This window comes from Mesorhizobium sp. M1217 (genome assembly GCF_040318275.1).
Lineage (GTDB): Bacteria > Pseudomonadota > Alphaproteobacteria > Rhizobiales > Rhizobiaceae > Mesorhizobium.
In genome coordinates this window covers 1-57671 of the sequence record NZ_JAMYMA010000009.1, presented here as the reverse complement: position 1 = coordinate 57671, position 57671 = coordinate 1, and the positions used below count along the sequence as shown (strand labels likewise).

Annotated in this window: 44 protein-coding genes and 2 pseudogenes (1 of these 46 running past the window's edge); 24 read left to right on the top strand and 22 right to left on the bottom strand. The window is 61.8% G+C overall.

Going from position 1 to position 57671, the window contains the following annotated elements; all coding sequences use genetic code 11:
* Positions 1 to 302 carry the final stretch of an ABC transporter permease gene (locus NKH37_RS16815; RefSeq protein ID WP_353005066.1) on the top strand. The gene continues 880 nt to the left of window position 1, outside the view, so the window shows 302 of its 1182 coding nt (coding positions 881–1182); its start codon lies off the left edge, out of view; it ends in the stop codon at positions 300 to 302.
* Between the two features lie 202 nt (positions 303 to 504).
* Positions 505 to 984: a class I SAM-dependent methyltransferase gene (locus NKH37_RS16810; protein ID WP_353005067.1), complete on the top strand. Its 480-nt coding sequence runs from the start codon at positions 505 to 507 to the stop codon at positions 982 to 984.
* A 37-nt stretch (positions 985 to 1021) separates the two neighbouring features.
* Here the strand turns inward: NKH37_RS16810 and NKH37_RS16805 are convergent, their stop codons facing one another.
* Entirely contained in the window at positions 1022 to 2437 is a 1416-nt protein-coding gene (locus NKH37_RS16805; RefSeq protein WP_352493869.1) for an adenylate/guanylate cyclase domain-containing protein, read from the bottom strand.
* A 204-nt stretch (positions 2438 to 2641) separates the two neighbouring features.
* Between NKH37_RS16805 and NKH37_RS16800 the strand changes: the two genes are divergently transcribed.
* From NKH37_RS16800 to NKH37_RS16790, 3 genes are all read left to right on the top strand, one after another.
* The gene (locus NKH37_RS16800; RefSeq protein WP_352547379.1) at positions 2642 to 3466 is read left to right on the top strand and encodes a hypothetical protein; all 825 of its coding nucleotides are present in this window, start codon (positions 2642 to 2644) and stop codon (positions 3464 to 3466) included.
* Between the two features lie 74 nt (positions 3467 to 3540).
* Positions 3541 to 4065 (top strand): GNAT family N-acetyltransferase, encoded by a 525-nt coding sequence (locus NKH37_RS16795; RefSeq protein WP_352493867.1) that lies wholly within the window; start codon positions 3541 to 3543, stop codon positions 4063 to 4065.
* A 208-nt stretch (positions 4066 to 4273) separates the two neighbouring features.
* The gene (locus NKH37_RS16790) at positions 4274 to 5659 is read left to right on the top strand and encodes a hypothetical protein (protein ID WP_352493866.1); all 1386 of its coding nucleotides are present in this window, start codon (positions 4274 to 4276) and stop codon (positions 5657 to 5659) included.
* 549 nt (positions 5660 to 6208) lie between these two features.
* On the opposite strand, the gene NKH37_RS16785 is transcribed toward NKH37_RS16790, so the two are convergent.
* Positions 6209 to 8680, bottom strand: a complete 2472-nt coding sequence (locus tag NKH37_RS16785; protein WP_352482326.1) for an adenylate/guanylate cyclase domain-containing protein — start codon at positions 8678 to 8680, stop codon at positions 6209 to 6211.
* Between the two features lie 80 nt (positions 8681 to 8760).
* Complete coding sequence (locus NKH37_RS16780) at positions 8761 to 9855, bottom strand: branched-chain amino acid ABC transporter substrate-binding protein (RefSeq protein ID WP_352482327.1); 1095 nt, start codon at positions 9853 to 9855, stop codon at positions 8761 to 8763.
* Positions 9856 to 10133: 278 nt separating this feature from the next.
* On the opposite strand from NKH37_RS16780, the gene NKH37_RS16775 reads away from it, so the two are divergent.
* The gene (locus tag NKH37_RS16775; RefSeq protein WP_353005070.1) at positions 10134 to 13433 is read left to right on the top strand and encodes an ATP-binding protein; all 3300 of its coding nucleotides are present in this window, start codon (positions 10134 to 10136) and stop codon (positions 13431 to 13433) included.
* A gap of 19 nt (positions 13434 to 13452) precedes the next feature.
* On the top strand, positions 13453 to 14133 hold the full coding sequence (locus tag NKH37_RS16770) for a redoxin domain-containing protein (RefSeq protein ID WP_023716514.1): 681 nt from the start codon (positions 13453 to 13455) through the stop codon (positions 14131 to 14133).
* A gap of 305 nt (positions 14134 to 14438) precedes the next feature.
* Here the strand turns inward: NKH37_RS16770 and NKH37_RS16765 are convergent, their stop codons facing one another.
* Both NKH37_RS16765 and NKH37_RS16760 read right to left on the bottom strand, forming a co-directional pair.
* Positions 14439 to 17411 carry a trifunctional glycosyltransferase/class I SAM-dependent methyltransferase/polysaccharide deacetylase gene (locus NKH37_RS16765; protein ID WP_353041234.1) on the bottom strand — a complete coding sequence of 991 codons (2973 nt, stop codon included), beginning with the start codon at positions 17409 to 17411 and terminating at the stop codon, positions 14439 to 14441.
* Between the two features lie 81 nt (positions 17412 to 17492).
* Positions 17493 to 17624: a glycosyltransferase gene (locus NKH37_RS16760; protein WP_084642351.1), complete on the bottom strand. Its 132-nt coding sequence runs from the start codon at positions 17622 to 17624 to the stop codon at positions 17493 to 17495.
* Positions 17625 to 18033: 409 nt separating this feature from the next.
* Here NKH37_RS16760 and NKH37_RS16755 point away from each other — a divergent pair, with 409 nt between their 5' ends.
* The 5 genes from NKH37_RS16755 (at position 18034) to NKH37_RS16735 (ending at position 25606) form a co-directional block, all read left to right on the top strand.
* Positions 18034 to 18699: a DUF3450 domain-containing protein gene (locus NKH37_RS16755; protein WP_031193285.1), complete on the top strand. Its 666-nt coding sequence runs from the start codon at positions 18034 to 18036 to the stop codon at positions 18697 to 18699.
* Between the two features lie 7 nt (positions 18700 to 18706).
* On the top strand, positions 18707 to 21364 hold the full coding sequence (locus tag NKH37_RS16750) for an OmpA family protein (RefSeq protein ID WP_353005073.1): 2658 nt from the start codon (positions 18707 to 18709) through the stop codon (positions 21362 to 21364).
* A gap of 16 nt (positions 21365 to 21380) precedes the next feature.
* Positions 21381 to 21872, top strand: coding sequence for a Rab family GTPase (locus tag NKH37_RS16745; protein ID WP_353005075.1), 492 nt, complete (start codon positions 21381 to 21383; stop codon positions 21870 to 21872).
* Between the two features lie 3 nt (positions 21873 to 21875).
* Positions 21876 to 22958 carry an adenylate/guanylate cyclase domain-containing protein gene (locus NKH37_RS16740; RefSeq protein WP_352482335.1) on the top strand — a complete coding sequence of 361 codons (1083 nt, stop codon included), beginning with the start codon at positions 21876 to 21878 and terminating at the stop codon, positions 22956 to 22958.
* Positions 22959 to 23305: 347 nt separating this feature from the next.
* Positions 23306 to 25606 carry a mechanosensitive ion channel family protein gene (locus tag NKH37_RS16735; protein WP_353005076.1) on the top strand — a complete coding sequence of 767 codons (2301 nt, stop codon included), beginning with the start codon at positions 23306 to 23308 and terminating at the stop codon, positions 25604 to 25606.
* A gap of 202 nt (positions 25607 to 25808) precedes the next feature.
* Here NKH37_RS16735 and NKH37_RS16730 read toward each other — a convergent pair whose 3' ends face one another.
* Positions 25809 to 26705 (bottom strand): LysR family transcriptional regulator, encoded by an 897-nt coding sequence (locus NKH37_RS16730; RefSeq protein WP_023716506.1) that lies wholly within the window; start codon positions 26703 to 26705, stop codon positions 25809 to 25811.
* 268 nt (positions 26706 to 26973) lie between these two features.
* Between NKH37_RS16730 and NKH37_RS16725 the strand changes: the two genes are divergently transcribed.
* The 4 genes from NKH37_RS16725 to NKH37_RS16710 all read left to right on the top strand — a co-directional run bounded on the left by NKH37_RS16725 (position 26974) and on the right by NKH37_RS16710 (position 29950).
* Positions 26974 to 27708: an SDR family NAD(P)-dependent oxidoreductase gene (locus NKH37_RS16725; protein WP_292208972.1), complete on the top strand. Its 735-nt coding sequence runs from the start codon at positions 26974 to 26976 to the stop codon at positions 27706 to 27708.
* Positions 27709 to 27866: 158 nt separating this feature from the next.
* Positions 27867 to 28466, top strand: a complete 600-nt coding sequence (locus NKH37_RS16720) for an NADPH-dependent F420 reductase (RefSeq protein WP_502895877.1) — start codon at positions 27867 to 27869, stop codon at positions 28464 to 28466.
* A 3-nt stretch (positions 28467 to 28469) separates the two neighbouring features.
* Complete coding sequence (locus NKH37_RS16715; RefSeq protein WP_352547369.1) at positions 28470 to 28973, top strand: SRPBCC domain-containing protein; 504 nt, start codon at positions 28470 to 28472, stop codon at positions 28971 to 28973.
* Positions 28974 to 29137: 164 nt separating this feature from the next.
* Positions 29138 to 29950 carry an SDR family NAD(P)-dependent oxidoreductase gene (locus NKH37_RS16710; protein ID WP_023716502.1) on the top strand — a complete coding sequence of 271 codons (813 nt, stop codon included), beginning with the start codon at positions 29138 to 29140 and terminating at the stop codon, positions 29948 to 29950.
* Positions 29951 to 30056: 106 nt separating this feature from the next.
* Here the strand turns inward: NKH37_RS16710 and NKH37_RS16705 are convergent.
* The 3 genes and pseudogenes from NKH37_RS16705 to NKH37_RS16695 form a co-directional block, all read right to left on the bottom strand.
* Positions 30057 to 30182 (bottom strand): annotated as a pseudogene (locus NKH37_RS16705) (LysR family transcriptional regulator); the annotation flags it as partial.
* A gap of 1141 nt (positions 30183 to 31323) precedes the next feature.
* Positions 31324 to 31836, bottom strand: a complete 513-nt coding sequence (locus NKH37_RS16700) for an OmpA family protein (protein WP_023716499.1) — start codon at positions 31834 to 31836, stop codon at positions 31324 to 31326.
* Between the two features lie 10 nt (positions 31837 to 31846).
* Complete coding sequence (locus NKH37_RS16695; RefSeq protein ID WP_352482339.1) at positions 31847 to 32506, bottom strand: L,D-transpeptidase; 660 nt, start codon at positions 32504 to 32506, stop codon at positions 31847 to 31849.
* Between the two features lie 264 nt (positions 32507 to 32770).
* Between NKH37_RS16695 and NKH37_RS16690 the strand changes: the two genes are divergently transcribed.
* Positions 32771 to 33901 (top strand): aminopeptidase, encoded by a 1131-nt coding sequence (locus tag NKH37_RS16690; RefSeq protein ID WP_023716497.1) that lies wholly within the window; start codon positions 32771 to 32773, stop codon positions 33899 to 33901.
* A gap of 159 nt (positions 33902 to 34060) precedes the next feature.
* Here NKH37_RS16690 and NKH37_RS16685 read toward each other — a convergent pair whose 3' ends face one another.
* Positions 34061 to 34294, bottom strand: a complete 234-nt coding sequence (locus tag NKH37_RS16685; RefSeq protein ID WP_023716496.1) for a hypothetical protein — start codon at positions 34292 to 34294, stop codon at positions 34061 to 34063.
* 407 nt (positions 34295 to 34701) lie between these two features.
* Between NKH37_RS16685 and NKH37_RS16680 the strand changes: the two are divergent.
* Positions 34702 to 35274: pseudogene (locus NKH37_RS16680) on the top strand (NADPH-dependent F420 reductase).
* A gap of 262 nt (positions 35275 to 35536) precedes the next feature.
* Here NKH37_RS16680 and guaA read toward each other — a convergent pair.
* The 4 genes from guaA to NKH37_RS16660 all read right to left on the bottom strand — a co-directional run bounded on the left by guaA (position 35537) and on the right by NKH37_RS16660 (position 39757).
* Positions 35537 to 37099, bottom strand: coding sequence for a glutamine-hydrolyzing GMP synthase (gene guaA / locus NKH37_RS16675; RefSeq protein WP_023716495.1), 1563 nt, complete (start codon positions 37097 to 37099; stop codon positions 35537 to 35539).
* An 86-nt stretch (positions 37100 to 37185) separates the two neighbouring features.
* A complete protein-coding gene (locus NKH37_RS16670) occupies positions 37186 to 37836 on the bottom strand; it encodes a 5'-methylthioadenosine/S-adenosylhomocysteine nucleosidase (RefSeq protein ID WP_023716494.1) in 651 nt (216 codons plus the stop codon).
* Positions 37837 to 37863: 27 nt separating this feature from the next.
* Positions 37864 to 38322 (bottom strand): PaaI family thioesterase, encoded by a 459-nt coding sequence (locus tag NKH37_RS16665; protein ID WP_352482342.1) that lies wholly within the window; start codon positions 38320 to 38322, stop codon positions 37864 to 37866.
* 145 nt (positions 38323 to 38467) lie between these two features.
* Positions 38468 to 39757 carry an RsmB/NOP family class I SAM-dependent RNA methyltransferase gene (locus NKH37_RS16660; protein ID WP_353005080.1) on the bottom strand — a complete coding sequence of 430 codons (1290 nt, stop codon included), beginning with the start codon at positions 39755 to 39757 and terminating at the stop codon, positions 38468 to 38470.
* Positions 39758 to 40105: 348 nt separating this feature from the next.
* On the opposite strand from NKH37_RS16660, the gene NKH37_RS16655 reads away from it, so the two are divergent.
* The gene (locus tag NKH37_RS16655; protein WP_352641539.1) at positions 40106 to 40783 is read left to right on the top strand and encodes an MIP family channel protein; all 678 of its coding nucleotides are present in this window, start codon (positions 40106 to 40108) and stop codon (positions 40781 to 40783) included.
* Positions 40784 to 40859: 76 nt separating this feature from the next.
* On the opposite strand, the gene katG is transcribed toward NKH37_RS16655, so the two are convergent.
* Complete coding sequence (gene katG / locus NKH37_RS16650; protein ID WP_353005082.1) at positions 40860 to 43058, bottom strand: catalase/peroxidase HPI; 2199 nt, start codon at positions 43056 to 43058, stop codon at positions 40860 to 40862.
* Positions 43059 to 43206: 148 nt separating this feature from the next.
* Here katG and NKH37_RS16645 point away from each other — a divergent pair, with 148 nt between their 5' ends.
* The 3 genes from NKH37_RS16645 to NKH37_RS16635 all read left to right on the top strand — a co-directional run bounded on the left by NKH37_RS16645 (position 43207) and on the right by NKH37_RS16635 (position 46600).
* On the top strand, positions 43207 to 44115 hold the full coding sequence (locus tag NKH37_RS16645; RefSeq protein WP_353005084.1) for a hydrogen peroxide-inducible genes activator: 909 nt from the start codon (positions 43207 to 43209) through the stop codon (positions 44113 to 44115).
* A 489-nt stretch (positions 44116 to 44604) separates the two neighbouring features.
* Complete coding sequence (locus NKH37_RS16640) at positions 44605 to 45861, top strand: coiled-coil domain-containing protein (RefSeq protein ID WP_353041233.1); 1257 nt, start codon at positions 44605 to 44607, stop codon at positions 45859 to 45861.
* A 34-nt stretch (positions 45862 to 45895) separates the two neighbouring features.
* Complete coding sequence (locus tag NKH37_RS16635) at positions 45896 to 46600, top strand: hypothetical protein (protein ID WP_352493856.1); 705 nt, start codon at positions 45896 to 45898, stop codon at positions 46598 to 46600.
* A gap of 159 nt (positions 46601 to 46759) precedes the next feature.
* On the opposite strand, the gene NKH37_RS16630 is transcribed toward NKH37_RS16635, so the two are convergent.
* Both NKH37_RS16630 and NKH37_RS16625 read right to left on the bottom strand, forming a co-directional pair.
* The gene (locus NKH37_RS16630; RefSeq protein ID WP_352482348.1) at positions 46760 to 47362 is read right to left on the bottom strand and encodes a cupin domain-containing protein; all 603 of its coding nucleotides are present in this window, start codon (positions 47360 to 47362) and stop codon (positions 46760 to 46762) included.
* 321 nt (positions 47363 to 47683) lie between these two features.
* Positions 47684 to 48331, bottom strand: a complete 648-nt coding sequence (locus NKH37_RS16625) for a TetR/AcrR family transcriptional regulator (RefSeq protein ID WP_023716486.1) — start codon at positions 48329 to 48331, stop codon at positions 47684 to 47686.
* A 114-nt stretch (positions 48332 to 48445) separates the two neighbouring features.
* On the opposite strand from NKH37_RS16625, the gene NKH37_RS16620 reads away from it, so the two are divergent.
* Entirely contained in the window at positions 48446 to 49339 is an 894-nt protein-coding gene (locus NKH37_RS16620; protein WP_023716485.1) for an NAD(P)/FAD-dependent oxidoreductase, read from the top strand.
* A 21-nt stretch (positions 49340 to 49360) separates the two neighbouring features.
* The gene (locus NKH37_RS16615; protein WP_023716484.1) at positions 49361 to 49834 is read left to right on the top strand and encodes a methyltransferase family protein; all 474 of its coding nucleotides are present in this window, start codon (positions 49361 to 49363) and stop codon (positions 49832 to 49834) included.
* A 475-nt stretch (positions 49835 to 50309) separates the two neighbouring features.
* Here NKH37_RS16615 and NKH37_RS16610 read toward each other — a convergent pair whose 3' ends face one another.
* From NKH37_RS16610 to hisS, 5 genes are all read right to left on the bottom strand, one after another.
* Positions 50310 to 51413, bottom strand: a complete 1104-nt coding sequence (locus tag NKH37_RS16610) for a calcium:cation antiporter (RefSeq protein ID WP_023716483.1) — start codon at positions 51411 to 51413, stop codon at positions 50310 to 50312.
* An 84-nt stretch (positions 51414 to 51497) separates the two neighbouring features.
* A complete protein-coding gene (locus NKH37_RS16605; protein WP_023716482.1) occupies positions 51498 to 53264 on the bottom strand; it encodes an AMP-binding protein in 1767 nt (588 codons plus the stop codon).
* A gap of 498 nt (positions 53265 to 53762) precedes the next feature.
* Positions 53763 to 54464: an ATP phosphoribosyltransferase gene (gene hisG, locus NKH37_RS16600; RefSeq protein ID WP_353005089.1), complete on the bottom strand. Its 702-nt coding sequence runs from the start codon at positions 54462 to 54464 to the stop codon at positions 53763 to 53765.
* Positions 54461 to 55576 carry an ATP phosphoribosyltransferase regulatory subunit gene (locus tag NKH37_RS16595; RefSeq protein ID WP_352817634.1) on the bottom strand — a complete coding sequence of 372 codons (1116 nt, stop codon included), beginning with the start codon at positions 55574 to 55576 and terminating at the stop codon, positions 54461 to 54463. Before NKH37_RS16595 ends, hisG begins: the two co-directional genes overlap by 4 nt.
* A gap of 178 nt (positions 55577 to 55754) precedes the next feature.
* Entirely contained in the window at positions 55755 to 57317 is a 1563-nt protein-coding gene (gene hisS / locus NKH37_RS16590; protein ID WP_352592591.1) for a histidine--tRNA ligase, read from the bottom strand.
* Positions 57318 to 57671 lie beyond the last annotated feature (354 nt).

Below are 57671 nucleotides of genomic sequence, written 5' to 3'. Positions count from 1 at the left end.
GCGCCAGAAGCAGCCGCATCATCGGGCGGCATCTCATTCCCGGCTTCATGTCGCATCTGATCGCGACGGCGACGATCTCCATACCCGGCATGATCCTGGGCGAGACGGCGCTGAGCTTCCTCGGGCTCGGCCTGAGGGCGCCGATAACCAGCTGGGGCATCCTGCTCACCGAGGCGCGCAGCGTCAGCGTCATCGCGTTCTATCCATGGCTGCTTTTGCCGATGCTCCCCGTCATTCTCGTCATCTTGGCGTTCAACTTCCTCGGCGACGGCTTGCGGGACGCCGCAGACCCCTACAAGTGAGATCGCTATTCCGCCGCGCGCCGTGCCGCCGACTCGACCCGGTATGGTCCTTGTCAGCGGCCTGTTCGCTTGTTGCAATGTTCATCGTTCGCCTCGGCAAGACTCGATCTGGGTTTAACACGTCGGCGTCGGGTTTCAGCCGCGAAACGCTCTGGTCGGGGGCAGTTGATTTCGTGGACTGGTTCAGGACATACAATCGCACATGAGTCGCCTCGACAGTTTCATCCGGAGGATGACCGCACAGCGCGACATACTCGATCATGTCTGCGCCGAGGTGGCGAAAATGGAGGGGCCTGTGCTCGAGCTCGGCCTCGGCAATGGCCGGACGTTCCACCATCTGCGCGAGCGCCTGCCCGGACGCCGGATCGTAGCGTTCGACCGCGCACTTGCCGCACACGCCAACTCAATTCCCGAAGCGGAAAATCTCGTGCTCGGCGAAATACGCGAGACCGCGAGCAGGTTCATTGGCATCGACGCCGCTCTTGTTCATGCCGACATCGGCACTGGCTATGAAGATCGCGATGCAGTGACCCTTACCTGGCTTCCCGATCTGACCGCGCGCCTGCTTCGCGTCGGCGGCATCGCGGTCAGCGGCATGCCGTTAGATCATCCGCAGTTGCAACGCCTCCCGCCGCCGCCTTCGGTGCCCGCCGATCGTTATTTTATCTGTAGGCGCGTGTGAGGGGCCGAGACGATCCAAATCTTCAGGGGCCAAGCCTTCAGGGGATCGTATATACTGCTATCTCCCGCTCAATGCCGCGCAGCGAGACCTCGTGGGGCACGGGCGTCAGCGCCTTCCTGTGCAACAGATCGGCGGTGAGATTGTCGTCGACCACCGCCCGAGTGGCGAAGATCGCCTGTGCGTTGGCAAGGTTCTGGACCCGCGAAGCAATGTTGACCGTCTGGCCGAAATAGTCCTGTCGGTCGTTCATAGACACAGCAATGCAGGGGCCGGCGTGGACTCCGATCTTGAGCAGCAGATCCTCGCGCCCGCTCTTGTCGTTGAGCGTACGCATGGCATCGCGCATCCTGAGGGCGGCAGCAATCGCACGATCAGGCGTCACGAAGGTCGCCATCACCGCATCACCGATCGTCTTCACTACCGCGCCTGCCTCCGCTGCGACGATCTCGTGCAGAACCTGGAAATGCACGCGCACGAGATCGAAGGCTGAAAGGTCGCCCACCCGCTCGTAAAGCTCGGTCGATCCGCGCAGGTCGGTGAACAGGAACGTCAGGCTGGTGATCTTCAGGCGCTGGTTAATGTCGAGTGTATCCGTGCGATAGAGATCGCGGAATGTCTGGTTGGTGAGCAGGCGCTTGGCGGTCAGGAAGGGCCGGCGTTTTCCCAGGAAATCATGCAATGCCTGGCCGGCTATGAAGACCGTCGGCAGCACGCGGGTGTCGGTCCTGTTTTCCAGCGAAATGCGCAACGGGCCGGGTTGCATCTCCAGCGTCTGGTTCTGGACATGGTCGCGGTCGAAGGCCAAAGAGAGGCTCCGGCGCTCCTTTGTTGGTTCGCCCTTCCCGTCGATGAACTGCGCTGAATGGGTGACCGGCTCGAAGACGATGATGAATTCGGACGGAAGCTGTATGGGCAGAACCGCCTTTTCACCGGGCGCAAGCTCGATATCCTCCAGCGAGAACGCTTCCATCTTTTCCGCGAAATCCTCTTCCGGCAGATCGACGCCGGACGCCCAGTAGATCTGGCGGAAATATTCCGCCACCGGCAATTCGTGTGGATTGTGGGCGGCAATCCTGCGCACCCGGGGACTGACGGTGAATGTCACCTCGACCATCTCGTCGAGGGTGGGCGAATAGCCCTCGGAGCACAGCGCGCAGGTGTATTCGTCCTTCTGCAGGGTTTTCAGCGTGGCGTTGGTGTCGAGCACGCCGCCACAGCCGGGGCACAGAACATTCCAGGAAATGTCGAAGATGCCCACCCGCGCCGCATGGAGAAAGGCGCTTATGGCGCGCTCCTCGTCGAGGCCATGCTTGCTGGCGAAGGCTGGCGCATTGATGCGGCAAAGTTCGCGGTCCTCGCCCTCCGCGATGGTTCGCTTGATCGCGTCGATCGCCTGTGGATCGACATCGGCCGATTGTCGCAGAAGCGAGAACAGATCCTGAGCTTCGTTCATCGTGCAGGTTCCGGAAAATGCGCCCCGAGGCGGGTTGACCGGACCGGTCTTTGGTCCGAGTGCTCCATCTTACTTCGAAACAGATCGTACGGCCATTCGAATGGATAAGCCTGGTGACCGTCCAATTTCCATTCGGCGGATTTTCACCGGCCGCAAGCAGCACTATGATGGTCCATGGAGCATTCATCTTTGGGATTTTCTCCCATGCCGACATCCAACAACCCGCCATTTCCCGCGGCCCTGCGCCTTTTCTCTGCGGTGGTCATCATCGTCCTGATCGTAGGCGCCGGCCTGTTTTTCGTGCCTGTTCTGGTCAAACCGGGCTGGCCTTGGGCCGTCACGCCGTTCAATGCGCGCTTCCTCGGTGGCTTCTACACCGCCGAAATGGTCGTGATGGCGGCGCTGCTGGTCTGGAATCGCTGGTCGCCCGGCAGGCTCGTGCTCGTCATGGCCTTCATCTTCACCGTCATCGTGTCGGTGGCTTCGTTCATCAATCTCGGTTATTTCAACTTCGAGCGCAAAGCGCCCTGGCTGTGGTTTTTGGTCTATCTTGCTTCGGTCGCGGTATCCGGGCTGTTCCTGTGGCGGGCCAGGGCCCGTCCTTCTGCAAAAGGCGTGACCTTAAATCCCGCATGGCGCGGCTACATGCCGGCGGAATCCGCGATCCTTGGGCTCTATGGCGTCGGCCTGTTGCTGTTTCCCCTGACATTCAGTGGCATCTGGCCATGGCCGATCGATGCCTTCCACGCTCAGGTCTACAGCGCCGTCTTCCTCGCCGGTGCGGGCGGTATATATCTGGTCTGGAGAAGCGCGCCGCGCGAGGAACTGCTGGTGCTCGGCTTGGCGCAGTTTCTGGTTGGCCTGCTTGCCATCCTCGGCGTCGCCATCACCGACGCTGCGGTGCACCGGATCGACTGGACAGCGACCGGGACATTGTGCTGGCTCGTCCTTTTCGGCTGGATCGGCATCAGCGGCGTCTTCAAACTCTACGCCGCCTCCCGGTATTTTAGCTCGCAATCGGCATCATAGGTTGCAGAGACGGCTGGATTTTCAGGTGACGTCCGGTGCATCGTACCGGGCCGATTGCCTTCGCCGGGAACGCCATGACCAGCACGACCTCGCCACCCTCCGAGAAAATCCAGCCGCAGCTCCGGTCCGTCCGGCCAAGCGATGCGGAGGCGCTTTGCGCTATCTTCAACATGCCGGGCTTCCGCTGGGGCACGCTCAGGATGCCTTTCGAGATGGTGGAGCAGGTGGCGCGGCGTATCGCCAAGTCCGGCCAGGAAACCACCTGGATCGTTGCCGAGCTGGACGGCAAGGTCGTCGGCCATGGCAGCCTGGTCGTGCAGGGTTCGCCGCGCCGTTCGCATATCGGCGAGATCAATATCGGCCTTGACGATGCCTTTGTCGGCAAAGGTATCGGCTCCGCCATACTTGGCGCGCTGCTTGACGTAGCCGACAACTGGCGCGCCCTGAAGCGGGTCGAATTGACCGTCTATGCCGACAACGAACCCGCCCTCCGTCTCTACAAAAGCCACGGCTTTGAGGTCGAAGGCCGGCATGTGAAGGCCGGCTTTACCGCCGGGCAGTACCACGATCTCCTGAGCATGGCCCGCCTGCGGTTTTAAGATCCGCTGGTTTGGCCTTAACTGTTTAGCCAACCTAACAATTCGTGCCGAGTCGGCGAACAGGCGGTTGCTTATGGAGAACTCCGTAGGAGACGGTCATTTCGGCTCACACCATCTTGATCGAGTTGACGATCTATGTGTGGGCCGGCCGCATCCAGCAAGTCTGGTCTCCCTTGGCGTTTGCACCGCAAGCGGCTAGACGGGACCAATGACCGCCGTCCTTGACCCAACGCCTACGCCTCCGGTGGAAATTCTGGCTGTGCTGTCGCTGCTCTGCCCGGAGGTCGTGCGCGACATCGAGCAGAACTGGAATGCACCGGTTTCCGATTACGCCCGCCATCTGTGGCGGCCGGTGGCAAGGCCTGCATCGGCCCCGGCGATCGCTGCCCGATCGATCCTGCGCGAAGTCTTGCATCAGCGCCTTGGTGTGATGATGCAGCCTGACGAGATCGGCAAGACCCTCGACGAGTTCGAGTACAGACCGGTGATTCAGTCCGGCCTGCACTGCCTGCTTCTGATGGACCGGATCACCTTCGATGCCCTCCTGCTTGCCTGGCTCGGCGCGGTCGAAAACGGGCTGTCGGCCTTCTTCGGCTTCATGGGAACGACGATGACCATGGAGACAATTGGCCGGGAGGGGCCGGGATGGCTCGATGTCGGCGACGACAAGGTCAACCTGTTTGGCATCGGGCGCCACAAACTGTGCCGCAAAAGCGCCTGCGTGGCCGGTCCCGTTTCCCTCAACAAGCGCGCGCTTGAGGCGGTGGGCGATGAAACGGATGCCAGCCGCTGGCTGGGCACACTGCTTGCCAGCCAGGACAAGGTGTTTGGAACCGCCGCCGATGCGCTGACAGCCCTCAACGAGGATCTGGTCGCCAATTGGGATCGTGCCGGCATGGCCCTGCCGGTTTTCATCGATGATCGGCTCGCCGCGGCTGCCATGGCACGGCATCTAGAACATGACGGCAGCCTTCTTTCCAGGCTGCTCATTGAACCCGCAAGACGCCAGCGTCTCGAACATGCCTTGCAAGAGGCCGCATCGAGCCCGTTTGGCAGATTCCTGCCCAATGCCACGGACTATTTCTGGGGCATCCGCGAGGAGCGCGTGCGCAAGCTCGTCCTCGAGAACGGGCACCTGATCGAGCCTGACAGGCCGCATGGTCTTTTAATCCCGTTCGAGCGGCTGCATCTCAAGCAGGGGCTGCTGGACGGCGTGCTGCTGCCGAACTTGTTCCTGACGTTCCTCGTCCTTGCCATATTGCCGCGCGTGCGGGTCGTGGGCGGCCTGAGACAGATTGGCTATGTAGCGCTTTTCCACTCGATCCTTCTGGCCGTGCTAGACGAAAACGCGCCGGAAGAGCGCGATCTGGCCGCTGAGCTGCAGGTTCGGGAAAATGCCTGGGGCATGCGGGTCATCGATGAAAAGATCTCGGTCCGGGAGCAGCTTGCCGGCCTGCCGGAAGGGGCGCTCTTCCCGGACCTGCTCCGACAATACCGTTTGCGGACATTTGCCGAGACGACCGACGACCTGAAACTGGTTCGCGAAAACGCCCGATGGCGCAAGATCGGCCGGGCAGAGATCAAGCCGACCTGAGCCTCACTTCAAGCCTTATTTCAGGTTGATTTTCTGGTGAGCAACCGCAAGCGACGGCGACTATCGGTGAGCCTCTGGCGTCTGGTCCGGCCGCTTTCCTTGACGCTGATGCGTTTTGGGATTTCGACGACGGCTTCCGCCTCGACAGTCATATGGCTTGCCTGAGAGCCGTCTGCAGTTCAAGGCCTGACCTGACATGGCCTCACCTGTCATTGCACGACACCGGCCTTGCGGAACCCGTCCACAGCGAGTTCGAAATCGGCAATGACTGCTCTATCATGCTTTCGGACGTTCGACACTGTCACGCCGAGCGGCCGCTCTGGGTCAAACTTTGCCGTTTAAGGCGGCGCCCCGGAACGGGCAACTTGCGCCATATCCGGACCTTGCCAGTGATGCCGTGAATGTTAAGTCTCGGCTCCGATGCGGACGTTCCGCCCGAGTTCAAAGACTGACCGCGACCGTTCTGTGGCCTTCGCATCGACAGCGCCAATAAGCTGCGTCCCACATCCTACTCCTTGCGTCCATGGGAGGGTCGTTGTGAACCAAGCCCTACTGCCCGGGCTTGTGGGAAAGCCGATCCAGCGCGTCTCGAAGCGCAGTGGCGGCATCGTCACGCTCGTCAGCGGACATCAGCTCCGGTTCAAGTTCCAGCCTGAAGTGCGGCAGCTCGGTTCGAACGGCGCGACAAGCGCCGGCTAGATTGGCCTTCAGATCGATGACGCGGTAGGTGGCGACGGGATAGGCGATCCCCTTGACCTGGACATGCCCCATCTCCTCACAGTCGATCGTGTTCTTCACTTGCGCAAACGTCTCGTAGGAAATGAGGACGGTCCCCGGTGGCGCCTCCTGTTCCAGGCGCGAGGCGAGATTCACGGCGCCGCCGATTATCGTGTAATCCATCCGGTCCTCGCTGCCGAAGTTACCGACAGTGCAGTAGTCGGTATGGATGCCGATGCGGCAGCGCAGCGGTGTCTCAATTCCAATGTCACGCCAGATTTCGGCAAGTTCGCTCATCCGCTTTTGCATGGTGAGAGCCATCTGCACACACGCCAGCGCGTCCTCCTTGACGCCGCGCGTCTCAGGGTCGCCGAAAAACATCAGGATCGCGTCGCCGACATATTTGTCGATCGTCGCGCCGTGATCCGAAGCAATTTTCGACATTTCCGTCAGATAGTGATTGAGGAGCTGGGTGAGATCCTCGGATTCCATTTTGTCAGTGGTCTCGGTAAAGCCGGCGATATCGGAGAAGCATATTGTCAGTTTCTTCCGCTGGCTGGCGATTCTAACGTCTTGGCGGCCGGCGAATATCGAGCTGTACACTTGCGGCGCCAGGTATTTGGCCAGCTTGTTGGAAAGCGCCTCGAGAGCCGTGGATTTCTCTGCGAGGTTCTCCTCTCGTTGCTTCAGCTCAGTGATGTCCGAATAGACCGCGACCGTGCCGCCGGCGGTGATCCGCCGCTCGCTTATCATGATCCATCGCCCGTCGCCTCGCCGCTGCACCCACGGTTCGCCTGGGTTGCGGTGCCGGGAGAGCCGCTCGGCGACCCATTCCTCGAGCCGCCCCTCGGCATCCTTGATGTAGCCGCGCTCAGCGGATCGGCGAATAATGTGCTCGAATGTCGTGCCGGGCATCAGTTCGATCGCAAGGTCGCTGTAGAGCAGTTCGCGGTAGCGGCTATTGCTGAGGACAAGCCGGTCCTCCCCGTCGTACAGCGCGAATCCCTCGGAGATACTCTCGATCGCATCGATGAGCCGTTGGCGCGCCTCAGCGACATCGCGCAGGTTCTTTTCCTCGACCTCGACTGCGGTGTCCCGGAAGAGCCTAAGCGCTTCGGCCATCCGGCCGATCTCGTCGCGGCCCGCGGCAGGCAGCGGCGCACGAAGATCGCCGCCGGCGATTGCGAACATGCTTTGGCTCACCTCTCCCAGACGGGCGAGAAGGCTACGGTCGACATAGAGCCAGACAACCAGAACGGAACTCAAGAGGGTGAGAAAGGCGGAGCCAAGGACAACTCCGGTACCGTAGCGCTGGACCGTCGCGGCTTCGAGACCGGACGCGGTGATCTCGCGGTCTGCCGCGGCGACCAGGCGATCGACGGCAGCGGTGAGACTGCGCGACAGCCGATTGTTTTCGGCCAGAAGCTTTTCGCCCTCTGCGAGCACTGCTAGCTCGTCCTTGCGCGCCTTCGGGATGCTGTTCCCGCCGTCGATCAATGCCTTGAACTCGCCGACCCGCTGTTGGAAACGGGTTCGCAGCCTCTCGTCGATCTCGGTGGAAACCGTGTCGAGAACGGCGAGCGACCGGCGCAGCGGAAACAGGATCAACGTCAGATCGTCTGGCGTTGGCGCGTCCGTCGTCTTGACCAGCACGTCATTGACCGCCGATATCTCCTGCTGCGCTTTCTGCTGCGGAATGTAGGCCGCAATTGCCTGGACCAGGTCGGCCGCCGCCGCCGCACCGCGATCCGGCGCGAGCGACGTGTCGGCTGTAACCGCCTGCCATTGCTGGAGCTTGGAATTCATCACGAGGATACCGGGCGCCACAAGACGCTGGCTTGCATTTGTCGTAGCCGACAAGCGGCGTAACAGTTCTTCTTTGCGCGCCACCACTGTGAGGCGGGCGACAACAAGGTCGTCGAGGGCGTTGAGGTTGCGCCGCAGACCAAGAACTGCAGCCTCGATCTCAGCCACCACCGCCGTGCTAAGCGTGGCACCTTTGAGTGCGGCAAGCAGTTCCTCGAGGCGCGTCATCTCGACCCCGACCGCGGCGGAAACCTCGCCGTGCTGAGCTTTGCTGGTCGAAGTAAGTACGGCGGGCGCAGAGGCGGCTACCCGCTCTGCCTGGCGCGACAGCTGGAGGGACGCGAGCGCCAACGGTACCCGATCCTTGGTGATGCGGTCGACGACCTCTCCTACCTGGAGGAAGGCATAGAGAGCGGCCGCTGTCGCGAGTACGGCGAAGGTGCTGATGCCGAAAAAAGCGAGCAACAGACGGCCACGTATGCCGAAGCGTTCAAGCATAACGGCGACACATAGCTCTGAACGGTCCAGCTAACTCGATCTCCATCAGCTGTCTCAAGCGGCGACGGCATCGGCGGTCCTTATTCGACCGGCACGTACTCTCCACCTCGCCAGACGTACCATACCCAGTTTTGGCTCGTGAGATCGCCCTTGTTGTCAAAGTCGATACGGCCCAACACAGTATCAAATTGATTGCCGCGCAGCGCCGCTATCACGGCTTGGAGCTCTAGTGAGCCGGCCTTGTCCACTGCCTGCGACCAGGCCTGGACGGCGGCGTAACTGAGCAGCGTGTAGCCTGCGGGCTCGAAGTTTTCAGCCCGGAACCGCTCGACGACCGAGGCGGCTTCGGGATTTCGGCGAGCGTCCGCGGGGAACGTGAAGAGGGTACCCTCAGCCGCGGGGCCGGCGATCAAAGCAAATTCCTCGGTCGCCATGCCATCGCCTGAGACTAGCTGAACCGTGTAGCCGCGGTCGCGCGCAGCGCGAACCATGAGTGCGACCTCGGCATGATATCCGCCGACATATGCCACGGCGATGTTCGCAGCCTCTAGCGCAGCGATCTCGGCCGAATAGTCGTTCTTCGCGGGTGTGTATTCCTCGTAGATCGCTTCGACTACGCCGCGCTTGTTCAGCTGTTTTCGAGTCTCGTCAGCAAGACCCTTTCCATAAGTGGTGCCGTCATGAAGGATCGCAATCTTGCTGTTGCTCCAATGCTCGGCCAGGTAGTTGCCGGCCACGATCCCCTGCGTGTCGTCGCGACCAATGACTCGAAAAACGTTGGCGCGGCCTTGTTCAGTCAACAGCGGATTGGTTGATCCTGGTGAAATCTGCAAAACGCCCGCCGCCTCGTACACCTTCGATGCTGGGATCGAGGCTCCAGAGCAGTAGTGCCCGACGACGAGCACCACACCATCACCCACCAGTTTCTGGGCTGCGGCGACCGCTTGCTCGGGATCACAGAAGTCGTCGGCCGTGATGAGCCTCATCTGCTGGCCGAGTACGCCACCCGTCGCATTGATGTCGGCCACGGCCATCTCGGCGCCACGCTGCGCCTGCTCGCCGAACCAGGCGAGCCGTCCCGTCATCGCAGATGAAACCCCAATCAGCACCTCCGCCCGCGCGGAGCTGAACGCGGCCGCGAGAACTAAGATCGCCATGGCGATGATGCGGTGCATGTGTGCACCCCCTTAACTGTAGCTTACGCCAATCCCGTCAGAGCCGACAGCCCCTTCGGCAAGCGCGGCTGTCTCGGCGGCGTTCGCGGATCCGACAACTATTGCGCCTTCAACAATGCCTGCCCGCAGCGCTCTGCCACCGGACCCGCACGGATCGCTCGATGCCCATTTGCGCTGCCGCTTGCCCGTCGACGGCTATCGGTGCATCCTTGTGAATAGCCAGGCCGTGAAGTGCGGGCGAGATCACGCCGTCACGGCCTGTAGTGAGGTCTTGTTCGATGGACTGCTCGGGCTGCGGTTTCGAGGTTGAGGGCGGTTACGCCTTCTGTCCGAGGTGTGGCAGGCGCCAGCCCGTGCCATGCGCCAGTTGCGGCTACCCCTGCGCACCTGATTTCGAGTTCTGTCCGAAATGTGGGGCAAACGTCGGTGCGCCCGCAAAAGTCGTCGAACGGCCTGCTCCGACACCAAGCCGGACCATTGTGCCGCCTTCTCGAACTCCATCGATGCTTCCGGACATCGAAAGCGAAGAAGGGCTGCATCCCTTCTCTGACGCCGATCGCCGGACGGTAACGGTCCTGTTCGCCGACCTTTGCGGCTTCACGACGCTCAGCGAGCAGCTCGACCCCGAGGTCATGCAAGCGCTGCAGAACAAACTGTTCAAGGAATTGACGGCGGCCGTGCGAAACTTTGGTGGTTTCGTCGACAAATTCATCGGCGATGCACTGCTCGCGTTGTTCGGTGCGCCGGTCGCGCATGAGGACGATCCCGAACGTGCGCTTCGCGCCGCTCTCGACATGATCGCCCGGACGGCGCGGCTCGGCGAAAGCACCCCCCACTCCGGCTCGCCTCTGTTGCTCCACATCGGCATAAACACCGGTCCGGTCGTTACTGGCGGATTGGGCATCGGCACCGCCAAATCCTATTCGGTGACCGGCGACACAGTGAATACGGCGCAACGCCTGCAATCGCTGGCCGCACCGGGTGAGGTGCTGGTAGGCGAGCTCACTCACAGACTGACCCGGCATGCCTTCTCTTACGAGTCGCTGGGCGATGTCGTGTTTCGCGGCAAGGCTGGCAGCGTGCTCGTCCATCGACTGGATGCACCGCTTGCGACGCCGCGTGCAGCGCGTGGGCTCGAGGCGCTCGGCCTCAGTGCGCCGATAATAGGTCGTGGTGCGGAGCTCAGTAGAATGATGGCGAGCCTTGACCAGGCGTGCAGCGGCTCGGCCCAACTCGTCCGCCTCGTCGGAGAAGCCGGCATCGGGAAATCGCGGCTGGTGAAGGAGTTCGTCGCCCGCGTCGGCGACGAGGATCGTTTTCGCAACGTCGCCGTGCGGCTGGCCACGTGCTCACCGCTGGGCGAACAATCATTTGGCGCCTTGGGCGCAGTGGTGCGCAGCGCTGCCGGGATGATGCAAAACGACAATGGGGACGAAATGCGGGGGAAGCTCGCAGGCTTGCTTACCGATCTCGGCCTGCAGGGCGAGGAGGCGAAGCGGCTGATGCCTTTGCTCTACCATGTGCTCGGCCTTGGCGACCCCGATGCCACCTTGCAGCATGTCGAACCCGAGCAGCTGCGGCGGCAAATTCTCTACGCAGTCCGCACAATCATCGAACGGCGGCTTGCGTTGTCGCCGCTGTTGATTGTCGTCGAAGACCTGCACTGGGCCGACGCCGTGTCGCTTGAGGCACTACGTTTCGTGATGGACAGGTTGGAGCGCACGCGGTTGATGTTGCTGGTCACGCATCGTCCGGCGCCGGATAACGACCAGCTCGACTCAAGTCGGGTCAGTCACACAGCGCTCAGGCTTCCGCCGCTCAGCAGTGATGACGGACGCAGCCTGCTGGCGGCGCTTTTCGGCGAGAGCTGGGTAAACTCCGCAGGAGGGCTTCTCGACCAGATTCTCGAGCGCGCGGGCGGCAACCCCCTTTTTTTAGAGGAGATCGTTCGCGGCCTTATCGATCGCGGTGTACTGATGCGAGAGGGCCAGCGATGGCGGACTGTGGCAGGCGAAGTCGCAACCGGCATCCCCGCCACTATCCAGGCAATGTTGCTTGCCCGCGTCGACCGGCTGCCCCAAGAGGTGCGCCGGTTGGCCCAGGAGGCCGCGGTAATCGGCCCGCGCTTCGATGCCACACTTCTGAAAACTGTGACAACCGACCCCGGCCGGCTCGAAGCCGGCTGCGAACTGCTTTGCGATGCGGAAATCATCGAGGAAGTTGCCGGATCAGGCTCGGTCTCGTCGCAAAGCTACCGCTTTACGCAAACATTGCTGCAGGACGTGATCTACCAGAATCTACTCCTGCAACGGCGGACCGACATCCACGGGCGGGTCGGAGCTGCCTTGGAGCAACTGTGCGGCGACAAGCCGGAGCGGCTCGAGGATTTGACCGTGCTCGGTCATCATTTCGCACAGAGCGCCGAGCGGGAGAAGGGCGCGCACTACCTGCAGGCGGCGGGCGATCGCGCTCGCATGATATACGCCAACGACGACGCCCTTCGTTTCTACGAGCGAGCACTGACTGCGTTGGGCGCGATCGGGCAAACACCGCTCAAACTGGCAATTGCAGAGCGCATTGCCGATTTGAGCGGCCCGGCAGGCCGCCGCGAGATCGCGCACCACCACTACGAGACGGTGTTGCAGGTATACCGCGAGTCGGCCAATCGTGTCGCGTCGGCGCGAGTTTTACGCAAGATCGGTCGGCTGCTCTGGGACGTCGGCAAGCGGGACGACGCAGAATCCCGCTATGCTGAAGCGGCAGCGCTCCTCGATGGAGCGGATGCCCCGATCGAGCAGGCGCATCTCTGGCAAGAACGTGGCCGACAGGCGTTCCGTAGCGGAGATCACGCTCTCGCGGCAAAATGGGCAGACGCGGCGCTGGATTGCGTAGGCACACTGACAACGGAGCACGTCTCCGAGGTAGGGCGTGATGCCACTCTTGTGACCGCCGAGGCACTCAATACCAAGGCTGTTGCGCTGGCTCGCCTTGGGCGAAACCGTGAGGCCGTGCGTCAGGTTGAGCATAGCATTGAATTGGCCGAAGCCGCCGGTCTACTGGGCGCGGCCTGCCGCGGCTACACCAATCTCGGCGTGCTTTACACGACCATCGATCCGGCGCACGCGATGGAAGTCTGTCGGCGCGGCCTTGAAGTGGCGCGCCATATTGGTGATTTGGGTTTCCAGGCGCGCCTCCTCGCCAATCTGGCGGTCGCTTGTTGTACTTTCACGGATCGCTGTCCAACGGAGGGCGTACCTGCTGCCGAGAAGGCCATCGAGATCGACCGGGCGCTCGACCAACGCGAGCATCTGCCGGTGCCGTTGATCGTGCTTGGGCAGATCCACCAGTGCAACGGCCGTCCGGAGCTGGCGGTTGGCTTGTTCCACGAAGCACTGGACGTAGCCCGCGAAACGGGCGAACCCCAACTGCTGTTTCCGTGCTATGATGGTCTTGCAACGCTTAATCTCGACCTCGACAATCTGGCCGAGGCCGAACGCTACTTCTCCCTGGCGCAGGGTATATGCGCCCAGCACGGGCTCGACCCGGAAGCGCTTGTGGTGCTGCCTTTTCTCGACTAGCCGGGGTTGGAGGTGGAAAATGTCCGCGCGTAGTGACTTGGTACCGCTTCAACCGGGCGACCGTGCGCCGAACTTGATACTCGACGCCATTACCCAGGAAGGCAAGATCGCGCTTGACGACTTTCGCGGCCAAAAGCCGGTGCTGGTCGGCCTGTTTCGAGGTCTGCATTGTGCGTTTTGCCGGCGCCATATCGCCGCCCAGGCGCGGCTTGATCCGGAGCTGCGCGAAAAGGGCGTGGAGAGCCTGACGGTGGTCAACACGCCAATCGAACGGGCGCGTCTCTATTTCCGCTACCATCCGATGCCGAATCTGCTTGCGGCCTCCGACCCTGAACGCGCTTCACATCGTGCTTTTGGACTGCCCAATCTCGAATTCACCCAAAACGAGACGAACTGGCCGTACAAGGTCTCGATGGCAGCGGCAAAGGATATGCGGGTCGATATACCAGGCGAGTTGCCCGGTCCTATGGACCCCATTGCGGCCAGCGAAATCCTTAATAAGAGGGACCATTACGAACTGACCGAAGCCGACGAGCAGATGATGGCAACGGGACACGGACAACTGGTCGGTCAGTTCCTACTGGATCGGCAGGGGATCGTCCGCTGGAGCTTCACGGAGGTTCCAGAGGGCGGGCGATACATGTTTGGGGCGCCAAGCCCGCAGGAGCTGATGTCAGCCGTGTCCCAAGTGGCCCAATAGACTTGCGAACGAGGTAAACGGGCGCGACACTGAACAAAAAGCGGAACCAATTTGTTACAAATCCAACATTGGCCTCGACGAGCCAGAATGTACGGTTCTGGCAATGCTTTCTGTCGCCTCTGGACTAGCGATGTCCTCTGTGGATGGCTCCTGTATCGTGGGGTGGCTGCGACAGCACCCCTTCCAACCGTCAGAACGCTGTCGTCAACAACAACAATCTCGAAAGAGCGCGCAGCTGCGGAGCGTCTCGTCGATTGTATCTTGCGCATTGTGAGCGGGAATGATGACACTGACAAGCTCACCGTTCATTCGAGCACGGCCTCGATACGGGCAACAAAGTAATCGAGCGAGCGATCCCCGCGAATCTCGATCCGCGGAAGGTCGATGGGATCGCAATCGAGGTCCGCCGGCCCGTGTCTGCCGCCGAAGCCGATCCGATAGCCGCACTCCTTGGCCAGCCTGCCAAGCCGTCGGTCGGTGACCGAGAAGGGTGCCGCGAACGCCGTGGTTGGCCGACCGGTCCACCGTTCGATGAACATACGAGAGCGCAGGAGTTCGGCGGCCAAGTCAGAGCTCGACAGACCATCGATCGCGCGATGCGTCGCCAGATGGCTTCCGAAGAACGCACCTTCGCCGGCGAGGCGTCGCACTGTCCTGGCGTCCATAAGCTGCGTCGGCGGGCCACTGTAGGCGTCCCACTGTGCACTTTCACCCACCAGGTCCGTCACCAGGAACACTTCCGCGGTCAGGTCGTTCGCGCGCAAGGTCGGCCAGGCATGGTCGGCAAAGTTCTGGAAGCCGTCATCGAAGGTGATGAGCACTGGGCGGCCAACGAAAGGCTGACGGTTGGCGATGAACCATTCCAGCTGCTCGGACCTAATCGCGTGAAAGCCATTGGCGCGCAGCCATGCCATCTGGCTGGCGAATGCGGCGGGCGTGAGCCGAAAACGGGCGAGCGCGGCTGGACCTTCATCGGAGACGCTGTGATACATGAGGACAGGGATACGCTGTCGCCGCTCGCTACGTGCGACGTCGCGGCGCAAGGCCCGCGCCCCGCCCCAGACGATTTTCCGCGCGACCCCGATTTCGACGGGCGCGCGGATTGGCACGTGATCAATCATCGGTTCCGTCGCCACGTCGCCTGGTGACAGGCGGCGGAAGCGGTCTATGCGGTAGAGCTCGGTCTGGATCGATTGCTCGAGGACGAGGCCGTCGGTCGCTGCCAGCGTCTCTGAGATCGCTTGTGCACCGAATGTGTTCCAGTCGAAGCCCGTCCTTTCGATATTGTCACGTAGCACGAACGCGTGTGCGCTGATGAAACTGCCGCCAGGCGCCAACGCCTCAACGAGTTTTTTGGCGATGCGCCGCAACTCGGCGAGATCATCCAGGTAGTAGAGCACTTCCGAACAGACGATCAGATCCATCTCACCCGGCAGCGTGTCGGCGGAGAAATCCAGTACGCCGAACTCAACGTTCGGCTGATCGCCGCATCGCGCGCGCGCCCGCCCGATGGCTACGGCGGAGATGTCAGTTGCGGTCAAATGGCCCACCCGCGGCGCCAGCTGACGCGTGAAGTGGCCCTCCGCGCAGCCCAGCTCAAGCGCCCGTCCGATGGGACCGGCAGGCAAAATTTCGAGCTGCCGCTCATATTTTTCCTGCTCATAGGGCGAGCCGTAGTTCCAGGGATCCTCGGTCGCGAAATGGCGATTCCAGAAAGACGTGCGATCATTGTCGTGCCCATCCGCGGCCCGTGCACGGCGCGGCGCTGCAAGAGGCTCTTTAGTTTCGGCGCTCGACCCAACCAGCGCCTGCGCTTCCGCGGCCAATCCCGCGAGTTTGCCGAAATGGCTGTCCCGATCAGACCGGCGTCCCGCTATGGACAACAATGCCTCGGCTGCAAACATGTCTGACTTGTCGGCACCGACGCCCTTTTGCGGTGCATGTACAGGTGATCGCCTCGCAAGCGGCGCGGCACTGTGCATAAGCCGCTCAGGGGGCACGAAATTCAGGATCAACTCAGTCCAATGACGCCTTGTCACTTTCCCGAGTACGCCGAACTGTACGAAAGCCTCGATCTGGCCATTCATCATCAGATAAGCATAAATTTGATCGATTCCTTCCGGAAGCTCGATCGAGGTCGGATTTCGAGCGTCGACGCGAATGCCGAGTGTCCGCGCCAGTTTGCGCGGCGCGGCAAGATCGTCGAAGTCGAGAAGCATTTGCTCGAGGTGATACTGGACGCGGCGACCCGCTACGGGATCGTCCCAGACCTTGCCGAGTTCGATGATCAATTCGGTGAGGGAGCCGCCGAACCTGTCCCACTTGGCAGCCAATTGCGCTGGCACCGATAGGCTTCCTACCATAAGGCCATCGAAGACCACCTTGGCGATCTCACGCGCCCACTTACGTCCTGGCGGGAGCGCGCGCAGGGACTGCGGGTTGATCGAGCGCGAGCCGCAGCCGCAATCCGATGCGGCGTTCCACAACGCGAACCACGCGAGTGCTTCGGAAGCGGTGCGGCCGTTCGCCTCGATCGCTCCATTGGCGTGACCCGATGCTGGGTGTTTGACCCTGGGATCAGCAGAAAAACCGCGGGCGATCACGATTTCCGCATCTGCCAGCATCTGCGTCGAATTGCGGCTGAGCGAGTTGGGGCTGACCCGATGGAAAGCGAGCGGCTCGTCGACCATCACCCAATTTTTGCCTAGACGTGCGAGGCGCTGCCACAGATCCCAGTCCTCGCAGGTGCGCAGCGACACATCGAAACCGCCCAACTCGACAATTGTCTCCCGGTCGACCAGCAGCGCGTGAATGGCGATGGCACACCGGCGGGCGAATGTCTCGAAGGGCTGGATCGCAACGTCCGTTGTGATGCTCGACGGGGTGAGTTCGCCATCGGGCATCACGCGCCGAGAACCGCAATAGGCGGCGACCGCATCGGGCGCTGCTTCAAGTGCGGCCAGCATTTTCGCAAGGAAGCTGGCATCCACCCAATCGTCCGCATCCAGAAACATGAGCCAGTGGCCGCGCGCTGTCGAAATCCCGCTATTGCGCGCGCCGGCGGCGCTGTACGCGCAAGAGCTTAACGTCCGAAATCGGGCATCGTGCTCCACATAACCGGCGATGATCGCGGGGGTGCGGTCCGTGGAGGCGTCGTCGACGATGATCGCCTCCCAGTCCATTATTTCCTGATCGAGAAGGCAATCGAGTGCGCGCGCCAGCGTTACCTCCGCGTTGTGCGCAGGAACCACGATTGAAACCAAGGGATTAGGCGCCACGCCGTCTTACTCGCGCCCGGTTCGAAGGTAGAACAAGATGCGTCGATCTTTCTCGGCATAGGCCGTCACAATCGACGCCGATCAGTCCATCGACCCATCGTCTACCACGACTATATCCAGTATCTGGTAGGTCTGCCGGCGGATGCCGGCAAGCGTTGCGCCGACGGTTTGCTCGGCATTGAGCATCGGTACCACACCGCCTTGCGGTAGCATTGTCCTGGATCATCGAGCTTTCGTTTTCTTCGGCAAGAGTCGGCGAATGTCAAAACCGGATGACGGCATCGGCTGGCAGCACTGCCCTGTCAAGATCGGGGCGAATTAGAGGCAGGCGAAAAAGACTTGAAGACAGGCCGAATGGCAAGCGCGCAAGCCCGACGGCTTAGACTGAGGCCGATGCGCCGCGGCATTTCCTTTCGCGCATTTCATCTGCAAAAAGATGATCGCGGGCGAGACGCGAGCGTAAGCTGATCCGGATCGAGCCGCATGTCCAAATCTACCCGAATGGGGACGCACGAAACGACTTAAGCCGAGAAGATTCCGGCTTGCGGGTCGGCTATTTTGCTGACATGTTTATCAGTTGCTAAATTAGCGCTGTGACAATGTTCAAAAGAAGGGGCATGGGATGGCCAAGGAATCTTCGAGTACCGCTTCTTCGGCAAATAAAGCGGACGCAAATCTGATAAGTAATGCAGACGGAAACGGGCTGACCTTCGTGGCGGGCCAGGCTCGCGAGAGCGGGGCCCCCGGCGACGCTGTAGGTGTCGACAAGATACGTGATCTGCTGTTCGGCAACCAGATGCAGGACTATGACCGCCGCTTTTCCAAGCTTGAAGAACGGGTCTTGCAGCGCTTCAAGGATGTCGAATCCGAGGCCAAGCGCAATCTTGAAATGTACGAGTCAAATGCAAAGAAGCAGGTCGACTCGCTTGCCGCGCAATTGCGGAACGAAAAAGACGCGCGAGCCGACGCCGACAAGGAGATTGACCGGAATCTTCGCGAGCAAAATCAGGCGCTTGAAAAGCAGGTGCGCGCGTTGTCGGATCAGTTGAGCGAGCTTGAGCGCGAAGTTGCGGACCGGATAAATCGAAACGACCATTTGCTGCGTGAGGAAATCAAGCAAAAGAATGAAAGCATTCAGATGCTGATGGAGAAAATGTTTTCCGATCTCGGCAATGTCAAGACCGACCGAAACCTTTTGGCTGGCCTGTTTGTCGAGGTTGCAAAATGTCTAAATCAGGATCCCGTCGGCAGCAAGAGCAACTCGGAGCGTACCTGGAAAGTGAGTTGATCGGAACTTGACGTCGACCGTCGACCCAATCAGCCTTCCTCAAAGAGCAGCTTCGAACGATACAGAGATTGATCGCGAGGCTCTGGCTCGCCTTTTGATCGAAATTGCCCGGAACGTTGATCCGGACTATCGTGCGCGTCTCGACGGAATCCCAACCGCCGATCCTCGCATGGAAACGCTTCGCCAGTTGCTGGTCGGCCGCGAAATTTCGGAGCTTTCACGAGTTACGCACCTGCTCGACGAACCTGAGCAGCTTGCGGCCGCAGTGGGGGGCGTCCTCCCCAGTGCAGCCGCACACGCGTCTCATGCGCAACTCGGCGAGGCCCTTGCGCCAGTTGTCGAGAGGGCTGTGCAACGGTCCATCCAGAAAAGCCCGCGCACGCTGACGGATATATTATACCCGGTGTTTCTGCCGGCTATTCGCAAGTCGATCGGCGAAAAGATCGACCAAACCTTTCAGTCGCTGAATGAAACTTTAAGACATATATTTACTTGGCATGGGCTCAAGTGGAGATTTGAAGCTTGGAGAACGGGGGCAAGCTTCTCAGAAGTTGTTCTCAGGCATTCTCTTGTCTATCGTGTAGAACACGCCTTTCTCATTCACCGCAATTCCGGGCTTTTGATCAAGCATGTAACTGCCGAAAACGCAACCAGCGAAGATCCTCAACTGATCTCTTCGATGCTTAGTGCAATTCAGGATTTTGTAAAAGACTCGTTTAACGAGAAAGAACAGAGCGGCCTGGACACTATTCGTTTCGGGGAGCTTCGTCTCTGGTCGGAAGTTGGACCGTTTGCGACCCTGGTTGCGGTGATCCGGGGAAATCCGCCGGAGGAATTACATGAAATAATTCGCGACGTATTGCTTCGCATCCATGATGAATGCTCACAGGCTCTAGAGCAGTTTGACGGCGACAGTTCGCAGTTGGCCGGCGTAGAGACGCAGTTGCAGACCTGCGTTGAACTGAAGCAGGAGGAATCAAACCAGGGATTTCCGTGGCTGGTAGTGGCTGCAATCCTGCTGGTTTTGATTCCCGCAGGCGGTTGGTTCTTTCTTTCCTGGCAATCCGGGCAGCGCTGGCAGGCGTATGTGTCGCGACTGGGGACCCAGCCGGGCATCATCGTTGCCGAACAAAAGGTGCGCGATGGCCAATTCTATATTGCCGGCCTGAGAGACCCGCTTGCCGCCGACCCGCAGTCGCTGTTGGCCGGAACGCAGGTCGATCCTGCCCGCGTTCATTCACGCTGGCAATTCTATCAGAGCCTTGATCCGGAGTTCGTGTTGAAGCGGCTGATGGTGTCGCTGACCCCGCCGAAATCGGTTCGGCTTTCGATCGTCAATCATCGCATCGTTGCCGAGGGTGAGGCTTCCGACAGCTGGATAGATCGCGCACGCGCAGCGGCCCGACAGCTTTCGGCAGGCGGACCGGAATTCGACATCTCCAGAGTTCGTGATGTGAGCCCCGAAGCACGCGCGGCGGAGCACTGGCAGACTTATGTGTCGCGACTGGAGGCCCAACCGGGAATCATCGTCGCCCAACAAACGGTGAGGGGCGGACATTTCTATATTTCCGGCCTGAGAGACCCGCTTGCCGCCGACCCGCAGGCTCTGCTGTCCGGAACGGAGGTCGATCCCGCCCGCGTTCATTCGCAGTGGCAATTCTATCAGAGCCTTGATCCGGAGTTCGTCCTGAAGCGGCTGATGGTGTCGCTGACCCCGCCGAAATCGGTTCGGCTTTCGATCGTCGAGGATCGCATCGTTGCCGAGGGTGAGGCTCCCGACACCTGGATAGATCGGGCGCGCGCAGCGGCCCGACAGCTTTCGGCAGGCGGACCGGAATTCGACATCTCCAAGGTTCGTGATGTGAGCCCCGAAGCACGCGCGGCGGAGCACTGGCAGACTTATGTGTCGCGACTGGAGGCCCAAGCGGGCATCATCGTCGCCCAACAAACGGCGAGGGGCGGACATTTCTATATTTCCGGCCTGAGAGACCCGCAGGCCGCCAACCCGCAGGCTCTGCTGTCCGGAACAGGGGTCGATCCTGCTCGCGTTCATTCGCAGTGGCAATTCTATCAGAGCCTTGATCCGAAGTTCGTGCTGAAGCGGCTGATGGCGTCGCTGAGTCCGCCGGATTCGGTACGGCTTTCGATCATCAAGGATCGCATCGTTGCCCAGGGTGAGGCTCCTGCCGCCTGGATAGATCGGGCGCGGGTCGCCGCCCAACAGCTGTCCGCGGACGGACTCTCTCTAGAAATCTCCGAGCTGCGTGAGTTGACCCCTCCGGAACTCACTCATTTGAGGGAGGCTATTCAAGCGGTCGACATTTTCTTCGATTCTGGCAAGGCTGTACCGGGACCAGAGCAACTGCCGGTTCTCGACAAATTGGCGAATCAGTTGAAGCAATTGGCCAAGGACGCCCGCAACGCAGGCGTAACAGCACAGTTCATGTTGACCGGCCATTCGGACGAGACGGGCCGTGAAACGGCCAAATTGTCCATCAGCGCCGCGCGCGCGGAAACAGTTCGTGCGCTTCTCAAGAAGCGCGGCGTCGATCCGGAATTGCTCTTGGTTCGCGGCGCGGGCACCTTTGAGCCAGCGGAGACTGAAAATAGCCGAACCGGGAGCTCGGCCAATCGCAGAGTTTCGGTTACGGTAAACTTCCACTAGGGCGGAGCCCAGGATATTGCAAAAGAAGATCTGCATGTTGGGCGGGTTCGCTGTCGGAAAGACGAGTCTGGTTCGCAGGTTTGTGCAAAGCATCTTTTCCGAAACCTACTTGACCACGGTGGGAGTGAAAATCGACAAGAAGAGTGTCGCATTCCCGGACAAAACCGTGGATCTGATTTTGTGGGATTTGGCCGGCGAAGACGATATCGGCTCATTCCGCGTCAGCTATGTGCGAGGTGCGAGCGGGCTCGTGCTTGTCGTCGATGGAACCCGCGCCGCTACTCTTGCCGTGGCGCTCACGTTGCGCGAGCGGGCCGAGGCGGAATTCGGCGCTATGCCGTTTGTATTGCTGCTCAACAAATCCGATCTGGTCGATCGGTGGGCAATATCGGATAGTGAAATTAACGAACTGAGGCAACTTGGATGGCAAATCTATCTAACAAGTGCGCTTTCGGGTGAACATGTTGATGATGCGTTTCGTCATCTTGCTTCGATGGTTAGCAAATAGACCATGCATGAATTGCCACGAGAAGTCAGAAGCTGGATTTACGATTTCTTCGACAACGAGCACTCCGTCGCATATCTGAAAATCGACGCCCAGCTTTGCATAGCTGCGAAGGGCGGTAACGTTGAACATTACGGACTCTCATCAGTTCGCATAGGTAAGCCTGTTGCCGAGCAGCTTGAATTCATGGAAGGTTTGCTGCCCTGCCCGGAGCTTCCATATCATATGGCCATGGTCGAACTGCCCAGCGGGCGTGTCGCGGACCTCCATCTTTTTGCTGACAATGCCTGCGTGTGGCTGCTCTTTCTTGACGCCACTGCCGAACGCGACAATAGGCAGCGACTTCAACAGAAGGCTTATGAAATGACGCTCCTGCAAGAGAGGGAGCGTCAACTCAACGAGAAATTACAATCGATGAACGAGGCGTTGAGGGCGAGCCAAGAGGGATTGTCGCGTGAATACCAGCGCGCCGAAGCCCTGCTCCTCAACATTCTTCCGGCGTCTATCGCGGAGCGGCTAAAAGCGCACGAAGAAATTGCAGACAACTACGCAGAGGTGAGTGTGCTTTTTGCCGACATCGTCGGTTTTACGGAAAGAGCGCGGAACGTCGGAGCCGTGACGACGCTCGCTATTTTAAATTACTTCTTCAAGGCGGCGGATCTGCTCTCGGAGCGATACGGCTGCGAAAAGATCAAGACAATCGGCGATTGTGTGATGGTGGTCGCTGGCCTGCCCGCCGCGCGATCCGATCATGCGGAAGCCCTTGCGCACTATGCACTTGAACTGCGGAAGGCGGTTAAGCTCGAACGCTTCGCAGGAGAACCGATAAGACTCAGAATTGGAATTCACTCAGGACCAATCGTGGCGGGCGTCATAGGCAAAAGGCGGTTTGCATATGACCTATGGGGCGACACCGTTAATCTCGCCGCACGTATCCAAACGTCCGCGGAGCCCGATGAAATCCGTATTTCGGATGCAACTCACAAACTGCTTGGACCAAATTTTGCTTGCGACCCACTCGCGGAAACGGAATTGCGTGGTACAGGTCGTGTGCGAATGTGGCGGCTCCCGGGGGAAATCGGATCCTGATATCTGACGTCGCCATCGTTCTTCCCTGCACGGTCATGCGCCCAGTTTCCATCACATAGCCTCGGTCGGCGATGCCCACCGCGGCATACGCGTTCTGGCCTGGGGGATCCTGGTGCCGGGTCTTTTACGCCCAGCATCACGGATGCGCAGTTCATATAACGGCTGGAGGCTGGGCCTAGGTCGGAATGCCCTCCCCCGGCGGCTAAGTAGACACCGCGAAGTACCCGGCGTAACGGTCTGGGTCGAAACGATGACGTCTTGCACCGCAACATCGGTTTCTTCAAGGTAGGGCAACAACGGACATAGATGTCGTTGCTAGCCGATCTGACCGGAAGGTTAACAGCACGATGCCACGCATCATTCGACGATTGGGGGCCAGGAACCTGGCGCGCCTGGCACGGCGTCTCGGAGACCTGACTGCGATGTTTGCCCTGATTGCCAGGCCGCTCGTCTTTGGGATCGCCCTTTTGTTGACAGGTCAGGCACAGGCGCAGGCGCCGGCGACCGCCCCGCCTGAAAGGGTCAAACAGCTGCTCGAGCTTCTCGACGATCCATCAGTGAAGGCCTGGGTGGCCGAACAGCGAAATCAGGACGCCGGGTCAACGGGAGCGCCTGCCGAGACAGGAGCTTCGCCGACCGACGCATCGTCCGGCGCCGTGGCCGCACCCGGCCAGATGAATACGATGGCATCCTCGACGCTTGATGGGATCAGGCATCATATCGAAAGAATCGTGCGAACTTTGCCCTTGCTGCCAGGCCAGTTCGCGCGCGTTCGGGCAGAGACGATGGAGGATATGTCCAGCAAGGGGTCAGCCGCCGTATTTGTGCTGATTGCGATGTTCATCGCTGCCGGCCTGGCACTCACTTGGGCAACGTTCAAGTTCACCCGTCCATTTCGTCTTTGGATTATCGCGCAACCGAAGGATACGCCGATTGGGCGAGCCAAGAAGATTGGTGGTCGCATGCTTTATTCCAGCATGCTGATCGTCTCTTTCGCACTGGGCAGCGCCGGCGCGTTCATGTTGTTCGACTGGCCAATGCTTATTCGCGAGATTGTACTGACATTTCTGATGGCGGCAGTCGTTACATGGGGTGTGCGCATGTACGTCATGGCCATGCTCGTCCCTTCCTTCATGAACGTCGAGAACGCCGTCGAGGTTCGTGCTTTGCCGATCACCAACGAAGCGGCTGACCATTGGTCCTATTGGCTACCCCGGATCGTCGGCGTCTTCGCCTTCTTCGGCGCCGCGTTTATCCTCTTGCCAGGTCTCGGCATCGATCAGGACGGAATGATGGTCCTGTCACTGGGCGCCGACTTCGTGCTGCTGGTGCTCCTGCTGCTCGCGGTTTGGCGTCGGCCAAGAACGCAGCGAGACGGTGCGCGCCACATCGGTCACACGGAAGCGACATGGCTATTGACTGCTTATTTCGTCGTCCTGTTCCTGCAGCGCATCGCCGGCCTTTATACATACTTCTGGTTTACCTTCGCCGCATTCTTCCTGCCTTTTGCAATCGTGATGACGCAGCGCGGGGTTAATTTCGTTCTGCGACCAGGTTCGGAAGATGTCGGCCGGCCTACGATCCCGGCGGTGACGATCGCTGTCATCGATCGCGCAATCCGAATGATTTTCATCTTGGCGGCGGCTTACTTTCTCGCACGTGTCTGGGGTCTGGACATGCAATCCATGCGGGACAGCGATACGACGACGACGTTCATATTGCGCGGCTTGGTCAATGTCGTGGTCATTGCCCTAGCAGCCGATTTCGGCTGGTCGATCATCAAAGCTTTGATCGAACGAAAGCTGGGCATCGAAACACCGCACCCTGTGATCAGCGACGAGGATGTCCCGGTCCTCGATCCGCAGCAGGCGCGGCTGCACACGCTCTTGCCGATCCTCCAGAACATTCTGCTCGCATCGATCATCGTGATGGCGGTGCTTATGATGCTCGCCTCGCTGGGTATCCAGATCGGCCCGCTGATCGCCGGCGCTGGCGTCGTCGGCGTCGCCGTGGGCTTTGGGGCACAAACCATCGTCAAGGACGTCATTTCAGGCGTGTTTTTCCTGCTCGATGATGCGTTCCGTGTCGGCGAATACATTTCATCGGGCAATTACAAGGGTACTGTGGAAACCTTTTCGCTGCGCTCGGTGAAGCTGCGCCACCATCGTGGTCCGCTGTTCACGATACCTTTCGGTGAACTCGGGGCAGTCCAGAACCAGAGTCGTGACTGGGTTATCGACAAATTCAACATCACCGTTGGTTATGACACCGATATCGACTTCGCTCGCAAGCTGATCAAGCGGATCGGCCTCGAACTGGCGGAAGATCCCGAGTTCAAACACTGGGTGCTCGACCCGATCAAGATGCAGGGCGTACAGGAGTTCGGCGAATACGGCATCGTATTGAGGGTCAAGGCCACAACCAAACCGGGAGGCGCCTTCGGTATGAAACGCAAATTCTATGTACGCCTCCGCCAAGTCTTCAAAGAGCAGGGCATCGAACTCCCATTTCCGACCGTCCAGGTCCAGGGGCTACAGAACCCACATGGGGCAGAGAATGCGCCGTTGGAGATCACACCCGAGTTGAAAATGGCCGTTGCGCAGTCGCACACTATTCGGCGCAGAAAAAAAGCCAGCACACCGGAGTAGGAAAGCTGTGACACCTGCCGGTCACAGCGTCGCTTTCCGCGCATCGCCCGTGGCAGGGATACTCTTCTATCTTCAACCGTTAAGACGAAAAAGACGGTCACGAGGCAGTCTACAACCAGAGTCCGTCCCGAGATTTACATCGGGCTGCGTAAGTTGATACAGCGGTACGTTCGAGACAGCGCCATCGGCTACCTGCCGCGCGTCAGTCACGCGATAAGGACCGTCCCGCGAGAAGCGGCGCGTACGCGGCGAGCCTGCGGGATACGAACTCGGTGAAGAGCCGCACGCGCTTCGTCTTGCGTGTCTCCCCCTGTGTGAGAAGCCAGAGCGTTCCGTACATGTGCAGGTCGGTGCCCGGCACCCTCACCAGTAGGGGGTCGGCATCTCCGACGAAGCACGGCAGTGTCGTCATCCCGAGCCCTTGCCGTACTGCAACGATCTGCGCCTCGCCGTCCGTGGTCCTGAACGGAACCCCCGTGGTACGAACCTCACCCTCGCTGGCCCAATCCGGGATGCCATGAATGCTTATGACGATCCACCGGATGGGATCAGGCGCGCCCGCACGCCACGCGGCTAGTCGATCGCGAGACATGTAGACGCCGCCGAACAGCTCCGGTCCCTTCAGGCCGTGAAGATTGAGCGGCAGGGTTTTGCGGTCGTAGACGACGCGGATCGCGACGTCGGCCTCCCGGTTGGTCAGATTTGCCAGCTCGCCGGACGACAAGATTTCCATCTCGATGTCCGGATGCAGACGCGCGAAATCGGCGAAATCCGGCATGAGCAGGTGTGTCGCGAGGGGCGGTGCCAGCGTCACCCGCAGAAGCCCGCGCACGCTCTGGTCGCGCCCGAAGACGCGCGTCTCCAGCAGGTGCGACGACACTTCCATCTGGTCCGCGAACTCGAGGACCTCCTCGCCCGCAGCCGTCAGGCGGTAGCCCGAAGGCAGCTTTTCGAACATGTGCACCCCGAGGCGTTCCTCGAGCTGGGCGACGCGTCGCAGCACGGTCGAGTGGTTCACACCGAGGCGCTCGGCGGCAGCCCGCACGGAGCCTCCGCGCGAGACGGCAAGAAAGTAGCGAACGTCATCCCAGTCGATCATGGTGCAATCCGGCACCGCGCGGTGCGCCTTCCAAAGCTCGTATTTAACACATCGAACAGCAGTACGGGCGGTCATCATAGCCTATGTCGACGAGCGCGGCCCAATTTCGAACGGCGGACGCCGATCGTCGCGGCTGGCCTCAGTCGTCCAGCCGGATCGATTTCGCACCACCGATGTGCGCGCTTCCGCACTCAACACCTGACGCCGGCGGACCCATTTCGAGGTTCTCGGAGGCAAATGCTGTCCCGACACCACGAAAGGAGAAGTCATGGGAAAGCTTGAGGGTAAGGTTGCAGTCATCACGGGTGGATCGAGCGGCATGGCGCTGGCGAGCGCCAAGCGGTTCGTTGAAGAAGGCGCCTATGTTTTCATCACGGGCCGGAGACAGGAGGCGCTGGACGAGGCCGTCAAGCTGATCGGCCGGAACGTGACCGGCGTGCGCGGCGATGCGGCCAATCTCGATGACCTCGACCGCCTGTTCGATACAGTCAAGCGGGAAAAGGGCAAGATCGACGTCCTGTATGCGAGCGCCGGCACGGGCGAAGCCGTCCCACTGGGCGAGATTACCGAGCAGCATTTCGATGCGACCTTCGGCCTGAATACGCGCGGCACGCTGTTCACGGTGCAAAAGGCGTTGCCGCTGTTCAACGATGGCGGATCGATCTTCATGACCGGATCAGTTGCTTCGGTGAAAGGTTTTCCTGGTTACAGCGTGTATGCGGCGAGCAAGGCGGCGTTGCACGCATTCGCACGCGGGTGGCTCAACGAGCTGAAGGGAAGGAATATCCGGGTGAACGTGCTGCACCCGGGGCCGATCGCCACACCGATGCAGGACCAAGTTCTCGACGAGGAGGGGAAGCGGATGTTCGAATCCCTGATCCCGCGGGGAAAGATGGGGCGTCCTGAGGAAATTGCGACGGCCGCGCTGTTTCTTGCTTCAGACGATTCGAGCTTCGTGAATGGGCTGGAGTTGTCTGTCGACGGAGGCTTCTCGGCCATCTGAAATCGCGGCGGATCGCGGGAAGCGGCTGACCGGCGGGAACTAGCGTGTCCATGATGGAACGCCGGGACGTCTACGCAAAGGACGCCACACAGTAGAACGGATAACCCAGCGCCGTTGAGGGCCGGGGAATCAAGACCAATACGGATCGGAGAAGCACTATGAGCTACGCTATTGTAGGATTCGGTAAGATAGGCCAGGCCCTCGCCCACGCCTTCGCCCGTAAAAACATCGACGTGACCGTCGCGAGCCGCCGGCCGCCCGAGGCGCTGGCGCCGCAGGCTCGGGCGATTGGACCCACGGTCGTCGCCAAGTCGCTGCGGGATGCACTCGAGGCCGACACAATCATCTTGGCGGTCCCGTTCGGGGAGCATCGCGAGGTTGCGAAGGCCCTGCCGAGCTGGAAAGGCAAGACGGTCATCGACGCGATGAACGCGTTTCCAGTCCCTGAAGAGCTGGACGGTCTCCCGTCCTCCGCCTTCGTCGCGAAGGCGTTCACCGGCGCCAAATTCGTGAAAGGGTTCAATCACCTGATTGCGGCCACCCTGGCTGCCGATCCGATCGTCGAGGGCGTGCACCGGGTCGTCTTTCTGTCGAGCGACGACGAGGACGCGACCGCTCCGGTGGCGGCCTTGGCCAAACAACTCGGGTTCGCACCCGTCAAGCTGGGAAAGCTCAACGAGGGTGGCGCGCTGGTGCACGCACGCGGCCGCACTTGGGGCCAGCTCATCTTCCAGGATTTGTTCAAGAAGGAGCAGTAATCGATGTATGATCATGTGATTTGGCCCGAGCGATATGATCCGAAAACGTCGGCCATCTACGCACTCAACGACATTGACGTGAAGGCGCCGGCTGAAGTGGTCTGGAAGCTGCTCGTCGATGCCGAGAATTGGTCGAGCTACTTTCCCGCCGAAGATCAGGTCAAGATCTTGACCGGCAAGCCGGAACTGGCGCTTCAAACCAGATACAGCCGGGTGACGGTTGGCTTTCCGATGAGTCTGGTCGTGACGGAGTGTGAACCCTTCCGCAGGCTCGCGTGGGCGACGACGGTCGATGGCGACGAGACCGGCTCGAGCGCGTACCACGGCTGGGTCATCACTCCTACGGTCGATGGCTGCCATGTGCTGACCGAAGAAACGCAGCAGGGCCCTTGGTTCCTTGAGGAACTCGGGCGCAAGCATCCCGGTGCACTCTACCGCTATCACCAGGAATGGGTCGAAAGCCTCGCCCGCGCTGCGGAGGCGGAAGTGGCAAGCAGGGCAAGTTGAATGGGCTTGTCTTAAGGCCTGGCCGGTTGCTTGGGCCGCAACGCTTTCGACCGAACAGTACTGGGCCTGCCTTCGTCCCGAATATTGTCGGTACTCAACAGACGACGGGCGCTTCCAGCCTGGATCGGCGGATGATCACCCACCTACCATTGGAGATAAATGACATGAATATTGAACTCAGGGGCCGCAAGGCGATTGTCACCGGATCCACCGCCGGAATCGGCCGCGCGACGGCGGAGGGGTTTGCCCGTGCCGGTGCATCGGTCGTCGTCAACGGCCGTGGGAATACCCGGGTCGACGAGGCGGTGAGGCAGATGCGGCAGGCCTTTCCCGGAAGCGACATCTCGGGCATCGCCGCCGATCTTGCGACAGCGGAGGGTGCCCAGGCCTTGATCGCGCAGGCGCCGGACGCCGATATCCTTGTGAACAATGTTGGTACGGCTCACATCCGGAGCTACAGTGGCGTCGAGGACATCGCGAAGATCCCCGACGAGGACTGGCTTGGCCTCTTCCAGTTGAACGTAATGAGTGGCGTGCGCGTGACCCGTCATTATCTGCCGCGGATGGTGGCGAAAGGCTGGGGCCGCGTCGTGTTTGTAAGTAGCGAGTCCGCAGTCAACATCCCTAAGGAAATGCTCGACTACGGCATGACCAAGACCGCTCAACTCGCGGTGTCGCGCGGGCTCGCCGAGGCGGTCGCGGGCACGGGTGTCACAATCAACGCCGTCCTGCCGGGACCTACCCGCTCTGAGATCCTGGGCGACTTCATGGCGAAGCAGGCTGACGCAAACGGAATCACGCAGCAGGAGGCCGAACAGGGCTTCTTGAAGGCGATGCGTCCGACCACCCTCATCCAACGCTTCGCGACCACCGATGAGGTGGCCAACATGATCATCTACGCATGCTCGGAGCAGGCTTCGGCGACAACCGGCGCGGCTTTGCGGGTGGATGGCGGCGTGGTCCGCTTCGTCGCGTAGCTGCCGAGACGGTTATGGCGCTAATGGCGCCGACCAACGGACGGTCGACACCTGCGGCTGAGTTTCCCCTGCCCGGTGTCTTCAGGCCAAATGCTGGCCGTGACCTTCACCTGTTTCTCGACACACCCTGCAACAGGTCGAGGAAGGCGCGCACAGCGGGATTGGCGCGCCGGCTTTCCGGCCAGACCGCCGTGATATTGTGCCGCTCGACCGCATGGTTGGAAAGCACCGGCTCCGAAGCATCGACCAGGATCAGCGGCAGATTATAGTGCTGGCGAAACATCTCCACGAACTGATCGCGCGCTAACTTCTTCGAGCAGCGCGCGACCGAAGATTTGAAGGCCACAAAGTCGCGAAGGTTGAGGTAGGCCCGACGGGGTATGGGCGCCGTTCGAAGAGCGGGGAGACGCCCGACAGAGCGGCAGATCTGTCGGTCGCCTAGAATCTATCGACTGCTATCGATGGCCTAGGATTCGCTCGAGTGTCCTCTGCTATCCGATATTACTCCACAGCACTCCCCTCCGTTCGCGCAGCCAGAGTGGGCGTTTGTGTTCACTCCATCGCTTTCGTTCGCCGACATAGAGCTGCCCGCTTCCGCAGCGTCAGAGCCGATTCTCTACATGTAAAAGCTGTACCTTGGAGCGATCTCCTGCCCGTCTCCGAGGTACTTCAGCACCTGCCCCACCTGTCTTGCCGTCGCAATAGTAATCGGCATTCCGTTGTCGAACTGAGTGTTGTTTCAATTCATCTTGGTCAAAGCCAGGGTCTCGTACGCGATATGCTGCAGTGGTTGACCGAGGACCTGACATCGCAGTATCAGCGGCCGGCACATACATTCCGGGATATGTGCGGAAGAAGTCGACGCTGCCGCGCGTGTAAAGGTGTGGAAATCGACGCCTCAGTTCGACTTTCTTCTGACCGCTTACAATCTTGGTAGCGTACTCTGGCTTGACGCTCAGAACGAAGTCGTGGCGGAAAGGTCAAGGTTGTTCATTCAGTGACGATCGCAAAATTTCCCACGATCGGGCATTATCCTACGCGAAACAAATTGTGAACCGCTGATTGATCCAAATCGGCGACGGAGGTCACCGAGCGATCTGCTTCCGATATTGCGGTTCGCAAGCACGCAGGAAACGCCGAAGCAACAGGCGTCACACTCGCCTGTCTGTAACCCAAAGGCCGTAGTGTGGCAGAGCAATGGCTCTTGGGATCATCACAAAAGAAAGGACGCTTGGCTGCCGCTGTTGCAGTTGTGGGAACAACCGCTTTCAAGTCGAGGCAGAGTTTGGGTTAACGACTGAGATGAGGCGCAAAGCAGCCATGCCGCCGTCGCGTGTGAGACTCTGCTTCGGGTCACAAGCAAAACAGCAGCCCTATGGCTCGTCCCTCACATCGCGCAAATTAGACACAACCCGGCGGTTCTGCGACCTGCAGGCGTTGTCGGGGCACTCGCGGACGAGCCTGTCCTTGCCGTAGCCCTTGGCCCACATGCGGTTGCGGTCTATGCCGCCGGCGGCGAGGTAGTCCATCACCGCATCGGCGCGCTGCTGCGACAGCGCCGTTTCACTTGCGCCGGGATCGTCGGCGAAACCCTGCAGCTTGAGCAGCCAGCGCGGATGCTTTGCTAACCAGGCGATCTGGGTGTCGAGGGTGGCCTTGGCGACAGAATCGAGCGCGGCCGAACCTTGCGTGAAATAGGTGCGGCGGCCGACATTGAGGATAAAATCCTCGTCGCTGCCCGGCTGCACGTTCTGGAAGCCGGCAACCTCGGTGTTGGTGACGTCGGGCGTGGAAGGGGCCAGCGTGTTGCTGGTCGAGCAGGATGCGACCAGCACCAGCAGGCCGGCGGCGAGCAGCCGGCGCGTGTTTTCAATCGTGCGGTTCATGAGGCGCCAATCATTCGACAGTGGTGGAAGCGGGCGCCTGGTCGGCGATGTGCGGCAGGACCTGCACCGCGGTGCCGATCGGGCAGCGCTGGTAGAGGTCGATGATGTCTTCCGGGAACATACGGATGCAGCCGCTGGAAGCGTCGGTGCCGATGCTCCATGGCTCCAGCGTGCCATGCAGGCGGTAGCCGGTGTCGGCGCCGTCGCGGTGCAAATAGAGCGCGCGCGGCCCGAGCGGATTGTTGGACGCGCCGCCTGCGACCATGGGTGGTAGGTCCGGCTTGCGCTTACGCATTTCGGGGGGCGGGACCCATTGCGGCCACAGCGCGCGGCGGTCGATCGTCGCGCGGCCGTACCATTTGAAGCCGTCCTTGCCGACGCCGACGCCGTAGCGGATGGCGGTCTTGTTTTCCATGATGACGTAGAGGAAGTGGTGGCGGGTATCGACCACGACGGTGCCGACCGGCTCGCTGCTGAAATACTTGACGATCTGGCGATGCCATCTCTTGTCGATCTTGGCGAAGTTGGTCTTGCGATAGACAAAATTGTTGTCGCTGGCGGTACCGGCGAAAAAGGATTTTGCCGCCGCGGCTTGAGCAATATTGCTGGTTGCACCCACCGCGACCAGCGCCAGGCCACCGAGCACGACACCCCTGCGTGATAAAACCATCGGCAATATTCCCCCATGCCTAAAGCCTGGCGGACCATAGTTGAGAATTATTTCGCCTCAAAGTGGAAAATGCTGCGTTGCTTAAGTCGGCCGTGTCCGGACATTCGGCAATTTGGCGGCGAGTGACCGAATTGTGACTATCTTGCCGAGGACGAACGTCTAACCTAAACCCCCTCCAGGACCTTACCAAATTGGCGCGACTGTTTGGGACCGGGCGTAGTTGCGACATTTGCCCTATCCGGAAGTGTGAGCGATGCCGTGGGCATGATGCATGCTTTTCGTTCGGTTGCTGCGATGATCGTGATGTCCGGCGTGGCAGGTTGCACCAGCATTTCCTACTACGCACAATCCTTGAAGGGTCACGTGGAGATCATGGCGGCGCGCCAGGATGTCGGAGAGCTGATCGACAATCCTTCGACCCCTGGGACATTGCGCGCTCGAATGGCATCGGCGAGCGCCATCCGACAGTTTGCGATAGATGAACTAGCGCTGCCGGACAACAACAGCTACCGCAGCTATGTTGACGTTGGTCGAGACGCGGTGACATGGGCCATCTTTGCAGCGCCGGAATTCTCGCTGACGCCACGAACATGGTGCTTTCCGGTGTTCGGATGCGTACCGTACCGAGGGTACTTCTCCAAAAGGTCTGCGATTGAAACCGCTGTCGAACTTCAGAGACAGGGCCTGGACATCTATGTGACGGGCATCACTGCATATTCCACGCTCGGCTGGTCAAGTGACCCGCTGCTAAGCACCATGCTCAGCCAAGATGAAACGTATCTTGCAGGGCTGGTATTCCACGAACTCGCTCACCAGCGCGTCTACGTGCATGACGATTCCTCGTTCAACGAGGCGTTCGCTGTCGCTGTCGAAACAACCGGTGTGAGAAAATGGCTGCGCGCGACCGGCGATACTGCCGGATTGCGCCGTTACGAAGCCGACCGGAGGCGCAGAGCTGAGTTTCTTGTGCTGGTGTCGCAGACCCGGGACGAGCTAAGGCATGTCTATGACGACGATGTTACTTCTGAGCAGAAGCGGGCCGCGAAGAAGGCCGCGATCGAACGGCTGAGGACGCGATACCGACAGATGCGCGACAGGCGCTGGGGTGGATACCGTGGATATGACGCCTGGTTCGATGCTCCGATCAACAACGCAAAGCTCGCCGCGACTTCCGTCTACAGCGATCGGGTGACTGCGTTTCTCCGCTTATTCGATTTGTGTTCGGGCGACTATCCACGGTTCTTCGCGTCGGTTCGACGGATAGGAGCGTTAGACAAATCTGACCGCGCCGAAGCGCTCGAGGCGGCAGATACATGCGATTGGGCCGGTCAAATCCGAAGGCCAGAAGCGGCGAATCGGTCGCTGATGTACTCGGCAGCCAGCGCAGGTGATTGAATTGACCATTTGTCGGCCGATTTCCTAGGTACTTTGACGTCGGCGGGGCCAGAAGACGCATGTCGGCCTACAGAAGCCAAAAGCGGACTTGCCTGAACTCCCCGAGGGGTCCTGGACCACAATGATTGCCGGCGGGCTGTGGCGCCTCAGTGTGCGCCCCTACGAGGCCGAAAACCTCACGCTCACGCCGCGCTGCCGAAAATAAGCCTGCATCAGCTTGCGGCCCGAACGGTTGTTCTGTGCCAGCCTTGCCGGATCGAACACCGCCTGTTCTATCCCCTCTCGCGTCAGCGCTGCTTTGAGCGCCGCGATATGTGCGTCGATGTCGGCATTGTTCGCCCGGAGCGATGCATAGATGCTGTCGGTCGCCTCGGCCACGGTCGGCTCGCTCACGGGTGTACTCCTTTGGCTATTCGGGCGGCGGCTTAGCACAGATCAGCGGCTTCGCCGATACCGATAAGACGGCTAGATGGGCGGCAACAGTGTTCCTTGGGGTCGGTTGTGAGTCATAGGTTCCGCCTGAGTCGGAGATCGCAAGCCATGTCGACATGAACGAGTGAGGAGGATTGGACGCACACGTTCGAGTATCCGGGCTTGCCTGCCGCGCGGCTGACCGTCCGGCCGCGCGGAAGTCGTTCACGGCAGGACGTCTACGCGTCAATTCAGGAATTCGAACCGATGACGCGCATCGCTTGGGGTGGCAGTCCGAAGATCTCGCGAAGGTCGCCATGCAGCGAAACGGATAACCCAGCGCCGTTGAGGGCCGGGGAATCAAGACCAACACGGATCGGAGAAGTATTATGAGCTATGCGATTGTAGGATTCGGTGCGGTAGGCCAGGCCCTCGCCCACGCCTTCGCCCGTAAAAACATCGACGTGACCGTCGCGAGCCGCCGGCCACCCGAGGCGCTGGCGCCATAGGCTCGGGCGATTGGACCCACGGTCGTCGCCAAGTCGCTGCGGGATGCACTCGAGGCCGACACAATCATCTTGGCGGTCCCGTTCGGGGAGCATCGCGAGGTTGCGAAGGTCCTGCCGAGTTGGAAAGGCAAGACGGTCATCGACGCGATGAACGCGTTTCCAGTCCCTGAAGAGCTGGACGGTCTCCCGTCCTCCGCCTTCGTCGCGAAGGCGTTCACCGGCGCCAAGCTCGTGAAAGGGTTCAATCACCTGGTCCTCGAGGGCGGCCACCGGGTCGTCTTTCTGTCGAGCGACGACGAGGACGCGACCGCTCCGGTGGCGGCCTTGGCCAAACAACTCGGGTTCGCACCCGTCAAGCTGGGAAAGCTCAGCGAGGGTGGCGCGCTGGTTCACGCACGCGGCCGCACGTGGGGCCAGCTCATCTTCCAGGACCTGTTCAAGAAGGAGCAGTAATCGATCTACGACCGTGTGGTCGACGCCGAGAACTGGTCGCGCGCTAACTTCTTCGAGCAGCGCGCGACCGAATATTTGAAGGCCACAAAGTCGCGAAGGTTGGGGTGGGCCCGACGGAGTATGGGCGCCGTTCGAAGAGCGGGGAGACGCCCGACACAGCGGCAGATCTGCCGGTCGCCTAGAACCTATCGGCTGCTATCGATGGCCTAGGATTCGCTCGAGTGTCCTCTGCTATCCGATACTACTCCACCGCACTCCCTCCTCACTCCCACTCGATCGTGCCTGGCGGTTTGCTCGTCACGTCGTAGACGACGCGGTTGATGCCGCGCACCTCGTTGATGATGCGGGTGGCGGCGGCGCCCAGGAATGCCATGTCGTAATGGTAGAAGTCGGCCGTCATGCCGTCGACCGAGGTGACGGCGCGCAGCGCGCAGACGAATTCGTAGGTGCGGCCGTCACCCATCACGCCGACGGTCTGCACCGGCAGCAGCACGGCGAAGGCCTGCCAGATGGCGTCGTAGAGGCCGGCCTTGCGGATCTCATCCAGATAGATGGCATCGGCCTCGCGCAGTATCTCCAGCTTTTCGCGGGTGATGCCGCCCGGGCAGCGGATGGCGAGACCGGGGCCGGGGAACGGATGCCGGCCGATGAAGCTGTCGGGCAGGCTGAGCTCCTTGCCGAGCGCCCTCACCTCGTCCTTGAACAATTCGCGCAGCGGCTCGACCAGCTGCATGTTCATGCGCGCGGGTAGGCCTCCGACATTGTGGTGCGACTTGATCGTCACCGACGGTCCGCCGGTGAAAGAGACGCTTTCGATGACGTCGGGATAGAGCGTGCCTTGCGCCAGGAAATCGGCGCCGCCGAGCTTCTCGGCCTCCTCCTCGAACACTTCAATGAACAGCCGGCCGATGGTCTTGCGCTTCTTCTCCGGATCCGACTCGCCCTCGAGCGCGCCGATAAAACGGTCCGAAGCATCGACCAGGATCAGCGGCAGATTGTAGTGCTGGCGAAACATCTCCACCACGCCGGCCGCCTCGTCCTTGCGCATCAGCCCGTGGTCGACGAGGATGCAGGTCAGCTGATCGCCGACCGCCTCGTGGATCAGCAGGGCCGCGACCGAGGAATCGACGCCGCCCGAAAGCGCGCAGATCACCTTGCCCTTGCCGACCTGCTTGCGGATCGTCTCGACCGCGTGCTCACGGTAGGCCCGCATCGTCCAGTCGCCTTCGATGCCGGCGATGTTGTGGACGAAGTTTTGGAGCAGCCTGGCGCCGTCCGGCGTGTGCACCACTTCGGGGTGGAACATGAGGCCGTACATCTTGCGCTCAACATTGCCGAAGATGGCGAAGGGCGAGCCCTCCGATTTTCCGAGCACCTCGAATCCCTTCGGCAGGGAGATGACACGGTCGCCATGGCTCATCCACACCTGGTGGCGCTGGCCGGGCGCCCACAGGCCCTCGAACAACGGGCTGTCCTTGGCGATCTCGACGAAGGCGCGGCCGAACTCGCGATGGTCGGAGCTTTCGGCGACGCCGCCCATCTGCACGCACATCGCCATCTGGCCATAGCAGATGCCGAGCACCGGCACGCCGGCGTCGAAGACGATCTGTGGCGCGCGCGGACTGCCGATGTCGCTGGTCGAGGCCGGACCGCCGGACAGGATCACCGCCTTTGGATTGATGCGCTTGAACGCCGCCTCAGCCGACTGGAAGGGCACGATCTCGGAAAAGACGCCGGCCTCGCGAATGCGGCGGGCAATCAGCTGAGTGAACTGGCTGCCGAAATCGACAATCAGGACGGTGTCGGGATGATTGGCTGTTTTCATGGCGAGCGTTTAAAGAAAGAAACGAGTCGGCGCAATGGGTTGCGGGCCGTCTCTCTCACTCCGAATCCGCATCTTCATGCGACAGGTCAAAACTGCAGCGTGTCAGACGCGATCGCCTGTTCCAGCAGTTGCACCGCCCCGGCCAGCTTCTCGTCGATGACATGCAGGTATTCCGTCCAGTCGCCGACGTGTCTCAGATCGGCCGCCCCGTCGGAAATGCCGCGCAGGCCGATAAGCGGCACGTCGAACAGCTGACAGGCGCGCAGGCAGGCGAAGGTCTCCATGTCGACCATATCAGCGGCGACCGCGTCATAGGCGGCGCCGGAGACGATTGCCGCGCCGGTGGACAGCGTCGCCGGCCTGATGCCCGGTATCCTGAACGGTAGCGGCACACCGACAGGCAGGTCGAGAAACGGCGTGGCGCCCTTCTCGAAACCCAAGGGCGAAGCGTCCATGTCGCGGTAGGCGACCGAAACGGCCTGGTAGATTTCCGTCTGCTCCAGCATCCGGCTGCCCGCCGAACCGAGCGACACGACCAGATCCGGCAGCGCCTTCCCGGCGTGCAGCCGGGACAGTTCGGCGCTGAGCCCGACGCCGGCCTCGACCGGCCCGACGCCGGTCATCAGCGGCGTGAACAGCCGCTGCAAGTGTGGGCCGTATTCGGCTTCGGCCGCCATGACGAAGAGAACGGACTTGCCGGAAATCAGGGTGAGCTCACCAGGTGTCTTGCCGGCCATGATCGTCTGTCCTCCCCTGCCCGTTCCTCAGCCCTCGATATCGTCGCGGCCGAGCACCGTCATCATCGTTCCGGTCATCGTGGCGATCAACTTGGCCTCGCCGTCGGTGGTGAACGCATAGGCCTGGCCATCGGCGACGATAATGGTGCGACCGGGCTTGGTCACCGAGCCGCGGAACAGGAAGCGCTCGCCCCGGCCGGGCGCCAGCAGATTGACCTTGAACTCGATGGTCAGCACGCCGGAATTTTCCGGCATCAGCGAGAATGCCGCATAGCCACAGGCCGAATCGAGAGCCGTCGAAATGACGCCGGCATGAAGAAAGCCGTGCTGCTGGGTCAGTGCCGACGAATAGGGCATTTCGATCTCGATGATACCGGGCGTCACCAGCGTCAGCTCGGCGCCAATCGTCATCATCGCGTTCTGGCGCGCGAAGGACGTCCTGACGCGGTCCTCATAATCGGGAGCAGGAACGATCTTTGCTGCCATGGCCGTCGCCCTTCGTTTCTCGACAAATCTTATTGCAGAGGCATTTATCGCAGAGGGGTGGGCGGCAGGCAATCGCAAATGCTGCACTGCAGCAATTGGCTAAACCTGCTGATAAGAAGCGAGATCGGCGACATCCGGCAACCGTTCAGCCAGCCCGCCGCAGCGCGCAGAAATAAAAGCCGTCGGTGCCGCTCAGCAACGGCGACAGCGAAATGCCGCCCGCGGCGCCAATACGCACTGCCGCTTCGTGGCCCGCAAAACGGCTGTCCCAAAGCTGGCGGTGATCGACCGGGACAAAGCCGGGATGGCGGTCCCGGAAGGCCGAAACCTGGTCGCCGTTCTCCTCGTCGAACACCGAACAGGTGATGTAGACCAGCAGACCGCCGGGTTTGACGAAGTCCCTGGCGGCGTCGAGTATCGTCTCCTGCTCGCCCTTGCGGGCGTCGAGCTGCCTCGGCGTCAGCCGCCATTTGGCATCCGGCCGGCGCCGCCAGGTGCCGCTGCCGGTGCAAGGCGCATCGATCAGCACGATATCCATATGCTTGCCGAGCGGCGCGAGCTCGGCCGGCTTGGTGACGATCTGCACATTGCGGTTTTCCGAGCGGCGGATACGGTCGAAGATCGGCGCCAGCCTTGCCTTCTCGGCATCGTGGGCGAAGATCTGGCCGCGATTGTCCATCGCCGCAGACAGCGCCAGCGTCTTGCCGCCGGCGCCGGCACAAAAGTCGAGCACCTGCATGCCAGGCTCGGCGCCGGCCAGTTCGGCCGCAATCTGCGAACCTTCGTCCTGAACCTCGAACCAGCCTTTCTGGAAGGCCGGTTCGGCCTGCACGTTCGGGTGCCTGCCGTCGCCGTCGATCGGCGGGATGCGGATGCCGTGCGGCGCGATCCGCGCAGGCTTGGCGCCGGTCTCCGCCAATTCCGCCAGCACCTTGCCACGATCGGCCTTGAGCGTGTTGACCCTGAGGTCGAGCGGCGGGCGAGTGCCAAGCGCGGCACCCTCTTCCACCCAGGCCGTGCCGAACGCCCGCTCGAACAGCGGCATGCACCAGTCGGGGATGTCTGCCCTGACAGCCGGCGGCGCGTCGGTGAGCCGGCGAGCGGCGAGGGTTTTCAATTCGTCGGCGCTCAGCAGCGGCGGCGCGAACTTGTCGCCCTCGAGCGCCTCGTTCAGCGACTGCGCCGTCTGGCCCCATTCGAGCAGCAGCGCGCCGAAGCCGATGGCGCGCGGCTTCTCCTCGCCGAGCAGCCAGCCGGCGGAGCGTTTGCGGCGCAGCGCGTCGTAGACGATGTTGCCGATCGCGGCGCGGTCGCCGCCACCGGCGAAGCGGTGCGACAGGCCCCAGTCCTTCAGCGCATCGGCCACCGGCCGGTGGCGCCGGCCGATGTCGTCAAGCACTTCGATGGCTGCCGCCAGCCGCCCGCCCAGTCTCATTGTCGTCTTCCATTACTCAGCAAAATAAAATCCGGCCCTGCTCTTAGAGCTTTTCGTGTCCTGATTGAAACAGTCTGTTTCCCCGACGGCGAGACAATCCATGCAAGGCGGGTGACGAATGTGGGTTGGTGCATCGCGAGCCGCCGCCACCAAGCGGGCGTCGGCATGCGGAACCAAATAATTCGATCAATATATTATAAGCCTCTAATGTTCTTGTCTGGCGAGCACAAGCACGCCGGCAGGTGCAACTGCGCTGCTTTGCAACTTTTGCGGTTGCGAATACTCTTTTGCGCGGTGATTCGCGTCGCAGAAAAAAGCGGAGCCGCGGGTCGATACGAGGAGAGGGCAATGAAAACTTATCTGGCGGAAGTTCTAGGCACGTTTCTATTGGTGTTCATCGGCACGGCTTCGGTGGTGACGGGCGGCTTCGGCGGCGCGCTGCCACTTGGCCAGGAAGGTATCGGTCTGGCATTCGGCATCGGCCTGATCGCGGCGGCCTATGCGATCGGCCCGATCTCGGGCGCGCATCTCAATCCGGCGGTGACGCTCGGCGTGTTCCTTGCCGGGCGGATGCCGGCCAGGGACGTCATTCCCTACTGGATCGCGCAGATCATCGGCGCCATCATCGCATCGCTGGCACTGTGGATCATCGTCTCCGGACAGGTCGGCGGCCACACCGGCGGCTTCGGCGCCAATGGCTGGGACGTGACGAAATGGGGCGTCAGCTCGGCCTTCCTGTGGGAGCTGATCGGAACCTTCACCTTCGTCACGGTGATCCTCGGCGTCACCAACGCCAAGCACACCACGGCCTTCGCCGGCCTCGTAATCGGCCTGACGCTGGCCGGCCTGCATTTCGCCATCATCCCGGTGACCGGCACATCGCTCAACCCGGCCCGTTCGATCGGACCGGCGCTGTTTTCGGGAACTGCGGCGATCGGCCAGCTGTGGCTGTTCATCGTCGCGCCGCTGATCGGCGGCGCCATTGCCGGCGTGGTTGCCAAGGCCGGTATCTTCGAGAAGGACTGACTTTCGGAGGCCCAACGAAAAGGCGCGGGTCGAGGCCCGCGCCTTTTTTGTTGCGTCGAGAACTTCGTGTGCTGGATCAGGCCGCGAGGTCAAAACGGTCGGCGTTCATCACCTTGGTCCAGGCCGCGGCGAAATCCCTGACGAACTTCTGCCCGGCGTCGGCCGAGCCGTAAACCTCGGCAAGTGCACGCAACTGCGCGTGCGAGCCGAAGATCAGGTCGGCGCGGGTGCCGGTCCACTTGACCGCCTTGGTCTTGCGGTCGCGCGCTTGGTAGACTTCATCGGAGCCGGCGGCCGGATCCCAGACCGTATTCATGCTGAGCAGGTTGACGAAGAAATCATTGGTCAACGTGCCCGGCCTGTCGGTGAACACCCCGTGCTTCGACTGGCCGGTGTTGGCGCCGAGCACCCGCAGCCCGCCGACAAGCACCGTCATCTCCGGCGCCGTCAAGGTCAGCAGCTGCGCCCGGTCGACCAGCATCGCTTCGACCGACATCGGCGGCTTGCCCCTGACGTAGTTGCGGAAGCCATCGACTTTCGGCTCGAGCGCGGCGAAGGACTGGACATCGGTCTGTTCCTGCGAGGCGTCCATGCGGCCTGGCGTGAACGGCACCTTGACGTCATGGCCGCCGTCTTTCGCCGCCTTCTCGACCGCGGCGACGCCGCCGAGAACGATGAGGTCGGCAAGCGAGACTTTCTTGTCGCCGGACTGCCCGGCGTTAAACTCGCCCTGGATGCCTTCGAGCTTTTCGAGCACGTTGGCCAGCTGCGCCGGCTGGTTGACCTCCCAGTCCTTCTGCGGCGCCAGGTGGATGCGGGCGCCGTTGGCGCCGCCGCGCTTGTCGGAGCCGCGGAAAGTCGAGGCCGAGGCCCAGGCGGTCGAGACCAGCTCGGACACGGACAGGCCGGAGGCCAGGATCTTCGCCTTCAGCGAGGCGATATCCTGTTCGCCGACCAGTTCGTGGTCGACTGCCGGTATCGGATCCTGCCAGATCAGCTCTTCCTTCGGCACGAGCGGGCCGAGATAGCGGACGACGGGACCCATGTCGCGATGGGTCAGCTTGAACCAGGCGCGGGCGAAGGCATCGGCGAACTGATCCGGATTCTGGTGGAACCGCCGCGAGATCTTCTCGTAGGCCGGGTCGACGCGTAACGCGAGGTCGGTGGTCAGCATCGCCGGGGCGCGGCGCTTCGAGGCATCGTGCGCATCCGGCACGGTGCCTGCACCGGCGCCGCCCTTCGGTGTCCACTGATGGGCGCCGGCCGGGCTCTTGGTCAGCTCCCATTCGTAGTTGAACAGATTGTCGAAGAAGTTGTTGCTCCACTTCGTCGGCGTCGTGGTCCAGGTCACTTCGAGGCCCGAGGTGATGGCGTCGCCGGCAATGCCGGTGGCATGCTTGCTCGACCAGCCGAGGCCCTGCGCCTCGATGCCGGCGCCTTCCGGCTCCGCCCCGACCAGCGATGCATCGCCGGCGCCATGGGTCTTGCCGAAGGTGTGGCCGCCGGCGATGAGCGCCACGGTTTCCTCATCGTTCATGGCCATGCGGGCGAAGGTTTCGCGGATGTCGCGTGCCGAGGCCAATGGATCGGGCGTGCCGTTTGGCCCTTCCGGGTTGACGTAGATCAGGCCCATCTGCACGGCGCCGAGATGGCCGTGAAGTTCGCGGTCGCCGGAATAGCGCTCGTCGTCGAGCCACTTGGTTTCCGACCCCCAGTCCACGTCCTGCTCGGGCTCCCAGACATCGGCGCGGCCGCCGGCGAAGCCGAATGTCTTGAAGCCCATCGATTCCAGCGCGACGTTGCCGGTGAGGATCAACAGGTCGGCCCAGGAGATCTTGCGGCCGTATTTCTGCTTGACCGGCCACAGCAGCCGGCGCGCCTTGTCGAGATTGGCGTTGTCCGGCCAGCTGTTGAGCGGCGCGAAACGCTGCTGGCCGGCGCCGGCGCCGCCACGGCCATCGCCGATGCGATAGGTGCCGGCGCTGTGCCAGGCCATGCGGATGAAGAGCGGGCCGTAATGGCCGAAATCGGCCGGCCACCAATCCTGCGAATCGGTCATCACCTGGTGCAAATCCCTGATCACCGCATCGAGATCGAGGCTCTTGAATTCCTTGGCGTAGTCGAAGTCCTCGTCCATCGGGTCCGAGAGGCTGGACTGCTGGTGGAGGACGCCAAGGTCAAGCTGGTTCGGCCACCAGTCACGATTGCTCCTCCTGGCCGATCCATGTGGGACCGGGCATTTGCCGGCGCTGTTGTCGTCGGTTTTCGCGTCCATCTTTGCCTCCGATTTTGTTGATTTTCCGGGATTTTGTTGATTTTCCGGGCAGGGCCAGCAGCCGCGCCATTCTGGAATGGTTCCAGACTAGCCTGCCCAGCCGATAAAGACAAATTGCCTTTGCTGTTTATTCTGATAGGTTTTCCTTATGATTGGCTTGACCGTCCGGCAGATGCATTATTTCGAAGCGCTGGCGCAAACGCTGCATTTCGGCCGTGCGGCAAAACTCGCCGGCGTCAGCCAGCCGGCGCTTTCTTCGCAGATCGCCGAGATGGAGCTGCGGCTCAATTGCCGGTTGTTCGAGCGCGGCGGCAAGGCGGTGCGGATGACCGACGAGGCGCAGGCCCTACTGCCGCGCATCGAGCGCATTCTTGCCGACGTCCGCGACGTCGAGGCGACGGCCCGGCGCGGCCGCCCGGCGCTGGAAGGCCGCTTCCGGCTCGGCATCATCCCGACGGTGGCGCCCTATCTCTTGCCGCATGTGCTGCCGGAACTGAAACGGCATTTCCCGGCGCTGCAGCTCGAATTGCGCGAGGCGGTGACCGCATCGCTGGTCGAGGACACCAGCTCGGGAAAGCTCGACGCCTTCGTCGCGGCACTGCCGCTCGACTATCCCGGCTTGGTCACCGAAGAACTTTTCTCCGACCGGTTCTTCCTGGCCGTGCCGGCCGGCGACCCCGCCTTCGCCTCGCCGCCGGTGCCGCCGGAAAGCCCGGCGCTGGAGCGGCTGATGCTGCTGGAGGAAGGCCACTGCCTGCGCGAACAGGCGCTCGCCGTCTGCGGCAGCGTGCGGCCGGTGGCAATGGCAAGCTACGGCGCGACCAGCCTGACGACGCTGCTGCAAATGGTGGCGCACGGGCTCGGCGTCACGCTCATCCCGGAAATGGCGGCAGGACCGGCCAGCACTATCCCCGATCTGAAGATCGTGCCGTTCCAGGAACCAATGCCGCAACGCACGATCTGCCTAGCATGGCGGCGCAACAAGGTGCGGCACGACGAATGTGTGGAGTTGGCGAAGATTATTCGCGGGCTGGATGCGGCGGTGCTGGCGGCGTAGAGCGGCGGATGTTGGGTCCGGTTAGCCCCGAAGCGGACCCGCAAGCCTCTTCGAAAGGGACGACTTCAGTCCCTTTCCCAGGCGGCGAGCAAGCCGCCATGCGGCTCCCCACCAAGGTCCGGCACGATGAATGCATCCAGCTTGCGAAGATCATCCCGATTGGAAGCGGCGGTGCTGGCGGGTGAGGTGCGCCGTACCATCCAGCGGAAGTCTGGTGTTGACTCGAAGTCGACCTTCGCAGACCTGAATGGCTGCTTTGCGCCGCATCACAGCCGTTGGGTAGGGAAGATGGTCATCCCGAAAGCCGAAAGTTCCGTTTGTTCGAATGATGACAACTAAGGAAATAGGAAACAGCCTTTGCGCGCAATTCCGTGCTTTGGCGTTGCCGAGGGTGCTTCACTAGCATTGATCTTTTTGGTGCGGCATCCGCGGCGTGCAGTAAGTGGAGAATACAATAGCGGTGAGGGCCGCGATCGGTGAGGTTCAGTGATGAATCATGCGCAGAGTACCAGGTCAAAATGTCTCCGCTGTGACTTCACCTTTATTAAACCACGGCCCTTGATTTTACTTCACGGGATACGCGGCAGGGGGTGCAACGCCATACCATCCCTCATTCCGTTATGCCTCGTTCTGCTGTTGGCATCTCCGGCAAATGGTCAGTTGGCGCCCGAAGCGTCAGCGGTTACCACAGCTAACGACAGCTCGTCGGTCGCGGTTTCCGAACACACCGAGGTCGGCAAAGAACCGGGCAAGCCACAACCGAGCGCGCTGGGATCCCGTATATCTAGAGAGCTGGTGCTCAGCGAAGCGCAGGCACTCAAAACACGGGCACTCAAGGAGGGCGCGCAAACGCCGCTCGGCGAGCATGAGGAGGCTTTACGCCGCGAATTGGCCGCAGCACGAGCGGAGCTGGACGCTATGCAGCGCGGCGCACGTGAGCTAAGCGCCCAGGCACACGTACTGGCAGACACGGTGGCTCAGCAAGCACACGCCCTAAATGAGCAGCAGCGAACAGACGAAGCGCTCGCGCTCGATCTGGAGGCGGCGCAGCGCGTTATCGAAAGCTACAGGGCCGAAGCCAGTCTCTGGAACAGCGAGAAGGCTGCCGCGCTTGGAGCGCACCCCTCTATGGAAGCCTCCCAGCTTGCTGCGAAGCGAGCGCTTGATGACGAGCGGCACAAGGTTGAGCTCTTGGAACAAGAACTTACCACGGCTCGCCAAACTATCGATGCTCTTAAGAAAGGCGCAAATCTGGCAGCCGTCGAGCAGGCCAACGCCATAAGGGACCGACAGGTGGCCGAGGCCGCTCTAAAGCAGGCTCGAGAAACACTCGAACGGGGACACGAACGAGCAGATTCAGTTGTACGTGACCTCGATATTGTTCGCCAGGAACGCGATGCTTTAAAGCAGAACTCGGTAGAATTGAGTGCCGCTCTGGACCAGGAGCGTGAAAGGGCTATCGGTCTAGCCCGCAGCCTCAGTGCCGCGCGTCAGGCAATTGATATTGTCAAGGGTAAGCGTCGCACTGCGGCTGTGGAGCGCGCGCCGAAAGCACGTACCCCCGCGAGTGCACTTGCAAGCAGGTTATCGCATTCGGGCGCCCAACCAGCCCGTAAACCGGGCTTGCCGAAAAAACAGAAAGTGAAGGTCCAAAAGTCGCCACAAACTGCTCTGCTGGCAACCATACCTCTTCCCGCCGCATTGCTTCCAACACGGCCATCCAAAAGCGGCGAGCCGCGCCAGTGAAGACTAGGGAGCGAAAGCCGCAGGGGAGATGACAATGAACAAGTATGTCGCAGCCGCGTTGACGATCGGGATCACAATTGGGCCTGCCTCGGCTCTTGAAGCAGGTGTGGGCGGTAGGGCCGGCGGTGTCGGGGTCAGTGCTGGAGTGAGCGCCGGTTCGCAAGGCGTATCTGTGGGGGCGAGCACGAGCGTCGACGGCGTAGGCGGAGCAAATGTTGGAGCTTCGGTCGGTGCAGATGACGGATCAGTCGACGCAGGCGTTAGTGCCAGCGGCAACATTGGTGACACAAGCACAAGTGCCAGTGTGGGCGACGATCCGTCCGCCGAAAATGAAGCGGCTACCGCACCCGACAGTTCGACTGCAGTGACAGCCCCTTCCTCTGCCAAGACCGCCAGGCAATCCATCGTCCTGCCACCCGTCCTCAGGCCTTCCAAAGCCGGTGGGGGTGACTCCACCAAGGGGTATCCCTTTGGATCTCTGGGACCACTGACAGCGAAACCCGGTACGCCGGTTGCGGTGGTGCGAGCCTGCCGCGCGGCGATCATGGCCGCTGCGACGCCGCTTGGCGCCGTCCGTGTCCACGCGGTAAGCGCAGGCGCCTTGCGTCAACTTCGGGGTGCACTCACGGCGCCGATCGAGGTGCGAATAGACTACGCAAGAAAGGGTGGCATCGAAGTCCGACAGGCGCAAGTCAGTTGTCGCCTCGATGGGTCGGGCAGGGTCATTGCAATAATATAGTACCAAGCCTGATTGCCGGCGCTGCCGCACGCCGACAGCGGCACGATCCGCTTCGCCATCTACAAGGCGCCCTTCTTCGTCGGTGGCGCCGGAGGTGTTGGTCAAAGGTTCGGTTTGAGCCCCGAAGCGAACCCGCAAGCCCCTTCGAAAGGAACGACTTCAGTCGCTTTCCCAGGCTGCGAGCAACGGGCCTTTGCTTCCATAGACAGGGTCCTTGCGCGGCCGGCCAACCTTGGGGATCGTTACGACCGCCTTGGCATGGTAGGCGGCAGTCGTGCACAGGTCATAGGTGCCGGATTGAGGATAGGCGCCGACGACTAGAAAATCGTCGGATGCGGAAAGACGCTGGTGCCCGGTGCCGGCCGGAAGCACCGCGACGTCGCCGGCCTTCAGCGACAGCGTTCGTCCCATCTTGCCGCCAAAGCGAACCTTGGCCGTGCCGCGCGCGACGCCCAGCACCTCATGTATGCGCGAATGGTAGTGAACGTAGTTGTAGATGCCGTTGCGCCAGCTATCGCCCCAGCCATTGGCTTCAAAAAGCGCCTCCATGACAGCCGCCGGATCGAAGTCTTCGGGCAGCGTCACGGCGCCGCGATAGACGACCAGCGGCCAGAACGGATGGTTGGGCACCAGCCCGTCATCCCTGAACCGAAATGCATTCGCTTTGCGCGGCCTCAGGAGGTCGGCGACCTCTCGCCTGTCTGGCCTGGCGATGCCGGTGACCTGCTCGACGGCCTTCTTCGTGGTTTGCAGAATGCTCATGGGGTGGCCCTTGGGTGGTTTGGAGCTCCATGCCGGTTAATCGGCTGCGTGGCGGTTGGTTCCGCTAGGGTTAGAGTTCCGCGATCTGCACCATGGCGGCTCCGCAACAAGGTCCGGCAAATCCTGAATGGCTGCTTTGCGCCGCATTTTTGCCGTTCAGACCACCATTGCAGCTTCCCGAAAGCTGACGGTCTGCTAAGCCGGCACTAAGGCCTCGAATGGGGTGGTAGCGGTTACTCCGCCGGTCAGCCCGCTGCCCAACGATAATAGTCGCGTTGATGTCAATGCGAGCATCCCAAATATCATGCAAGTACTCCTAGGCTATCCGCCCGGGTGGTCGTTGCCACCGTGCGCGGCGATGAACATGGCGACGGCCGACCGGCAATAGGATTCGATTTCGTTGTCGTCCTCTGCTCTCGCCTCATCGAAGCGTGCGATAATCAGGAGATCGGATCCTTTGATAAGCGCGGCAAACAAGCGGGCGGACCGGAGAGGGTCGGTCACGTTCAGAACCGCCTTCGCGTGCAACTGACGCAACAGGGCCTCGATTTGGGCGATGACATGGGCGGGGCCGGCTTCGTAATGGAGCTTGCTTAACGACTTTTGATTCGTCTTGTCGGCCATGATCATGGCTTCGACACTGCGGACGTCCGGGTTCAACAGCGTGCGAAGCAGGGATGATCCCACCGCCATGAGCTGATCTTCGGCCGAACCGTCGACGCCTTCAAAAAGGGCCTGTGGTGCAAACTGATGGCAGCGGGCCGCGATGGCCGCGCTGAACAGCGCCTCCTTGTTCTCGAAGTGCCGATAGATGCTGAGCTTGGATATCTTCGCTCGCTGGGCGACCTTGTCCAATGTCGTCGCATGAAAACCCAATTCCTCAAAGAGTTCGCACGCGGCGTCGACTATCGTTTGGCCAAGCGCCTCATTGGCGGGCCGGCCGCGCCGGCCCTGGCTGTTTTCGGTCACGACAATTCCAGTCCTTGACAGTATCATAATTCTTGAATTACGATACCACGCAGTGTCAAAAATGTGCAAGCCAGGCCCAAACCAACCCCTCATCCACATACGGAGCCCATCACCATGGATGACGTCATCATCATCGGCGGCAGCTTTGCCGGTCTCGCCGCCGCCCTGCAGCTCGGCCGTGCCCGCCGCAAGGTCACCGTTCTCGATACCGGCCTGCCGCGCAACCGCTTCGCCGGCCACTCGCATGGTCTGCTCGGCCACGATCACAAGCCACCGCTGGACATCCTGGCCGAAGCGCGGCAGCAGTTGGCGCGCTATCCCACGATCAGGCTGGTCAATGCCCGGGCCGACAGGGTCTCCGGCGCCATCGACGATTTCTCTGTCCTCACTGGCGCTGGCGAAAGCCTTGGGGCGCTGCGACTGATCCTGAGCTATGGCGTTGCCGACCAGATGCCTGATGTTCCGGGCTTTGCCGAAGGCTGGGGCACGTCCATCGTACCCTGCCCCTATTGCGATGGCTTTGAAGTCGCCGGCCAGCATTGGGGCCTCGTCTGGTCCGGCCCGCCGTCGCACAATTATGTCAGGCTGTACCACGACTGGACCGACACGTTGACGGTCTTCGCCGATGGTCACGACATTGCACCCGATATCCGGGCCGATCTGGCGCGCCGCAACATACCTGTCGTTGATGGCCGGATCACCGAAATCGCCCGCCACAGGGGCCACAATGCCACCGTCAAGCTCGATACCGCCCCCGATGTCGCAGTCGATATCTTGTTCGCGCATCCGCGCAACAAGCCGTCCGCAAGCCTGCATGAATCACTGGGACTCGCCACGGTCAATACGCCCCTCGGCATCGCCCTGAAGGCCGACGAGCGCCGCGAAACCAGCATACCCGGCATGTACGCCGCCGGCGATCTTGCAAACCCAGCCATGGCTTCGGTCACCACAGCAATATCGCAGGGCGCGACGGCGGGTATCTCAGCCCAGCAGTCGATGCTTGTTTGAGAGCACAGATTGGAGATGAGCATGGCCGTCGAACCGGACAGCGCGGGTGTGCGCTTCCCTCCGCCCTTCGTCTATCTAGGAGCGCTGCTGTTGGGGCTGGCGGCGGAGCGGTTCGTCACCCTGCGCTCTTTCGGCATCGACTGGCGGTTGCTGGTCGCGACGGGCGCGCTGCTGTTCGTTGCCGGCGCGGCGATGATGCTTGCGGCGGCGGGGCTGTTCCGGCGGCTGGGCACCAACGTTCCGCCGTCGCAGCCAACGACCCTCATCGCAACGACCGGTCCTTATCGGTGGACCCGCAATCCCATGTATCTCGGCATGGCGCTTATCTATTCCGGCCTTGCGATCGGCTTCGACGGGCCGATCGCCTTCGCCTTGCTCCCGTTGGTGCTGATCGCGATCCAGACGCAGGTGATCGCCCGCGAGGAGCGCTATCTCGAAGCGAAGTTCGGCGACGACTACCGCCGCTACAAGGCCGAGGTTCGCCGCTGGCTCTGACTATTCCGCCGCTGCCGCCTGCGGGGCCTTCTGATAAACCAGCACCGGCTTCCTTGCCGCGAGCTATCATATTCTGAAGGTTGCGGGCCGGTGTCACGGAAACCGACTGCCGGCTGACGCAGTACACCCGGCGCCTGAGGAGACGCACATGTCCAAAACCAGAGACACCGAGGCCAGCATCAGGATCGCTCGTCCGACCGCTCTTGGAGAAGCCTGACACACATGGAGTTCGAACACGTCACCTTCGACCTGCCACACTGCACCTTTCACGCGCTGCAGGGTGGTGATCCCGATGGTCAACCGACGCTCGTCTTGCACGGCTTGCCGCCACAAATGAGCCGTCGACGCACCGCACACCGATGTCTGCTTTCGAGAAGCGGTGACCAAGAGCGGACAGACCGCCACCGGCCCATATTGAGACGTTCAAGCAGTTTTCCTAACCTATCCGCCTCTGACCGCCCACCTCCCCCCACCCTCACGGCACAAATATCAAAAACACATACGTGCAAAACACCACCAGATGCACCAGCCCGGTCAGGAACGTCGTCCTCTCGGTGCTAAAGCTCACATTGCAGATGAAGAGCGCCAGGACCAAAAGCACCACGTCGGTCGCCGGCAGGCCCAGGGTCAGGCCTCTTCCGGTCAGCAGGCTGGCGGCGGCGATGCCCGGTATTGTCAGGCCGATTGTGGCGCAGGCCGAACCCATGGCGACGTTCAGGCCGCGCTGCAGCTCGTTGTTGAGGGCGGCGCGAACCGCCGAGATCGCCTCCGGCATCAAGACCAGCCCGGCGATCATCGCGCCGACAATGGCGTCGGCCTGGGGCACCTGATAGGCGACGAGCGCATCCTCGACGCTGGCGGCGACCTGCTCGGCCAGCATGACGATGCCGATCAGCCCGATCAGCAGGAGCAGAGCACTAGCGGCAATGCTTTCGTGGGCGTCGGCTGGCACTGCGGCGCCATGCGCTTGTCCGTCGATGAAATCATCCCGGTGGCGGACAGTCTGCGCGAACAGAAAACCCGCATAGAGCAGCACTGAAAGCACGCTGACGAAGCCGAGTTGGGCGGCCGAGAAGGTGCCGGGATCGGTGGTTCGCGTGTAGGTCGGCAGAATGAGCGTCGTGACGCTCAGTGCGACCAGCACCGCCAGATAGGCGCTGGTCCCTTGGCGGACGATTGCCTGCTTGCGATGACGCCAGCCGCCAAATGTCAGACACATGCCGACAACGCCGGTCGACGTGATCATCACCGTCGAGAAGACGGATTCGCGTGCAAGCGTCGGGTTGTTGGCTCCGTGCAGCATGATGGAAACGATGATCGACACTTCGATTGCCGTCACGGCGATGGTCAGCACCAACGTGCCGTACGGCTCGCCTACCCGCCGGGCCACCGCCTCGGCGTGGTCGAGCACGACGAAAATGGTGGTGAACATGATCGCGCTCGAAAGCGCGCCGATAAATATCCTGGTGCCAAGCGACCCTTCGTCCACCGACACCCCGCTGGCCCTGACCGCGACAGCCATCGCCAGGGCGGCCAACGGCATGCCGTAGGAAACCGCCGATCTTGCGAAACCACTCATTCCAAGCCCCTTCCGCAAGCCGTGTTGCAGGTCCCTTCTGGGCAAGCCCCTTCTGCGAACCCTGCGAAAGCCTGAAGCGCGCGCTCAAGCCGTCTTCTGCGTCACCAATCCCAGTTCGTCGATCATCGCCTGGCGCATCAGGTATTTCTGCGGCTTGCCGGTCACCGTCATCGGTAATTCGGTGCGGAAGCGGATGTAGCGCGGGATCTTGAAATGGGCGATCTGCCCGGCGCAGAAGGCCTTGATCTCCTGCTCCGTTGTGATCTGGCCGGGCTTCAGCACGATCCAGGCGCACAGCTCCTCGCCATATTTCGGGTCGGGAATGCCGAATACCTGCACCTCCTTGATCTTGGGGTGGCGATAGAGGAATTCCTCGACCTCGCGCGGATAGACGTTCTCGCCGCCGCGGATGACCATGTCCTTGACCCGGCCGACGATGTTGCAATAGCCCTCGGCATCGATTGTGGCGAGGTCGCCGGTGTGCATCCAGCCGTCGGCGTCGACCGCCTCGCGGGTCTTCTGCTCGTCGTCCCAATAGCCCTTCATCACGGAATAGCCGCGCGTGCAGAGCTCGCCCGGCGCGCCGACCACGACGGTGGCGCCTTCGGCGTCGATGGCCTTGACCTCGACATGCGGATGGACGCGGCCGACGGTCGAGACGCGCTTTTCCAGGGGGTCGTCGACGCTGCTCTGGAACGACACCGGGCTGGTCTCGGTCATGCCGTAGGCGATGGTCACCTCGGCCATGTGCATCAGCGACACCACCTTCTTCATCACCTCGATCGGGCATGGCGAGCCGGCCATGATGCCGGTGCGCAGGCTGGTGAGATCGAAGGAGGCGAACTCCGGATGGTCGAGCAGACCGACGAACATGGTCGGCACGCCGTAGAGCGCGGTGCAGCGTTCCGTTGCCACCGCCTTCAGCGTGGCGCCGGCATCGAACCCCTCGCTCGGGAAAACCATGGTCGCGCCCTTGGTGACGCAGCCAATCGTGCCCATCGACATGCCGAAGCAGTGATAGAGCGGCACCGGGATGCACAGCAGGTCGTCGACCGTAAGCCTGATCGCCGCGGTGACGAAATTGCCGTTGTTGACGATGTTGTTGTGGGTCAGCGTCGCGCCCTTGGGCGCACCGGTCGTGCCGCTGGTGAACTGGATGTTGATGGCGTCGTCCGGCTTCAGCCCGTCGGAGATGCGGTCGAGCTTATCATGTTCGTCGCGCCCGGCCATCGCCAGCACGTCGGCGAAATTGAACATGCCCGGCGAATTCTCCTCGTCCATGCGGATGACGATCTTCAGCGCCGGCAGTCTGTTGGCGTCGAGCTTGCCCGGCGCTGCCTTGGCGATCTCCGGCGCCAGCGTCTCGATCATGCCGAGATAGTCGGAGCTCTTGAACTTGGCGGCGGTGACCAGCGCTCGGCAACCGACCTTGTTCAAGGCATATTCCAGCTCGACCAGCCGGTAGGCCGGGTTGATGTTGACCAGGATCAGGCCGATGCGGGCGGTGGCGAATTGCGTCACCAGCCATTCCCAGCGGTTCGGCGACCAGATGCCGACGCGGTCGCCTTTCTCGAGGCCGAGCACCAGGAAGCCGGCGGCGAGCGCATCGACGGTGTCCGACAGTTCCTCCCAGGTAAAGCGCTTGTCCTGCTCGACGAAGACGGCGGCATCGAGCGTGCCGTATCTGCCGACCGTATCGGCAAACAGCGCCGGGATCGTCAGGTTGAGCAGCGGCACGCTGCGCTCGCCCGAGACATGCGCCGTGCCGTCGACCGGCGCAATGAACGAACCGCCATCGCGCTTGCCGCGCAGGCTGGTGGCATTCTTCAGCTCGTCGAGATTGATCGGCATCGCCGTGTCCTCCGCAGACAGGCCGAGCCTATCAGCCCGGCGGGGTGGTGGAAATCCCGTCGATGATAGGGCTGGGGTTGGAACTCGCCCTGTCAGGGCCGAAAACAAAAAAACCGCCTCGACGGGCGGGTCTTCGGGGCCAATTGGCACCATAGGGAGATTAGTAGCATAGCTGCCGGCACAAAGCAAGAACAAAATTGCTGTACATCAGGAAAATCGCTTCAGGTCGGTGCCGCGGCTAGACCGCTGGATCCAACGTTAGTGGTTGGCAAAGGCCGAGGCGATATCCGATCTCCCCCCTTGCGGGGGAGATGCCCGGCAGGGCAGAGGGGGGTGCGAAGGATCGCCAAGTTCGACTTCAGCACCCCCAACCGGGAACGGATGAGGCTCCGATTGGCTGACAGGTCGGCGGGACAGCACCCCCCTCTGGCCTGCCGGCCATCTCCCCCGCAAGGAGGGAGATTGGCAGCTTGGCCGACGGCGCCTGCTCCGCGATCGTCAACCCGAGTTCACCGACGCCATCCTGGCCGCGACATCGCGCAACACCGCCTCGTCGGCCGGAGCGCGCATCTTCCGCGACGCCACAAGGCAGGCCTGCGAGCGCAGGATCACGCCGTCGGCGAGCACCTTGAGATGATTGGCGCGCAGCGTCGAGCCTGACGTGGTGATGTCGACGACGATGTCGGCCAATCCGGCTGCCGGCGCGCCTTCAGTGGCGCCGAGGCTTTCGACGATGCGGTAGACCTGGATGCCGTGCTTTTGCGAAAAGAACTGCTGGGTCAGGCGCCAGTATTTGGTGGCGATCCTGAGCCGCCTTCCATGGCGCTGGCGAAAATCGGCGGCGACGTCGTCGAGGTCGGCCATGGTGTCGACATCGAGCCAGATGTCGGGCACGGCCACGACGACATCGGCATTGCCGAAACCGAGGCGGGCGATGATTTCGGCGCGCGTCTCGCAGTCGGCGAGGTTTTCGCGCAGCAGGTCCTCGCCGGTGATGCCGAGATCGACCGAGCCCTGGCCGATTTCGCCGGCAATCTCGGAGGCCGACAGGAACGCTATCTCGACGCTCTCCAGGCCATCGATACGGGCGCGGTATTTGCGTTCGTCGCCGGGCAGGCTGACGGCAAGCCCGGCCTTGGCCAGCATCTCCAGCGCCTGCTCCTTGAGCCGGCCTTTCGACGGCAGCGCCAGCGTGATCATGGCGCCGTCTCCCGCAGCGCCTCGATGCGGTCGAGCCAGACAGAAAAACCGACGCCGGGGATCGGCGTTTTGGCGCCGAGCAGCGTCAGCAGCCGGTCGTAGCGGCCACCACCGGCCAGCGGCCGGTCGCCGCCTTGCGCCGCGACCTCGAAGACGAGGCCAGTGTAATAATCGAGCGGGCGGCCGAAGGCGGCATCGTAGCTGATTTCAGACATCGGCAGACCGAGGCTTTCGATTGCCGCGGCGCGGGCGGCAAAATTCTCCAGCGCAGTTCCCAGCGAAAGCCCGGCATCGGCGGCAAAACTTGCGAGCGCCCCGGCGGCGCTATCTAGCGGCACGTCGATCGCCAGGAAACCCTTCAAAGCCGCAAATGCCTCGTTCGACAGCCGGACGCTGCGCAGTTCGGCTTTCTCGATCAGCCGCCGCGCAATCTCGGACGGCGAACGCCCGGCCGTTGCCGACAGGCCGGCCTCTTCCATGCCGCCGGCGATATGCGCCGAAAGAGCCTCCAGATCGCCGTCGAGGACAAGCGCTGCCACCGCGCCGGCGATCTGGCTGTTGCGCGGCGGATTGGCGAGGTCGGCAAGCGCCGCTTCCAGCATTGGCGCCGAGCCGAAGGCGCGGGCCAGCCGCATGCGCCAGCCGCGCGGCAGGCCAAGCGCTGCCAGCACCGCCTCGAAAATGGTCTGGTCGCCAAGCGTCACCGCCAGGTCCCGGCCGGGCAGCACCAGCGAAAGCAGCGCATGCGCATCGGCCAGCGAACGCGCGTCGGCGGCGGCCGTGTCGCGGTCGCCGAGGTCCTCGATGCCGGCCTGGAAGAATTCGTTGCCGCCCTCGCGGCGCTGGCGAAACACCTCGCCGAGATAGGAATAGCGGCGCGGCGTGCCGGCCTGGCTGGCAATGTGGTCGAGGCAGACCGGAATGGTGAATTCCGGCCGCAGGCAAAGCGTCTGCCCGGTCTCGCTTTCGGTGAGAAAAATGCGGCGCCGCAAATCCTCGCCGGCCATGTCGAGGAACGGATCGGCCGGCTGCAGCACGGCGACCTCGACCGCATGGGTGTTGCGCGCGGCGAAGAGCGTCGCGATGTCGGATGCGATGGCGGGGGAGGTCATGGGGATGTGGGGCGCGAGGCACCCCCCTCTGGCCTGCCGGCCATCTCCCCCGCAAGGGGGGAGATTGGATATCGCGCCTGCTTTCGCCAATCTCCAGCGTTGGAAAGAAGACGGTGAGGCTGAAGCTGCCAATCTCCCCCCTTGAGGGGGAGATGGCCGGCAGGCCAGAGGGGGGTGCTCACGCGCCACCTTTCGCCCGGTCGGCCGCCTGCGCCGCCAGTATCTTCTTCACCTCGGCGACCAGATCGCCTTCCGCCACGGTCACCTGCGCCGGCCGTGCGGCGCGCCATTCGGCGTTGTCGGCGATCTCGGCCGACATCTTCGCGCCTTCGATCAGGTCCTTGATCTGCAGCTCGCCCTTGGCGCGCTCGTCGCCGCCCTGGATGACGGCGACCGGGCTGCCGCGGCGGTCGGCATATTTGAGCTGCGCCTTCATGCCGGCGCCGCCGAGATACATTTCCGAGCGGATGCCGGAGGCGCGCAGCTCGGCGACCATCTTCTGGTAGCGGCCGAGACTTTCCGTATCCTTGTCCATCACCAGCACGACGACCGGCGCGATCACATCCGAAATGTCGAGCTTGCCGAGGTTCTTCAGCGCCGTCATCAAGCGGGAGACGCCGATCGAAAAACCGGTCGCCGGCACCGGCTCGCCGCGGAAGCGCGAGACGAGGCCGTCATAGCGGCCGCCACCGCCGACCGAGCCGAAGCGCACGATCTGGCCGTCCTCATTGGGGATCTCGGCCAGCAGCTCGGCCTCGTAGACCGGGCCGGTGTAATATTCGAGGCCGCGGACGACGGAGGGGTCGATGCGGATGCGATCCTCACCGTAGCCGCTTTGTGCGACCATGGTTCTTATCTGTTCCAGCTCTGCAAGGCCCTCGACAAACGACGCATTCGTTATGCCCAGATGTTCGAGTTTCCTTTCCTCGACAAGATTGCTGAGTCCGGGGTTGATGGATCCCAGTGTCTGGACAATTTTTTCGGGATCGTGCTGCGCCATGACTGTGAAATAGCTGATCACAACGTCGATTTGCGCATTATCCAGCCCGGCACCTTTGGTGAAATCACCGCTCTCGTCCTTGCGCCCTGCACCCAAAAGCAGGCGCACGCCCTCGACGCCCAACTTGTCCAGCTTGTCGATCGCGCGCAGCACCTGCAGGCGGCGGCCAGCGTTCTCCTCGCCGCCGAGGCCGATCGCCTCGAGCACGCCGTCGAGCACCTTGCGGTTGTTGACGCGGATGACGTAGTCGCCGCGCTTGATGCCGAGCGCCTCCATCACATCGGCCATCATCATCGCCATCTCGGCGTCGGCGGCGACGCCCGGCGTGCCAACCGTGTCGGCATCGAACTGCATGAACTGGCGGAATCGGCCGGGACCGGGCTTCTCGTTGCGAAACACCCAGCCGGAGCGATAGCTGCGATAGGGCTTCGGCAGGCGTTCGAAATTTTCGGCGACAAAGCGCGCCATCGGCGCGGTCAGGTCGTAGCGCAGCGACAGCCACTGGTCGTCATCGTCCTGGAACGAGAACACGCCCTCGTTCGGCCGGTCCTGGTCGGGCAAAAATTTGCCGAGCGCATCGGTGTATTCGATCAGCGGCTGGTCGACCGGCTCGAAACCGTAAAGCTCGAAGACCGAGCGGATCGTCGCCATCATCTTCTCGACGGCGCGCAGATCGTCGGCGCCGCGGTCGACAAAGCCGCGCGGAAGCCGCGCTTTCATCTTTTCGGATTTGTCGGCCATGGGATGGGTACTCGGTGGTTTCGTGGCGCTCCGGGGATCGGTTAAATAACCGATTTCCACGGCGCGGGTGTCCTAACCGATGCAGCCGGGAGCGGCAAGGGTTTGCGCTTCTTCCTTCTCTCCTTGTGGGAGAAGGTGGCCGAGCGAAGCTCGGTCGGATGAGAGGTGTTCCAGGGAACGCCTGCGCCTCATTTCTTCCAACACCCCTCAACCGTCTCGGCGCTGCGCGCCGATCCACCTTCTCCCACAAGGGGCCTGTTGCGTAATTCGCTGATTGTGATTCTCTGAGGTGGACGCTCTGAGGGAATCGCGATGGCAGTGAAGCAGACGGGCCAGTTGAGCTTGGCGGAGGCT

What these genes read in the sequence shown, in the direction of transcription:
- NKH37_RS16810 (WP_353005067.1), top strand. Translation starts at nt 505, where the DNA reads ATGAGTCGCCTCGACAGTTTCATCCGGAGGATGACCGCACAGCGCGAC.
- NKH37_RS16805 (WP_352493869.1), bottom strand. Translation starts at nt 2,437, where the DNA reads ATGAACGAAGCTCAGGATCTGTTCTCGCTTCTGCGACAATCGGCCGAT.
- NKH37_RS16800 (WP_352547379.1), top strand. Translation starts at nt 2,642, where the DNA reads ATGCCGACATCCAACAACCCGCCATTTCCCGCGGCCCTGCGCCTTTTC.
- NKH37_RS16795 (WP_352493867.1), top strand. Translation starts at nt 3,541, where the DNA reads ATGACCAGCACGACCTCGCCACCCTCCGAGAAAATCCAGCCGCAGCTC.
- NKH37_RS16790 (WP_352493866.1), top strand. Translation starts at nt 4,274, where the DNA reads ATGACCGCCGTCCTTGACCCAACGCCTACGCCTCCGGTGGAAATTCTG.
- NKH37_RS16785 (WP_352482326.1), bottom strand. Translation starts at nt 8,680, where the DNA reads ATGCTTGAACGCTTCGGCATACGTGGCCGTCTGTTGCTCGCTTTTTTC.
- NKH37_RS16780 (WP_352482327.1), bottom strand. Translation starts at nt 9,855, where the DNA reads ATGCACCGCATCATCGCCATGGCGATCTTAGTTCTCGCGGCCGCGTTC.
- NKH37_RS16775 (WP_353005070.1), top strand. Translation starts at nt 10,134, where the DNA reads ATGGACTGCTCGGGCTGCGGTTTCGAGGTTGAGGGCGGTTACGCCTTC.
- NKH37_RS16770 (WP_023716514.1), top strand. Translation starts at nt 13,453, where the DNA reads ATGTCCGCGCGTAGTGACTTGGTACCGCTTCAACCGGGCGACCGTGCG.
- NKH37_RS16760 (WP_084642351.1), bottom strand. Translation starts at nt 17,624, where the DNA reads ATGCTACCGCAAGGCGGTGTGGTACCGATGCTCAATGCCGAGCAAACC.
- NKH37_RS16755 (WP_031193285.1), top strand. Translation starts at nt 18,034, where the DNA reads ATGGCCAAGGAATCTTCGAGTACCGCTTCTTCGGCAAATAAAGCGGAC.
- NKH37_RS16740 (WP_352482335.1), top strand. Translation starts at nt 21,876, where the DNA reads ATGCATGAATTGCCACGAGAAGTCAGAAGCTGGATTTACGATTTCTTC.
- NKH37_RS16735 (WP_353005076.1), top strand. Translation starts at nt 23,306, where the DNA reads ATGCCACGCATCATTCGACGATTGGGGGCCAGGAACCTGGCGCGCCTG.
- NKH37_RS16730 (WP_023716506.1), bottom strand. Translation starts at nt 26,705, where the DNA reads ATGATCGACTGGGATGACGTTCGCTACTTTCTTGCCGTCTCGCGCGGA.
- NKH37_RS16725 (WP_292208972.1), top strand. Translation starts at nt 26,974, where the DNA reads ATGGGAAAGCTTGAGGGTAAGGTTGCAGTCATCACGGGTGGATCGAGC.
- NKH37_RS16720 (WP_502895877.1), top strand. Translation starts at nt 27,867, where the DNA reads ATGAGCTACGCTATTGTAGGATTCGGTAAGATAGGCCAGGCCCTCGCC.
- NKH37_RS16715 (WP_352547369.1), top strand. Translation starts at nt 28,470, where the DNA reads ATGTATGATCATGTGATTTGGCCCGAGCGATATGATCCGAAAACGTCG.
- NKH37_RS16710 (WP_023716502.1), top strand. Translation starts at nt 29,138, where the DNA reads ATGAATATTGAACTCAGGGGCCGCAAGGCGATTGTCACCGGATCCACC.
- NKH37_RS16700 (WP_023716499.1), bottom strand. Translation starts at nt 31,836, where the DNA reads ATGAACCGCACGATTGAAAACACGCGCCGGCTGCTCGCCGCCGGCCTG.
- NKH37_RS16695 (WP_352482339.1), bottom strand. Translation starts at nt 32,506, where the DNA reads ATGGTTTTATCACGCAGGGGTGTCGTGCTCGGTGGCCTGGCGCTGGTC.
- NKH37_RS16690 (WP_023716497.1), top strand. Translation starts at nt 32,771, where the DNA reads ATGATGCATGCTTTTCGTTCGGTTGCTGCGATGATCGTGATGTCCGGC.
- guaA (WP_023716495.1), bottom strand. Translation starts at nt 37,099, where the DNA reads ATGAAAACAGCCAATCATCCCGACACCGTCCTGATTGTCGATTTCGGC.
- NKH37_RS16670 (WP_023716494.1), bottom strand. Translation starts at nt 37,836, where the DNA reads ATGGCCGGCAAGACACCTGGTGAGCTCACCCTGATTTCCGGCAAGTCC.
- NKH37_RS16665 (WP_352482342.1), bottom strand. Translation starts at nt 38,322, where the DNA reads ATGGCAGCAAAGATCGTTCCTGCTCCCGATTATGAGGACCGCGTCAGG.
- NKH37_RS16660 (WP_353005080.1), bottom strand. Translation starts at nt 39,757, where the DNA reads ATGAGACTGGGCGGGCGGCTGGCGGCAGCCATCGAAGTGCTTGACGAC.
- NKH37_RS16655 (WP_352641539.1), top strand. Translation starts at nt 40,106, where the DNA reads ATGAAAACTTATCTGGCGGAAGTTCTAGGCACGTTTCTATTGGTGTTC.
- katG (WP_353005082.1), bottom strand. Translation starts at nt 43,058, where the DNA reads ATGGACGCGAAAACCGACGACAACAGCGCCGGCAAATGCCCGGTCCCA.
- NKH37_RS16645 (WP_353005084.1), top strand. Translation starts at nt 43,207, where the DNA reads ATGATTGGCTTGACCGTCCGGCAGATGCATTATTTCGAAGCGCTGGCG.
- NKH37_RS16640 (WP_353041233.1), top strand. Translation starts at nt 44,605, where the DNA reads ATGAATCATGCGCAGAGTACCAGGTCAAAATGTCTCCGCTGTGACTTC.
- NKH37_RS16635 (WP_352493856.1), top strand. Translation starts at nt 45,896, where the DNA reads ATGAACAAGTATGTCGCAGCCGCGTTGACGATCGGGATCACAATTGGG.
- NKH37_RS16630 (WP_352482348.1), bottom strand. Translation starts at nt 47,362, where the DNA reads ATGAGCATTCTGCAAACCACGAAGAAGGCCGTCGAGCAGGTCACCGGC.
- NKH37_RS16620 (WP_023716485.1), top strand. Translation starts at nt 48,446, where the DNA reads ATGGATGACGTCATCATCATCGGCGGCAGCTTTGCCGGTCTCGCCGCC.
- NKH37_RS16615 (WP_023716484.1), top strand. Translation starts at nt 49,361, where the DNA reads ATGGCCGTCGAACCGGACAGCGCGGGTGTGCGCTTCCCTCCGCCCTTC.
- NKH37_RS16610 (WP_023716483.1), bottom strand. Translation starts at nt 51,413, where the DNA reads ATGAGTGGTTTCGCAAGATCGGCGGTTTCCTACGGCATGCCGTTGGCC.
- NKH37_RS16605 (WP_023716482.1), bottom strand. Translation starts at nt 53,264, where the DNA reads ATGCCGATCAATCTCGACGAGCTGAAGAATGCCACCAGCCTGCGCGGC.
- hisG (WP_353005089.1), bottom strand. Translation starts at nt 54,464, where the DNA reads ATGATCACGCTGGCGCTGCCGTCGAAAGGCCGGCTCAAGGAGCAGGCG.
- NKH37_RS16595 (WP_352817634.1), bottom strand. Translation starts at nt 55,576, where the DNA reads ATGACCTCCCCCGCCATCGCATCCGACATCGCGACGCTCTTCGCCGCG.
- hisS (WP_352592591.1), bottom strand. Translation starts at nt 57,317, where the DNA reads ATGGCCGACAAATCCGAAAAGATGAAAGCGCGGCTTCCGCGCGGCTTT.